This is a genomic window from Mesorhizobium sp. CU3 (assembly GCF_006442965.1).
GTDB lineage: Bacteria > Pseudomonadota > Alphaproteobacteria > Rhizobiales > Rhizobiaceae > Mesorhizobium.
Genome location: NZ_VFWX01000024.1, coordinates 1 through 55932 on the forward strand (window position 1 = coordinate 1; position 55932 = coordinate 55932).

54 protein-coding genes, 1 tRNA gene and 1 pseudogene are annotated in these 55932 nt (G+C 62.7%); 29 read left to right on the forward strand and 27 right to left on the reverse strand.

From position 1 onward, the window contains the following. Positions 1 to 120: 120 nt before the first annotated feature. Both FJ988_RS27940 and FJ988_RS27945 read right to left on the reverse strand, forming a co-directional pair. Positions 121 to 1056 carry a uracil-DNA glycosylase family protein gene (locus FJ988_RS27940; protein ID WP_140822116.1) on the reverse strand — a complete coding sequence of 312 codons (936 nt, stop codon included), beginning with the start codon at positions 1054 to 1056 and terminating at the stop codon, positions 121 to 123. 39 nt (positions 1057 to 1095) lie between these two features. Then, complete coding sequence (locus FJ988_RS27945) at positions 1096 to 1734, reverse strand: hypothetical protein (protein WP_140822118.1); 639 nt, start codon at positions 1732 to 1734, stop codon at positions 1096 to 1098. Positions 1735 to 1950: 216 nt separating this feature from the next. On the opposite strand from FJ988_RS27945, the gene FJ988_RS27950 reads away from it, so the two are divergent. Beyond that, positions 1951 to 3654, forward strand: coding sequence for an electron transfer flavoprotein-ubiquinone oxidoreductase (locus FJ988_RS27950; protein ID WP_407067739.1), 1704 nt, complete (start codon positions 1951 to 1953; stop codon positions 3652 to 3654). A gap of 225 nt (positions 3655 to 3879) precedes the next feature. Continuing rightward, positions 3880 to 4482, forward strand: a complete 603-nt coding sequence (locus FJ988_RS27955) for a DUF922 domain-containing protein (protein ID WP_140822122.1) — start codon at positions 3880 to 3882, stop codon at positions 4480 to 4482. Positions 4483 to 4593: 111 nt separating this feature from the next. Here the strand turns inward: FJ988_RS27955 and FJ988_RS27960 are convergent, their stop codons facing one another. From FJ988_RS27960 to FJ988_RS27975, 5 genes are all read right to left on the reverse strand, one after another. Continuing rightward, a complete protein-coding gene (locus tag FJ988_RS27960) occupies positions 4594 to 5631 on the reverse strand; it encodes an endonuclease/exonuclease/phosphatase family protein (RefSeq protein ID WP_140822124.1) in 1038 nt (345 codons plus the stop codon). A 98-nt stretch (positions 5632 to 5729) separates the two neighbouring features. Continuing rightward, positions 5730 to 7190, reverse strand: coding sequence for an AMP nucleosidase (locus FJ988_RS27965; RefSeq protein ID WP_246688680.1), 1461 nt, complete (start codon positions 7188 to 7190; stop codon positions 5730 to 5732). 177 nt (positions 7191 to 7367) lie between these two features. After that, a complete protein-coding gene (locus FJ988_RS27970; RefSeq protein WP_140822128.1) occupies positions 7368 to 7571 on the reverse strand; it encodes a hypothetical protein in 204 nt (67 codons plus the stop codon). 33 nt (positions 7572 to 7604) lie between these two features. Then, positions 7605 to 7757 (reverse strand): hypothetical protein, encoded by a 153-nt coding sequence (locus FJ988_RS30965; protein WP_181183699.1) that lies wholly within the window; start codon positions 7755 to 7757, stop codon positions 7605 to 7607. Positions 7758 to 7954: 197 nt separating this feature from the next. Beyond that, positions 7955 to 8296: a DUF2147 domain-containing protein gene (locus tag FJ988_RS27975; protein WP_140822130.1), complete on the reverse strand. Its 342-nt coding sequence runs from the start codon at positions 8294 to 8296 to the stop codon at positions 7955 to 7957. A 121-nt stretch (positions 8297 to 8417) separates the two neighbouring features. Between FJ988_RS27975 and FJ988_RS27980 the strand changes: the two genes are divergently transcribed. From FJ988_RS27980 to FJ988_RS27995, 4 genes are all read left to right on the forward strand, one after another. Then, on the forward strand, positions 8418 to 8606 hold the full coding sequence (locus FJ988_RS27980; protein WP_140822132.1) for a hypothetical protein: 189 nt from the start codon (positions 8418 to 8420) through the stop codon (positions 8604 to 8606). A gap of 123 nt (positions 8607 to 8729) precedes the next feature. Continuing rightward, positions 8730 to 8996: a sel1 repeat family protein gene (locus FJ988_RS27985; protein ID WP_140822134.1), complete on the forward strand. Its 267-nt coding sequence runs from the start codon at positions 8730 to 8732 to the stop codon at positions 8994 to 8996. A 425-nt stretch (positions 8997 to 9421) separates the two neighbouring features. Continuing rightward, positions 9422 to 10543, forward strand: a complete 1122-nt coding sequence (locus tag FJ988_RS27990; protein WP_140822136.1) for an ABC transporter substrate-binding protein — start codon at positions 9422 to 9424, stop codon at positions 10541 to 10543. A 98-nt stretch (positions 10544 to 10641) separates the two neighbouring features. Beyond that, a complete protein-coding gene (locus FJ988_RS27995; protein ID WP_140822138.1) occupies positions 10642 to 11199 on the forward strand; it encodes a sugar O-acetyltransferase in 558 nt (185 codons plus the stop codon). 34 nt (positions 11200 to 11233) lie between these two features. On the opposite strand, the gene FJ988_RS28000 is transcribed toward FJ988_RS27995, so the two are convergent. The 5 genes from FJ988_RS28000 to FJ988_RS28020 form a co-directional block, all read right to left on the reverse strand. Continuing rightward, on the reverse strand, positions 11234 to 13198 hold the full coding sequence (locus tag FJ988_RS28000; protein WP_140822140.1) for an acetyl/propionyl/methylcrotonyl-CoA carboxylase subunit alpha: 1965 nt from the start codon (positions 13196 to 13198) through the stop codon (positions 11234 to 11236). A gap of 49 nt (positions 13199 to 13247) precedes the next feature. Continuing rightward, on the reverse strand, positions 13248 to 13544 hold the full coding sequence (locus tag FJ988_RS28005) for a hypothetical protein (RefSeq protein ID WP_140822142.1): 297 nt from the start codon (positions 13542 to 13544) through the stop codon (positions 13248 to 13250). A 114-nt stretch (positions 13545 to 13658) separates the two neighbouring features. After that, positions 13659 to 14030: a hypothetical protein gene (locus tag FJ988_RS28010; protein ID WP_140822144.1), complete on the reverse strand. Its 372-nt coding sequence runs from the start codon at positions 14028 to 14030 to the stop codon at positions 13659 to 13661. 119 nt (positions 14031 to 14149) lie between these two features. Next, complete coding sequence (locus tag FJ988_RS28015) at positions 14150 to 14680, reverse strand: O-acetyl-ADP-ribose deacetylase (protein WP_140822146.1); 531 nt, start codon at positions 14678 to 14680, stop codon at positions 14150 to 14152. 2 nt (positions 14681 to 14682) lie between these two features. Then, positions 14683 to 16290: a carboxyl transferase domain-containing protein gene (locus FJ988_RS28020; protein ID WP_140822148.1), complete on the reverse strand. Its 1608-nt coding sequence runs from the start codon at positions 16288 to 16290 to the stop codon at positions 14683 to 14685. 103 nt (positions 16291 to 16393) lie between these two features. Between FJ988_RS28020 and FJ988_RS28025 the strand changes: the two genes are divergently transcribed. Both FJ988_RS28025 and FJ988_RS28030 read left to right on the forward strand, forming a co-directional pair. Beyond that, positions 16394 to 16648 (forward strand): type II toxin-antitoxin system HicA family toxin, encoded by a 255-nt coding sequence (locus tag FJ988_RS28025; protein ID WP_140822150.1) that lies wholly within the window; start codon positions 16394 to 16396, stop codon positions 16646 to 16648. After that, positions 16645 to 17013: a type II toxin-antitoxin system HicB family antitoxin gene (locus tag FJ988_RS28030; protein ID WP_140807565.1), complete on the forward strand. Its 369-nt coding sequence runs from the start codon at positions 16645 to 16647 to the stop codon at positions 17011 to 17013. The genes FJ988_RS28025 and FJ988_RS28030 overlap by 4 nt, the downstream gene beginning before the upstream one ends. Here FJ988_RS28030 and FJ988_RS28035 read toward each other — a convergent pair. Together FJ988_RS28035 and FJ988_RS28040 are read right to left on the reverse strand one after the other, a co-directional pair. Next, on the reverse strand, positions 17010 to 18173 hold the full coding sequence (locus FJ988_RS28035; RefSeq protein ID WP_140822152.1) for an isovaleryl-CoA dehydrogenase: 1164 nt from the start codon (positions 18171 to 18173) through the stop codon (positions 17010 to 17012). The genes FJ988_RS28030 and FJ988_RS28035 overlap by 4 nt on opposite strands. Then, positions 18142 to 18786: a TetR/AcrR family transcriptional regulator gene (locus tag FJ988_RS28040; RefSeq protein WP_140822155.1), complete on the reverse strand. Its 645-nt coding sequence runs from the start codon at positions 18784 to 18786 to the stop codon at positions 18142 to 18144. The genes FJ988_RS28035 and FJ988_RS28040 overlap by 32 nt, the downstream gene beginning before the upstream one ends. A 129-nt stretch (positions 18787 to 18915) precedes the next feature. Between FJ988_RS28040 and FJ988_RS28045 the strand changes: the two genes are divergently transcribed. Then, positions 18916 to 19521 (forward strand): MarR family winged helix-turn-helix transcriptional regulator, encoded by a 606-nt coding sequence (locus FJ988_RS28045; RefSeq protein ID WP_140822157.1) that lies wholly within the window; start codon positions 18916 to 18918, stop codon positions 19519 to 19521. On the opposite strand, the gene FJ988_RS28050 is transcribed toward FJ988_RS28045, so the two are convergent. The 5 genes from FJ988_RS28050 to FJ988_RS28070 form a co-directional block, all read right to left on the reverse strand. After that, complete coding sequence (locus FJ988_RS28050; RefSeq protein WP_246688681.1) at positions 19439 to 20866, reverse strand: HlyD family type I secretion periplasmic adaptor subunit; 1428 nt, start codon at positions 20864 to 20866, stop codon at positions 19439 to 19441. The two genes, FJ988_RS28045 and FJ988_RS28050, sit on opposite strands and share 83 nt — an antisense overlap. 1 nt (position 20867) lies before the next feature. After that, a complete protein-coding gene (locus FJ988_RS28055) occupies positions 20868 to 22598 on the reverse strand; it encodes a type I secretion system permease/ATPase (RefSeq protein WP_140822159.1) in 1731 nt (576 codons plus the stop codon). Between the two features lie 85 nt (positions 22599 to 22683). Then, a complete protein-coding gene (locus FJ988_RS28060) occupies positions 22684 to 23832 on the reverse strand; it encodes a CAP domain-containing protein (RefSeq protein ID WP_140822161.1) in 1149 nt (382 codons plus the stop codon). A 262-nt stretch (positions 23833 to 24094) separates the two neighbouring features. Then, on the reverse strand, positions 24095 to 24379 hold the full coding sequence (locus tag FJ988_RS28065) for an acylphosphatase (protein ID WP_140822163.1): 285 nt from the start codon (positions 24377 to 24379) through the stop codon (positions 24095 to 24097). Between the two features lie 87 nt (positions 24380 to 24466). Next, entirely contained in the window at positions 24467 to 25579 is a 1113-nt protein-coding gene (locus FJ988_RS28070; protein ID WP_140822165.1) for a pyridoxal phosphate-dependent aminotransferase, read from the reverse strand. Positions 25580 to 25694: 115 nt separating this feature from the next. Here FJ988_RS28070 and FJ988_RS28075 point away from each other — a divergent pair, with 115 nt between their 5' ends. From FJ988_RS28075 to FJ988_RS28090, 4 genes are all read left to right on the forward strand, one after another. Next, a complete protein-coding gene (locus FJ988_RS28075) occupies positions 25695 to 27359 on the forward strand; it encodes a tetratricopeptide repeat-containing sulfotransferase family protein (RefSeq protein WP_140822167.1) in 1665 nt (554 codons plus the stop codon). 200 nt (positions 27360 to 27559) lie between these two features. Then, positions 27560 to 29230: a sulfotransferase gene (locus FJ988_RS28080; protein ID WP_140822316.1), complete on the forward strand. Its 1671-nt coding sequence runs from the start codon at positions 27560 to 27562 to the stop codon at positions 29228 to 29230. A 245-nt stretch (positions 29231 to 29475) separates the two neighbouring features. Further along, positions 29476 to 31131 carry a sulfotransferase gene (locus FJ988_RS28085; RefSeq protein WP_140822318.1) on the forward strand — a complete coding sequence of 552 codons (1656 nt, stop codon included), beginning with the start codon at positions 29476 to 29478 and terminating at the stop codon, positions 31129 to 31131. A gap of 77 nt (positions 31132 to 31208) precedes the next feature. Continuing rightward, a complete protein-coding gene (locus tag FJ988_RS28090) occupies positions 31209 to 32873 on the forward strand; it encodes a sulfotransferase (protein WP_140822170.1) in 1665 nt (554 codons plus the stop codon). A 154-nt stretch (positions 32874 to 33027) separates the two neighbouring features. Here the strand turns inward: FJ988_RS28090 and FJ988_RS28095 are convergent, their stop codons facing one another. Next, entirely contained in the window at positions 33028 to 34230 is a 1203-nt protein-coding gene (locus FJ988_RS28095; protein ID WP_140822172.1) for a porin, read from the reverse strand. A 335-nt stretch (positions 34231 to 34565) separates the two neighbouring features. On the opposite strand from FJ988_RS28095, the gene FJ988_RS28100 reads away from it, so the two are divergent. The 3 genes from FJ988_RS28100 (at position 34566) to FJ988_RS28110 (ending at position 37525) form a co-directional block, all read left to right on the forward strand. Further along, a tRNA-Ser gene (locus FJ988_RS28100) sits at positions 34566 to 34656 on the forward strand. Positions 34657 to 35045: 389 nt separating this feature from the next. Further along, positions 35046 to 36209: a porin gene (locus tag FJ988_RS28105; RefSeq protein ID WP_140822174.1), complete on the forward strand. Its 1164-nt coding sequence runs from the start codon at positions 35046 to 35048 to the stop codon at positions 36207 to 36209. A 242-nt stretch (positions 36210 to 36451) separates the two neighbouring features. Continuing rightward, positions 36452 to 37525, forward strand: coding sequence for a site-specific integrase (locus FJ988_RS28110; protein WP_140822176.1), 1074 nt, complete (start codon positions 36452 to 36454; stop codon positions 37523 to 37525). A 69-nt stretch (positions 37526 to 37594) separates the two neighbouring features. On the opposite strand, the gene FJ988_RS28115 is transcribed toward FJ988_RS28110, so the two are convergent. After that, complete coding sequence (locus tag FJ988_RS28115) at positions 37595 to 38491, reverse strand: alpha/beta fold hydrolase (protein ID WP_140822178.1); 897 nt, start codon at positions 38489 to 38491, stop codon at positions 37595 to 37597. A 302-nt stretch (positions 38492 to 38793) separates the two neighbouring features. Beyond that, a pseudogene (locus tag FJ988_RS28125) lies at positions 38794 to 40858 on the reverse strand (lytic transglycosylase domain-containing protein). Between the two features lie 258 nt (positions 40859 to 41116). Between FJ988_RS28125 and dapA the strand changes: the two are divergent. The 3 genes from dapA (at position 41117) to FJ988_RS28140 (ending at position 43466) form a co-directional block, all read left to right on the forward strand. Beyond that, on the forward strand, positions 41117 to 41998 hold the full coding sequence (gene dapA, locus FJ988_RS28130; RefSeq protein ID WP_140822180.1) for a 4-hydroxy-tetrahydrodipicolinate synthase: 882 nt from the start codon (positions 41117 to 41119) through the stop codon (positions 41996 to 41998). A 152-nt stretch (positions 41999 to 42150) separates the two neighbouring features. Further along, entirely contained in the window at positions 42151 to 42630 is a 480-nt protein-coding gene (smpB, locus tag FJ988_RS28135; protein WP_140822182.1) for an SsrA-binding protein SmpB, read from the forward strand. An 86-nt stretch (positions 42631 to 42716) separates the two neighbouring features. Next, entirely contained in the window at positions 42717 to 43466 is a 750-nt protein-coding gene (locus FJ988_RS28140) for a GH25 family lysozyme (protein WP_407067757.1), read from the forward strand. Here FJ988_RS28140 and FJ988_RS28145 read toward each other — a convergent pair. Both FJ988_RS28145 and FJ988_RS28150 read right to left on the reverse strand, forming a co-directional pair. Beyond that, the gene (locus FJ988_RS28145; protein WP_140822186.1) at positions 43435 to 44109 is read right to left on the reverse strand and encodes a uracil-DNA glycosylase; all 675 of its coding nucleotides are present in this window, start codon (positions 44107 to 44109) and stop codon (positions 43435 to 43437) included. The genes FJ988_RS28140 and FJ988_RS28145 overlap by 32 nt on opposite strands. A 12-nt stretch (positions 44110 to 44121) precedes the next feature. Further along, entirely contained in the window at positions 44122 to 44703 is a 582-nt protein-coding gene (locus FJ988_RS28150) for an NYN domain-containing protein (RefSeq protein WP_040984251.1), read from the reverse strand. 303 nt (positions 44704 to 45006) lie between these two features. On the opposite strand from FJ988_RS28150, the gene rpoZ reads away from it, so the two are divergent. From rpoZ to FJ988_RS28170, 4 genes are all read left to right on the forward strand, one after another. Next, positions 45007 to 45408 (forward strand): DNA-directed RNA polymerase subunit omega, encoded by a 402-nt coding sequence (gene rpoZ, locus FJ988_RS28155; protein ID WP_140822188.1) that lies wholly within the window; start codon positions 45007 to 45009, stop codon positions 45406 to 45408. Between the two features lie 125 nt (positions 45409 to 45533). Next, positions 45534 to 47765, forward strand: a complete 2232-nt coding sequence (locus FJ988_RS28160) for a bifunctional (p)ppGpp synthetase/guanosine-3',5'-bis(diphosphate) 3'-pyrophosphohydrolase (RefSeq protein WP_140822190.1) — start codon at positions 45534 to 45536, stop codon at positions 47763 to 47765. A 78-nt stretch (positions 47766 to 47843) separates the two neighbouring features. Next, entirely contained in the window at positions 47844 to 48422 is a 579-nt protein-coding gene (pyrE, locus tag FJ988_RS28165; RefSeq protein WP_140822192.1) for an orotate phosphoribosyltransferase, read from the forward strand. Positions 48423 to 48432: 10 nt separating this feature from the next. Further along, entirely contained in the window at positions 48433 to 48813 is a 381-nt protein-coding gene (locus FJ988_RS28170; protein WP_140822195.1) for a VOC family protein, read from the forward strand. A 10-nt stretch (positions 48814 to 48823) separates the two neighbouring features. Here FJ988_RS28170 and FJ988_RS28175 read toward each other — a convergent pair whose 3' ends face one another. After that, a complete protein-coding gene (locus FJ988_RS28175; RefSeq protein ID WP_210242788.1) occupies positions 48824 to 49297 on the reverse strand; it encodes a GNAT family N-acetyltransferase in 474 nt (157 codons plus the stop codon). A gap of 259 nt (positions 49298 to 49556) precedes the next feature. Here FJ988_RS28175 and FJ988_RS28180 point away from each other — a divergent pair, with 259 nt between their 5' ends. From FJ988_RS28180 to era, 5 genes are all read left to right on the forward strand, one after another. Continuing rightward, entirely contained in the window at positions 49557 to 50144 is a 588-nt protein-coding gene (locus tag FJ988_RS28180) for a DUF2062 domain-containing protein (protein WP_140822199.1), read from the forward strand. Further along, complete coding sequence (gene acpS / locus FJ988_RS28185) at positions 50141 to 50554, forward strand: holo-ACP synthase (protein WP_140822201.1); 414 nt, start codon at positions 50141 to 50143, stop codon at positions 50552 to 50554. The genes FJ988_RS28180 and acpS overlap by 4 nt, the downstream gene beginning before the upstream one ends. A gap of 79 nt (positions 50555 to 50633) precedes the next feature. After that, positions 50634 to 51383, forward strand: coding sequence for a signal peptidase I (gene lepB, locus FJ988_RS28190; RefSeq protein ID WP_140822203.1), 750 nt, complete (start codon positions 50634 to 50636; stop codon positions 51381 to 51383). A 3-nt stretch (positions 51384 to 51386) separates the two neighbouring features. Further along, positions 51387 to 52100: a ribonuclease III gene (gene rnc, locus FJ988_RS28195; protein ID WP_181183701.1), complete on the forward strand. Its 714-nt coding sequence runs from the start codon at positions 51387 to 51389 to the stop codon at positions 52098 to 52100. Then, positions 52085 to 53017, forward strand: a complete 933-nt coding sequence (gene era / locus FJ988_RS28200) for a GTPase Era (protein WP_140822207.1) — start codon at positions 52085 to 52087, stop codon at positions 53015 to 53017. Before rnc ends, era begins: the two co-directional genes overlap by 16 nt. A gap of 497 nt (positions 53018 to 53514) precedes the next feature. Here the strand turns inward: era and FJ988_RS28205 are convergent, their stop codons facing one another. After that, the gene (locus tag FJ988_RS28205; RefSeq protein WP_140822209.1) at positions 53515 to 54318 is read right to left on the reverse strand and encodes a CPBP family intramembrane glutamic endopeptidase; all 804 of its coding nucleotides are present in this window, start codon (positions 54316 to 54318) and stop codon (positions 53515 to 53517) included. 252 nt (positions 54319 to 54570) lie between these two features. Between FJ988_RS28205 and recO the strand changes: the two genes are divergently transcribed. After that, positions 54571 to 55323 (forward strand): DNA repair protein RecO, encoded by a 753-nt coding sequence (recO, locus tag FJ988_RS28210; RefSeq protein ID WP_140822211.1) that lies wholly within the window; start codon positions 54571 to 54573, stop codon positions 55321 to 55323. Here the strand turns inward: recO and FJ988_RS28215 are convergent. Beyond that, on the reverse strand, positions 55320 to 55787 hold the full coding sequence (locus FJ988_RS28215; protein WP_140822320.1) for an NUDIX domain-containing protein: 468 nt from the start codon (positions 55785 to 55787) through the stop codon (positions 55320 to 55322). The two genes, recO and FJ988_RS28215, sit on opposite strands and share 4 nt — an antisense overlap. Positions 55788 to 55932 lie beyond the last annotated feature (145 nt).

The following is a 55932-nucleotide window of genomic DNA, read 5'->3' on the forward strand; positions in this document are numbered from 1 at the left end:
TGCAATGATCCGAAACAACGAACCTTGGAATCCAAACAGGTTCTGACAAACACAGTTGCTCATCCGTCTCGGCGCTAACGCGCCGATCCACCTTCCCCCACAAGGGGGGGAAGGAAAGGCTCACGCCAGCCCCCTCAGCTTCGCCTTGACCTCGAGAAAATCGCGCCAAGCCAGCTTCTTGTGCGCCGGCGTCCGCAAGAGATAGGCCGGGTGCAGCGTCGGCATCGCCGGAATGGCGGTGCCGGATGCCGTCGTGTGCACCCGCCAGTTGCCGCGCAGCCTGAGGATACCTTCGGTCGTGTTGAGCAGCGTCTTGGCCGACGGCCCGCCGAGATTGACCAGCACCTTTGGATTGACCAACTCGATCTGCCTTTCGATGAACGGCCGGCAGATTTCGGTCTCGTGCGGCGTCGGCGTACGGTTGCCCGGCGGCCGCCAGGGAATGATGTTGGCGATATAGGCCGAGCTGCGGTCGAGGCCGATCGCGGCAAGCATGCGGTCGAGCAGACGGCCCGAGCGGCCGACGAAGGGCAGGCCTTCAAGATCCTCGTCGCGGCCGGGCGCCTCGCCGACCAACATGAGGTCGGCATTGGGATTGCCGTCGGCGAAGACCAGGTTCTTGGCGGTGAATTTGAGGTTGCAGCCGTCGAATGCGGCCATGTGCTGGCGCAACTCGTCAAGCGTCGCGGCACTTGCCGCCAGTTGCCTGGCCAGCAGCGCCTGCGCCTCGTCGGGAACGGCGGCGGTCGCCGGCATGCGCGTCGGCGCGTCCGGGACGCTGCTGGCATCGATACCGGATGGCGGCGCTGGCGGGTTGGGTGTCTCGGCTCGCGCCGGCGCCTGCTCGGGTGCCGGGCGGCTATCTTCGCGGCGCGGCGCTGCGGCCGCGCGCTCGGCGGGATTGCGTTCGCCCGGCCCGCGCACAGCCGGCCTTGCCGCCGGTTCGGCAAAGCGGTTGATCGGCGCGTCCTCGAGCGCGTCGTCTACGCCGGCGCTGGCATAGAAGGCAAGCAGCTCGGCGATCTCGGCTGGGATGCTGGGGGAGGCGGCAGTCATGGCGCCACCATGGTCGGCGCTGCGCCGATTTGCAACCTACTAGCCCGTCGGAATCCTCGGATCCTGCACGATGTAAAAGGTCCAGCGAGGTGTGTAGTCGGTGATCAGGAAATCGAAGGTCGCCGTCTTCAGCGGGTCGACCTTGCCGTTCTTGAACAGCAACTGGTCATATGGCTCGAACCGCCGGTCGAAATCGGCGAAATTGCTCGACCAGATGTTGTCTGGCGTCTTGTTGCGCTGGTCGAAGGACAGGCCGTCGCCGAACACGCTCGGCTGGTCGAGGATTTCCTGCAGCTCGAACTGGAACTCCACCCAGGGCAGGGCGCTGTTGTTCAGTACATCGATGCGCATATACATTACGCCGTTGGCGACTTCGCCGGCCTTGCCGAAGGGCTCGATCGGCTTGGTAGCGCGGATGGTCAGCGTCACCGGCGTCGCCGTGTTCAGCTCCTCCTTGATGACCAGCGGGTCTTCCTTGGTTCCGATGCCGGACACGCCGGTGATGCGGAAGCCGCCGAGCTCATCAGAGAAGGAATAGGCACCGGTCGGCCAGACTTTCTGCGGATCGGCCTGCGCAGGTAGGGTCAGAAAGAGGACCGGAAGAACCGCGCGCCAAGCCATGCCGGGCGTGAAGGATAAGCGCTTCGATGGAAAGCCGGACGGCTCTGGACTGCGCATGGCGTGAAGTATTGCCGATAACCAAGCCGCCGAACAATTAAAAACATGCGCTCGCGGTCTGGCCTTCCAACCGGTCGGCCCTGGTCCATGCCTGGCCAGGAGACCATTTCGTAGGAAAACCGCGACTTTTTGTCGAAATCGGCGTTGTCACGTCAGCGCCGGTTTCGCGTCGCGAATTGATGCGCTATGCAGCGCATGAGCCAGCACAATGCGAGAATGCGGCAAGCCAACGAGGGGTCGATGAGCGATATCGAACGCGAAAGCATGGAATTCGACGTGGTGATCGTCGGCGCCGGTCCCGCCGGCCTTGCCGCCGCCATCCGTCTGAAGCAGCTCAACCCCGACCTGTCCGTCGTCGTCCTGGAAAAGGGCGGCGAGGTCGGCGCCCATATCCTGTCGGGCGCCGTCGTCGATCCGATCGGCATTGACCGCCTGCTGCCCGGCTGGCGCGAGGAAAGCGACCATCCGTTCAAGACGCCGGTCACCGCCGACCATTTCCTGGTGCTCGGGCCGGCCGGCTCGTTCCGCCTGCCCAATTTCCTGATGCCGCCGCTGATGAACAATCACGGCAATTACATCGTCTCGCTCGGCAATGTCTGCCGCTGGCTGGCGACCAAGGCCGAGGCGCTCGGCGTCGAGATCTATCCGGGCTTCGCCGCGGCGAGCCTGGTCTACAACGAGGCCGGCGCCGTCACCGGCGTCATCACCGGCGACATGGGCGTCGAGAAGGATGGAACGCATGGCCCGGCCTACGCGCCCGGCATGGCGCTGATGGGGAAATATGTGCTGATCGGCGAAGGCGCGCGGGGTTCGCTCGCCAAGCAACTGATCGCCAAATACCAGCTGGCCGACGGCCGCGAGCCGGCGAAATTCGGCATCGGCCTCAAGGAGCTCTGGCAAGTCAAGCCGGAGAACCACAAGTTGGGCCTCGTGCAGCATTCCTTCGGCTGGCCGCTCGACATGAAGACCGGCGGCGGCTCCTTCCTCTACCACCTCGAAGACAACCAGGTGGCAGTCGGCTTCGTGCTGCACCTCAACTACAAGAATCCCTATCTTTCGCCCTTCGAGGAATTCCAGCGCTTCAAGACGCATCCGGCGATCGCCGGCACCTTCGAGGGCGCCAAGCGCATCGGCTACGGCGCGCGCGCCATCACCGAGGGCGGCTGGCAGTCGGTGCCGAAGCTCTCGTTCCCGGGCGGCGTGCTGATGGGTTGCTCGGCCGGCTTCGTCAACGTGCCGCGCATCAAGGGCTCGCACAATGCGGTACTGTCCGGCATGCTTGCCGCCGAGCATGTTGCTGAAGCCATCGGCGCCGGCCGCGCCAATGACGAGCTCGCTTCCTATGAGGAAGCCTGGCGCGGCAGCGACATCGGCAAGGACCTGAAGAAGGTGCGCAACGTCAAGCCGCTCTGGTCGCGCTTCGGCACCATCGTCGGCGTCGGCATCGGTGGTCTCGACATGTGGCTGAACACGCTGTTCGGCTTCTCGCCCTTCGGCACGTTGAAGCACGGCAAGGCCGACTATGCGGCGCTTGAGCCGGCATCGAAGCATAGCAAGATCGCCTATCCGAAGCCGGACGGCGTGCTGACCTTCGACCGTCTCTCCTCGGTGTTTTTGTCCAACACCAACCACGAGGAAAACGAGCCGACCCACCTGGTCGTCGGCGACATGGCGCTGCAGCAGCGCTCCGAGCACGACGTCTTTGCCGGGCCGTCGACCCGCTATTGCCCGGCCGGCGTCTATGAGTGGGTGGACAAGGACGGCAACGCCGCCGCCGATCCGTCGGCCAAGGATGTGCGCTTCGTCATCAACGCGCAGAACTGCGTCCACTGCAAGACCTGCGACATCAAGGACCCGAACCAGAACATCAACTGGGTGCCGCCACAAGGCGGCGAAGGCCCGGTCTACCAGGGCATGTAGGCGGCACTGCGAAATGGGCCGTCTCGAACGCCGTCAGGAAAATGCCGGCGAAGGCCCGGTCTCACCAGGGCATGTAGGCGGCACTACCAAACCGGGCCGTCTCGACCGCCGTTAGATGACCATTCCGCGGTTTCTGTCCCGCGGCCCGTTAACGGCGTCAGGTGCTCAAGCTTGAAATTGCAGCTGGCTTATAGTTCCTTCTCTGCGGATAGGGAGCAAGTGGCCATGCGCCTGGCGGTTCTTACATGCCTCGTCATGCTCGGCGGCCTTTGTGGCGTCGCTCCGGAGGCCTTAGCCGGCACCAAGGTGGTGGTCACGACGCGCAGCTACGACATCGCCGGCACGACGGGCGCCGCCCTGGTCGAGGCGATGAACCGCCAAGGCCCCAAGCACGGCTTCATGACCCGCGCCATCGCCGACACCGCCTATGCGGTGAACTGGAACCTCGACGTGGATCGCGACGGCGGCGTCTGCAGATTGCGGGGCGCCGAAGGAACGATGGAACTCACCTACACCTTTCCCCGCCTGGCTTCGCCGCCGACAGCCAGGCTCGAGCGGCGCTGGCGGCGCTTCCTCGCCGGCGTCTACGCTCACGAGCACCATCACGGCCGCATTGCCAAGGCCATGATGCGCGCCACCGAAAGATCCATTGCCGGCTTGGCGCTTCCCGACAACTGGTTCTGCACCGCCACCCATCGCGAAGCCAGGCGCCGGATCGACGCCGTCTACGCGCAATATGAAGCGAAACAGAACGCCTTTGATGCACGCGAGCATCGCGACGGCGGCCATGTCGACCATCTTGTTCACGCGTTGATCGGGAAGAACTGAGAGGCGTTAAAGCAGTTCCAGGAAAAGTGTGATCGGTTTTCCGCCCGGAACTGCGTAAAAACAAAGAGATAGAGCGGTTCGCCGTTTCCGTGAAATGGTGAAACGCTCTAGTCAACCGCGCGGCTTGCCGACCGCCTCGTTGGCGGCCAGCGCCGATTGATGCTCCTCTTCGGGCGGCTTGTCGTCCGGCCGCAGTGTGAACTCGACCAGCACCGGCAGGTGGTCGGAGCCGGAGTCTTCCAGCCGGGTCGACGACAGGATCGTCACGCCGCCCTTGCTGAACACCTGGTCGATCGGCAGTCCGGCATAGCGTCGCAGGAAATCGGGCAGCGTGCGGTGGATCCAGGTCGGGCCGGCCGACGGCATCGGCGTCAGCCCGCCGAGCCGCGCCACACGCCGCACCGCGGCGCTCCACGGCACAGCGTTGCAGTCGCCGGCCATGATCGCGGTTTCGCCAAGTGCCGCCAGCGGCTGCGCCAGCTCGCCGATCTGCCAGTACTGCTCCCTCGGCCACGGCCAACTCAGATGGATCGCCGCGACATCGACGGGAACGCCGCCGAAGTCGATCGTGGCGGTCGCCATCGCCCCGCGCGGTTCGCAATGCGGCGCCGTGCCGGCGGCAAACGGCCGGCGCGACAGGAGCGCCACGCCGAAAACGCCGTTGGGGTAGTCGCACAGGATGCGATAGGGGTAGGCGTCCTTGATATAGCCGAGCTCCGTCGCCCACATCCCCGACACTTCGTCGAGCGTGATGACGTCGGGATTGGTGCGGCCGATCAGCGACAGCACTTTCTTCGGCGTCGGATTGTTGAAGCGCAAATTCATCTGCAGCAGGCTGTAGACGATGCGGTCGGCGGGTTTGGCGACCGCTTCCTGCGACGGCAATCTGGGCAGTGCGCTCATCGTGGTGACGAAGCAGCAGACGGCGAAGATCAGCGCCGCGACCGCCTGCAGCCGGTAGGAGCCGGCAAGCAGCGGCAGCGCCAGAAGCACCGTCAGCACGCTCAGATGCATGCGGAAATGCGAGAAGGAATCAAAAGCCGGATGCAGCGCGCCGAAAAAGCCGGCGAGCAGCGCGGCCGAGCACGCCATCGTCGCCAGGAATGTCAGTTGAGCCATCATGCTCGAGCGCGCACCGCCTGTTGTCATCCTGTTGCCCCGGCAATCCGTCCGGATCGCTTATCGGCCAAATTGCGGCTCAAGCAAGACTACCGATCGCCTCGCCGGCATCGGCAGCGTTGAGCAGCCTACTGGAAGGCCGTCTCGGAAAAACTTCTGAGCTTGCGCGAATGCAGCCGCTCCATCGGCATTTCGGCGAGCTTTTCCATCGCCCTGATGCCTATGGTGAGATGCTGCGCCACCTGCCGCTTGTAGAACTCGGTCGCCATGCCGGGCAGCTTCAATTCGCCATGCAGCGGCTTGTCGGAGACGCACAGCAGCGTGCCGTAGGGCACGCGGAAGCGAAAGCCGTTGGCGGCGATGGTGGCCGATTCCATGTCGAGCGCGATGGCGCGCGATTGCGACAGCCGTTGCACCGGGCCGCGCTGGTCGCGCAGCTCCCAGTTGCGGTTGTCGATGGTAGCAACGGTGCCGGTGCGCATGATGCGCTTCAGATCATAGCCGGAAAGGCCCGTCACCTCGGCGACGGCCTCCTGCAAGGCCACCTGGATCTCGGCCAGCGGCGGGATCGGCACCCAGACCGGCAAATCGTCGTCCAGCACATGGTCCTCGCGCACATAGGCATGCGCCAGCACATAGTCGCCCAGCGCCTGCGTGTTGCGCAGCCCGGCGCAGTGGCCGAGCATCAGCCAGGCATGCGGCCGCAGCACCGCGATATGGTCGGTGATCGTCTTGGCGTTGGACGGGCCGACTCCGATATTGACCATGGTGATGCCGCCATGGCCGGGCTTCTTCAAATGATAGGCCGGCATCTGCGGAAGCCGCGGCGGCGGCGCGCCTTCGCTCGGTGCGGTTGCGCCTGCCTTGGTCACCACATTGCCCGGTTCGACGAATTCCGAGTAACCGCCACCGCCCTTTGCCATCAGGTCGCGGGCCCGCGCCACGAACTCGTCGATGTAGAACTGGTAGTTGGTGAACAGCACGAAATTCTGGAAATGCTGCGGGCTGGTCGCTGTGTAATGCGTCATGCGGTGCAGCGAATAATCGATGCGCTGCGCGGTGAACGGCGCCAGCGGCCGCGGCTCGCCGAACGCCACTTCGAAAGTACCGTTGGCGATCTGGTCGTCGGTGCCGTCGAGGTCCGGCACGTCGAACAGGTCACGGATCGGCCGCTTGATGCGCTCGGCCGCCGCGCCGTCGACATAGGTGCCTTCAAGGAAGGCGAAATGCAGCGGGATCGGCGTGGTCGATTCCGACACAGTCACCGTCACGCCGTGGTTGCGCATGATGAGGCGAAGCTGCTCGATCAGGTAATTCTCGAACAGCAGCGGCTGGGTGATCGTGGTCGAAAAATTGCCCGGCGTCGGCATGTGGCCGTAGGCCTGGCGGGAATCGACCTGGCTGAACGAGGTCGTGGTGACGCTGATCTGCGGGTAGAAGGCCCGGTAGCGCTTGCTCTCATCGCCGCCCGCGGCAAGGGCCGCGAAGGAGTCGCGCAGGAATTTGGTGTTGCGGTCGTAGAGCGTTTGCAGTGCCGCGACGGCCTTTTTGGCGTCGTGGAAATCCTGCCTGCCGAAAGGCTCCGGCATGACGACCGATTCGATGGCTTGGGGATAGATTCGCTTTTCCATGGCTCAATATAGAGATTTGGAAGAGCGGTTGGGAGAGGGAGACGGAGCCGCGAGAGCCTGTAGCGGCGATTTTCTTCGGACGTGTTTAAGGTGCATGCGGATCCAGGCCGGTTTGGCCTGACGCCCTTATGGAACCTATAGAGACTGCCCACGCTGCAGGCTGACCAGCAGCACAAAGCCCACGCTCCTGTTCTTATGCGCTGGCGCTTCGATCCGGTGGCCGGTGTCGGCGCGCATCATCGGCATTGCCAGCACCGGAACGGCGAGCAGCATCAGGATGAGCGTCGCCCGCGGCAGAAGCCGGAGGCCTTTCTTTGCGAGTGTGGCGATGCGGTTCATTGTCGTGACGTCCCTGTTTTCAGCTTGGTCGTTTCAGCGGTTGAATTGGTTCACGCAGTTGAGACGGCAGGCGCCGGCCGCCTCCCAAGGGCGGTCCGCATGCCCGGCTTCCGCCACCAGAATGGCGAAGCCCATGCCGAACAGGCTCATCAGCAGGCAGACGATGGTGAAGCGACGGGCAAGCATGTCTCTCTCCTTCAATGCGGGAGAGAATGCCAAAACGGCTCTGAACCGGTTCTGAGACCGGCATTCATCTGCGGTTCAAAATGGTTGATGGGGTTTTGCGCGCACCCAATTGCCGGCGGACGGTGCCGCGAAGCAATGTCGCGCCAAAAGAAAACGGGGCCGCTTGGGCCCCGTTCGGATCGTCGACTTTTCAGGGCTCAGAGCTTGTGCCAGGTCTGGCTCTTGCAGATCAGGCCGCCGAGCACGCAGCCGCTCATCTTCAGCGAGGTGCCCGACAGCGTCGCCTTGCCGGAATAGGTCTTGTCGTTCGCCGGGTCGGTGATTTGGCCGGTGTATTTGTTGTCGCCGGCCGCTTTCAGCGAACCGATGGTCTTGCCCGCATACTTGCCGCTCTTCAGCGTGATGGAGAAAGAACCGCTGCCGCCGATCGCCGCGGTATCGCCGGCCTGCGTCTTCCAATTGCCCTCGATCGGGTCGGCCCATGCGGAGCCTGCCATGACCAGTGTGGCCGCCAAGGCCAGGCTTACTTTTCGAAACATGTCTGTCCTCCCTGTAGGTTCCAGCGGGGCAAGATCCGCCCTTTTGCCCCTTACGCAAACGTAAGCTAATCCAGCTCCCGCGAAAACAAAAGCGGTGCCGCCACGGAAGGTTGCAAGGATTTTGGCCGCGCCGGCCGCCGAAAATGAACGGGTGGCGAAAAAGGCTTCGGTTTCCGTGGTTAGCGAAATCTTCATTCCGGCCTTTCGCATTTTCATCGAATTTGACGAAAAACCGCGCAATCGCTGGATTCCCATGCTTAACGGATTTCTGCGTTTACCTCTTGTTTTAGCTTTGTTTTCTTCAAATTAAGCACGCCATTTAACGACGGATTCAAGGCCAGCCGTCATTCTCGAAAGCATCGAAAGAGCGGCCCGTCCCAAGCGAAAACAGGGGAAAAAGGAGGCAGCTCTCGGGAGCTGACAGGGGATTGAAATGGCACGTTTTGAAATGCTTGAAGACGGCTTCGGCGCCATGGGGGCAACTGCCCAGGCCGACATTCTTTTCGAACTGGGCATGATGTATGCGACCGGCCGCGATTGCGAGACCGACGTCGTCGCCGCCCACAAATGGTTCAACATCGCCGCGATCAAGGGCTCGCTGCGCGCCGCCGAGCTGCGCTCGGAACTCTCGGCCACGATGTCGAAGGTCGAGATCGCCAAGGCGCTGCGCGAAGCTCGCGAATGGATGACGATGCACTGATCCTAGGGGATCGGTCCGAGGAGTTCAGGGGACAAGGCCGCGAAAAGACGGCCGGTGAACAAGACTAAGAACGTGGCAGGCCAACGAGCCAAAGCCGCGCAGACCATGATCCCGAAAAGTGGAATCCGGTTTTCGGATAAGATCATGGTCCAACGAAGAAGACAGGGAAGCGAGCGGGTTTCGGGCGCGGGGGCGTCTAGGGAGCTCGACTGCAAAAGCCGCGACCGACCGGAACAAGGTTGGCGCGGCTTTTTGCTTTACGCGGCGTGACTAAACGGTCTCTTGGCCTAAGAAATCCTGGCAGGAATGAACCAAAACCGACCGCTCTGTCCTATCGACAGTTCCGGCGAAGGGTGAAATTGTCCCGGCTCCGTAGAACACGCGCGGTCATGCCGCCGCGCGCCAGTGGAGGAGTACTTATAGCCATGAAAAAATTGGGTATTTTGAGCGCGGCCGCATTTGGCTTGATGATGAGCGCCCCGGTTGCTTTCGCCGACGACATCACCATTTCGGTGGTTGGTCCGATGACCGGCCAGCTCGCCACCATCGGCGATCAGTTCAAGCAGGGCGCGAAGGCAGCCGCCGACGCCATCAACGCGGCGGGCGGCGTCAATGGCTCGATGATCAAGCTCGACATCGAGGACGACCAGTGTGATCCGAAGCAGGCGGTTTCGGTCGCCAACCGCATCGTCGCCAACGGCGTCAAATTCGTCGACGGCCATGCCTGCTCGGGCTCGAGCATTCCGGCCTCCGCCGTCTATGCCGAAGCGGGTACGCTGATGATGAGCCCGGCTTCGTCCAACCCGGTGCTGACCGACGCCGCCGCCAAGTCCGGCTGGCCGACGATCATGCGGCTCTACACGCGCGACGACGCGCAGGGCGCTTTCATCGGCCCGTGGATCGCCAAGAAATATGCCGGCAAGAACATCGTCATCCTGCACGACAAGAGCGCCTACGGCCAGGGCGTTGCCGATGCCGTGAAGGCGACGATGAATGCCGGCGGGCTGAAGGAAGTCGACTACGAAGGCATCAATGCCGGCGAGAAGGACTATTCGGCTCTGGTCACCAAGCTGAAGGAGTTCAAGACCGACGTCGTCTATTTCGGCGGCTACCACCCCGAGGCAGGCCTCATCCTGCGCCAGGCGGCGGAGCAGAACGTCAAGTTCCAGCTGATCATGCCGGACTCGATCGCCTCGCCGGAATTCTGGCAGGTTGCCGGCCCGGCCGGCGAAGGCACCATGTTCGTCTTCCCGTCGGACCCGCAGGCGAAGCCCGAAGCCAAGGACGCGGTCGCCAAGATCAAGGCCGGCGGTTTCGTGCCCGAAGGCTTCACGCTGTTCTCCTATGCGGTGGTCCAGGCGGTCGCCGAAGGCATCAAGCGCGCGGGCACCGACGATCCGACCAAGGTCGCCGAGGCGCTCAAGGACGGCAAGCCGATCAGCACCGTCGTCGGCGACGTCATCTTCGACGAGAAGGGCGACCTGAAGAACGCCAGCTACGACATCAACCAGTGGCACGACGGCAAATACGCGCCGATCCAGCCGTAATCGGTTCTGTCGGATAAGTTGGAGATGGCCGGGCTCGTCCCGGCCATTTTCGTTTAGCCTGCCTGTCGCATTCGAGTCGCGCCTGGGAGGAATCAAGAATGGCGAATGACGATCGCACCAGGATCATTCCCAGGCGTACCCCGGAATCCGCGGCGATGACGGCAAACGTCAAGCGGGCGATGGCGATCACGGCCAGGCTCAATCGCTTGACCTATGACGATGCGGATCAAGTGCGCGCTCTGTTCAGCGAGCTTCTCGGCAGGACCGTGGACGACAGTTTTGTGCTGATCCCGCCATTCTACGCGACCGGCGGAGCGGATACCCGCATTGGGCGCAATGTCTTCGTCAACCAGAACTGCACCTTCTACGACCTTGGCGGGCTCGACATTGCCGACGATGTGATGATCGGGCCCAATGTCAGTCTCATCACCTCCGGCCATCCGATTGCTCCGTCCGAACGGCGCGCCTCCGTCACCGCAAAGCCCATTGTGATCGAGAGGAACGTCTGGATCGCGGCCGGCGTCACCATCATCGGCGGTGTGACGGTGGGCGAGAACTCGGTCGTCGCGGCGGGTTCGGTCGTCACCAGGGACGTTCCGCCGAACACGCTCGTTGGCGGCAATCCCGCGAGGGTCATTCGCCCGATCGCCGATTGAGCGGGGACTCCGAGCGCGGCGGCCGGGGAGCCACTCAGCCCTGGCCGTCTTCCGCGAACCGCACCAGCACCGTGCCGTCGCTGACCTGCGCGCCCTCGGCGGCGATCTCGGCGATGACCCCGTCATGCGGAGCGGCGATGGTGTGCTCCATCTTCATCGCCTCGAGGATGAGCAGCGGCTGGCCCTTGATAACGGCGTCGCCGGCCGCCGCGCGCACCAGCTTGACCAGGCCCGGCATCGGCGCGCGCAGGCTGCCGGATGCGGCGCCCGCCACGTCGGCCTTGGCCAGCGGATCGGGAACAGCGAAGGTGTAGCCCACAGCGCCCTCGAACACGGTAACGTGGCCCGGCCAGCGCGCGCTGCGTGGCAGGTTTCTCAGGTCGTGCGAATTGATCGCATCATGCGGCGCCTCCAGCGCCACCTGGAAGCGGCCGTCCGGCCGCGCCGAAACCCTGGCCAGGATGTTTTCCTCGCCATGGCGCAGGCGGGTGCGCCGGCCAAGCGTGTGGAAATGCGCATAGCCGGAAAGCGCCGACCACGGATCGCCTGCGGCGCTTGGCGCGCCGGCGTCGGTCGCGGCGAGCGCCGCGGCGGCGATTGTCTCGTCGCTCGGCGCGGGAACTTCGGTGAGCGTTTCCTGATGCCGGCCGATCAGCCCGGTATCGACATCGCCGGCCGCGAAGTCCGCATCGGCTGCCAGAGCCGCCAGGAAAGCGGTGTTGACCGTCGATCCCGCCACTTCCGTTCGCGCCAGCGCGTCACCCAGCGCGGCAAGTGCCGCTGCTCTGTCCCTGGCATGCACAACCAGCTTGGCGATCATCGGATCGTAGAAGGGCGAGATCGCATCGCCGGCGCGCACGCCGGTCTCGATGCGCATCGCAGCGCCTTCCGGCGCCGCGTCGGGAAATTTGAGATGATGCAGCGTGCCGGTCGCCGGCAGAAATCCTTTCGCGGCGTCCTCGGCATAGAGGCGTGCTTCGAAAGCATGGCCGACTAGCGCGATCTCGTCCTGCGCCTTCGGCAGTTTCTCGCCGGACGCGACACGCAGCTGCCATTCGACCAGATCGACGCCGGTGACCATCTCTGTGACGGGATGCTCGACCTGCAGCCGCGTGTTCATCTCCATGAACCAGAAACCGTCGGGTTTGAGCCCTTGCGAGGCATCGACGATGAACTCGATTGTGCCGGCGCCGGAGTAATTGATCGCCTTGGCGGCCTTCACCGCGGCATCCGTCATCGCCTTGCGCAGCGCCGGCGTCATGCCGGGGGCAGGGGCTTCCTCGATCACCTTCTGGTGGCGGCGCTGCGCCGAGCAGTCGCGCTCGTAAAGATGCACCGCATCGCCGAAATTGTCGCCGAACACCTGCACCTCGATATGGCGCGGTTTGTCGACATATTTTTCGACCAGCACGCGGTCGTCGCCGAACGCCGCCTTGGCCTCGCGCCGCGCGCTGGACAGCGCTTCGGAGAAATCGTCGGGGTGGTCGACGCGGCGCATGCCCTTGCCGCCGCCGCCGGCGCGCGCCTTGATCAGAACGGGGTAGCCAATCTCGCGCGCCTTGGAGGCTAGCAGCACGATCTCCTGCGCCTCGCCGTGATAGCCCGGCACCACCGGCACGCCGGCCTTTTCCATCAGCCGCTTGGCGGCGTCCTTCAAGCCCATGGCGCGGATCGAGGCGGCGGACGGGCCGATGAAGACGAGCCCGGCGGCGACCACCTGATCGACGAAATCCGGATTTTCCGAGAGGAAGCCGTAACCGGGATGGATGGCCTGGGCGCTGGTGGCGAGTGCTGCCGCGATGATCTTGTCGCCACGCAGATAGCTTTCGCCGACCGGGGAGGCGCCGATATGCACCGCCTCGTCCGCCATCTCGACATGCAAGGCGCGGGCATCCGCGTCCGAATAGACCGCGACGGTGCGCACGCCGAGCCTGCGGGCTGTGCGGATGACGCGGCAGGCGATCTCGCCGCGGTTGGCGATCAGGATCTTGCCGAACATGGAACCTCCCGGATGTGGTGCGGGCGGTTCCGGTTAGACCTTAGCCCGCCTACTTCGAAGCCGCGATCAGGCACTCCCCGCCGGCCGCCACCTTGTAGTGCGCCCGGGCGGATTGGCAGGATTTCATCGCTAGCTCCTCGGCTGCCTTTTGCGACGGCGCATTGTACTTCGCGCCGCACAGGACGTAGCCATCCATGACCCGCACAAACGCTGTCGTGGCGTAGGCCGAATGGCCGCTTGCTGCGATATAGGCGTTGTAAGCCTTGGTGCAGGGCTGTTTGGGATCGAGCGACAAAGTCGGAGCAAACCGCTTGTCTCCGACGCTGCCGGCCAGCGATCCGGCCATGCCGGCACCTGGTGTTGCAAGGATCAACAGGCCGACCAGAGCCCATGCGGTCGTCTGCCTGAAAAACGCTAACTTCATCTCGCTTGCCCCGAAAAGAAAGAAGCCGTCTGCCGCCTATTTGGACGCCGCGATGCTGCAGGCCCCGCTGGTCTGGAACTTGTATCTCTTCAAGCCGCCCAGACAGTTGCGCATCGCAAGATCTTCCGCGGCCTGCTGGCTCTTGGTATTCAGGGATACGCCGCAGATGAAGAACTCCGTCATCCTGGCAATCGGCGTGGATGCGTAGGCCGAATGGCCGCCCGCCGCGATATAGGCGTTGTAGGCCTTGCCGCAGTTCCCCTTCGTGCCGGGCGGGAAGTATACCGGATAGTGAACGTCGCCCTTGCTGCCTGCCAGAGACCCTGCCGCCTCGGCGGTGGGTGTTGACAATATTAGAAGTCCTGAAAGTATCGATGCAATCGACTTGCCGCAGTATTTCGCAATCATGCCCAGTCCACCCAAATTCCCCAATGCAAGCAGAGCAATAGCGAATATTTTTCGCTCGCGCCAGCCACCGCTTGGAGAATCGCACTTGGCTGTATTGGGAGATCTCCTGACCCATAAGTTTAGCCTTTTTCGATGGCAGCAACGGCTTGTCGGTAAAATTCCGCTGTCTGTTCGTCGAAGCAGCAGAAAGTAACGACCTCGGGCAGCGCATGCTGCCACAGGAAGTCGCTTGATGTGGCCACTGCAATTCCGCTCGCTTCGTCTTTTGGATAGCCGTAAATGCCTGTCGAGATCGCCGGGAAGGCGATCGTGCGGCAGTCGTGGTCACGGGCGATTTCGAACGAGCGCCGATAGCAGGAGGCGAGCAGCCCCGCTTCGTCCTTGCCGCCGCCCTGCCAGACCGGACCGACCGTATGGATGACATGGCGCGCCGGCAGCCCATAACCCTTGGTCAGCTTGGCGTCGCCGGTCTTGCAGCCATTGAGCAAGCGGCACTCGGCGACCAGCGCCGGCCCGGCCGCGCGATGGATGGCGCCGTCGACCCCGCCGCCGCCGAGCAGCGAGCTGTTGGCGGCGTTGACGATGGCGTCGACCGCGAGCTTGGTGATATCGCCGGTATGGATGCGGATCCTGTCGCCGAGAGCGCTCATCGTCACATCCTGAACACGCCGAACTTCGTCTCCTCTATCCCGGCATTGAGCGCTGCCGAGAGGCTCAGCGCCAGCACGTCGCGCGTCTTGGCCGGATCGATGATGCCGTCGTCCCAGAGCCGTGCAGATGAATATAGCGGATGGCCCTCATGCTCGTATTTCATCAGGATCGGCTTGCGGAATTTTGCCTCCTCATCGTCGCTCCATTCGCCGCCCTTGCGCTCGATGCCTTCGCGCTTGACCATGGCAAGCACCGTCGCCGCCTGCTCGCCGCCCATCACCGAGATGCGAGCGTTCGGCCACATCCACAGGAAGCGGGGCGAATAGGCGCGGCCGCACATGCCGTAATTGCCGGCGCCGAACGAGCCGCCGATGATCACCGTGAGCTTCGGCACCTTCGCGGTCGCCACCGCCATCACCAGCTTGGCGCCGTCCTTGGCAATGCCGCCGGCCTCGTATTTGCGCCCGACCATGAAGCCGGTGATGTTCTGCAGGAAGATCAGCGGAATGCCGCGCTGGCAGCAGAGCTCGATGAAATGCGCGCCCTTCAGCGCGCTTTCCGAGAACAGCACGCCATTGTTGCCGATGATGCCGACCGGCATGCCGTAGAGATGCGCAAAGCCGGTGACCAGCGTCGTGCCGTAATTCTGCTTGAACTCGTCGAACTCCGAACCGTCGACCAGGCGCGCGATGACCTCGCGCACGTCATAGGGCTGGCGCAAATCCGTCGGCACGATGCCGTAGAGTTCGCTCGGATCGTGAAGCGGTTGAATCGGCTTGTGTAGATTCAGGCCTAGAGTCTTGTTCCGATTCAGGTTCCTGACGATGCGCCGGCAAATGGCCAAGGCGTGTTCATCGTCCATTGCGTAGTGGTCGGCAACGCCGGAAAGCCTTGTATGCACATCGGCGCCGCCGAGCTCCTCGGCGCTGACGTCCTCGCCGGTAGCCGCCTTCACCAGCGGCGGGCCGCCGAGGAAGATGGTCGCCTGGTTGCGCACCATGATCGTCTCGTCCGACATCGCCGGCACATAGGCGCCGCCGGCGGTGCACGAGCCCATGACGCAAGCGATCTGCGGGATGCCGGCCGCCGACATGTTGGCCTGGTTGTAGAAGATGCGGCCGAAATGCTCGCGGTCTGGAAACACCTCGTCCTGGTTGGGCAGATTGGCCCCGCCGCTGTCGACCAGATAGACGCAAGGCAGGTTGTTCTGCAGCGCGATCTCTTGCGCCCTGAGATGCTTCTTCACCGTCAGCGGGTAGTAGGTGCCGCCCTTCACCGTCGCGTCGTTGACGACGACCATCACCTCGCGGCCCTCGACGCGACCGACGCCGGTGATGATGCCGGCCGAGGGGATGTCCTCACCATACATCGACCACGCCGCGAACTGGCCGACCTCAAGGAAGGGCGAGCCGGTGTCGAGCAACTGCGCCAGCCGCTCGCGCGGCAGCAGCTTGCCGCGCGAAACGTGGCGTTCGCGCGCTTCGTCGGAACCGCCGCGCTCCACGCTTGCCGCCTTGTCGGCGATGTCAGCGACCAGCGCCCGCATGCGATCGGCATTGGCACGGAAGGCGTCGGAGGAGGGGGAGATCTGGGAGGTCAAGGCGGACATTGACGAACCTCAAATGATATCATATTTTAGTATCACTTGGGCTCTCGCCCTAACCCCAGAGGAACTGATCACAAAGGTATTCGATTGGGGAGAGGCGAAAGCCATGAAAGCAGCGCACCGGCAGACACTGGACAAGATATTTGCGAACCCTGTCAGCGCCTCGATAAAGTGGCGCGATGTCGAGGCGCTACTGATCGCGCTTGGAGCCGAGGTTTCGGAAGGCAGCGGCTCGCGGGTCCGATTCACGATATCCGGCCAGACGCTATTCCTGCACCGGCCGCATCCGTCACCCGATACCAAGCGGTGGGCGGTCAGGGATATCAGAGAATTTTTGACGAACGTTGGAATAAGGCCATGAAGCTTTACAAGGGATATGCCGGTTCGATCGAGTTCGACGACGAGGACATGGTCTTCCATGGCCGCATCCTTGGCATTCGCGATATCGTTACCTTTGAGGCAGAGACCGCTGAGGAATTGGTGAAATCGTTCCACGACAGCGTCGACGACTACCTTGCCTTTTGCAAAGAGCGTGGTGTCGATCCGCAAAAACCCTATTCCGGCAAGCTCGCTCTCCGCACCACGCCGGAAATCCATGCCTTGCTTGGCAAGGCGGCAGCCAGCGATGGAAAATCGATCAACCAGTGGGTATCCGACACGCTCGCCGAAGCGGCCCGCAAGCGGGTCGATGAAAGCTCGACGAAGGTGACGAGCAGAGCTCACTAAACCGCCTCCGCCATGATCTCGCGGCCGATCAGCCAGCGGCGGATCTCGCTGGTGCCGGCGCCGATCTCGTAGAGCTTGGCGTCGCGCAGTAGCCGCCCGGTCGGATAGTCGTTGATGTAGCCGTTGCCGCCGAGCAACTGCAATGCGTCGAGCGCCATCTGCGTTGCTTTCTCGGCGGCGAACAGCACGCAGCCGGCGGCATCCTTGCGGGTCGTCTCGCCACGGTCGCAGGCGGCGGCCACCGCATAGACATAGGCGCGGGCGGCATTCACCGTCGTGTACATGTCGGCAAGCTTACCCTGGACGAGCTGGAACTCGCCGATCGGCCGGCCGAACTGCTTGCGCTCGTGCACATAAGGCACCGCCACATCGAGGCAGGCGGCCATCAGGCCGAGTGGGCCGCCGGACAGCACCGTCCTCTCATAGTCGAGGCCCGACATCAGCACCTCGACGCCGCGGCCTTCCTGATGCAGCACATTGTCATAGGGCACCTCGACATCCTCGAACACCAGCTCGCCGGTATTGGAGCCGCGCATGCCGAGCTTGTCGAGCTTTTGCGCCACCGAGAAGCCGGCCATCGTTTTCTCGAGAATGAAGGCGGTAATGCCGCGCGAGTGCCGTTCGGGATCGGTCTTGGCGTAGACGACCATCGTTTGGGCGTCGGGGCCGTTGGTGATCCACATCTTCGAGCCGTTCAACACATAGCGGTCGTTGCGCTTTTCGGCACGCAGGCGAAGCGACACCACGTCCGAGCCGGCACCGGGTTCCGACATGGCGAGCGCCCCGACATGTTCGCCCGAGCACAGAGCGGGGAGGTACTTTTCCTTCTGCGCCGGCGTCGCCCAGCGGTTGATCTGGTTGACGCACAGGTTCGAATGCGCGCCGTAGGAAAGGCCGACCGAGGCCGATGCGCGCGAGATTTCCTCCATCGCCACGACATGCGCGAGATAGCCCATGCCGGTTCCGCCGAAATCCGGATCGGCGGTGATGCCGAGCAGGCCGAGCGCGCCGAGCTCGCCCCAAAGATGCGCCGGGAATTCATTTTCGCGGTCGATTTCGGCCGCGATCGGCGCGATCCTGTCCTGGGCGAAGCGTCTTACCGTGTCGCGCAGCGCCTCGATGTCGGGATCATGCCCGAAGCTGAGCGTATTCGTGTACATGGGCCTCCTCCCTGGTATCGGTTTTTACGCCGACGAGCCGCATTGTCATGGAAAGATATGTCGTGGTGACTTCATGGATCGACAGCCGCTCGCCTGGACGGAACCAGACGATGACACCGGTCATCATCTGGATCAGCGCCATGGCGGTGAGCCCGACATCGTCGATCTCGAAACGGCCCGCTTCGGCGCCGTCGCGCAGGATCGCGCGCAGTTCCTTCTCATAGGCGGTGCGCATCTTCAGGATATGCGTCAGCCGCTCATGCGACAGGCTGCGCAATTCCATGTTGGAGACATGCGTGGCGTGGCGCCGCTCGATATGGAAGGCGATGTGGTTCTCGACATAGGCGGCCAGCCGGACGGCCGCGTCGTCGCTGGCTGGCCGGGCTCTGCCCCAGGCCTCTATCAGGCCCTCCATATGCTCGCGCATCAGCGTGAACAAAAGGTCCTCCTTGGTGGGAAAATAGCGATAGAGCGCGGCCGCCTGCACACCGACTTCCGCCGCAAGCTGCCGCATCGACATCGCCTCGTAGCCGAGGCGCGCAATCAGGCTGACCGCCGCTTCTCGGACAGCCGCCGCGGTCTTTTCGCCATCGGAACCAGTGGTGCGCGCCATCGTCTGCCTCCCGAACTATTAATAAAACGAACGTTCAATTAATTCAAGGGGCGGTATCTGCTCTCCAGGGTGGTTGACTGAGTCAAATAAATGGCGGTAGTCTCGACCTGCCTTTTGCTGGAGCCTGACATGCCGGTCGAGCGCGGTTTGCTGATCGCTGAAATCCGTGGTTTCAACCGGTTCTACACGGGCCTGGTCGGCTTGCTCGACGAAACCCTGATGCACAGTGGCCATGGCCTGGCCGAAGCCCGGGTGCTGTTCGAACTGGATCGCCGGTCCGGCGTGCCCGTCGCCGGCATGAGCGGCGTGACCAGTTTTCTCGCGAAGGCCTTCTGTCTCGACGTTGGGACGGCGGCGTCGGAAATCGCCCTCGCGCTGCGGCTGGATCCGGCCTACGTCACGCGCATATTGAGGAAACTTGCCGCTGCCGGCATGACCGAAATGCGCGTCGATGGAAAGGGCAGGGGCCGTCGCCTGTCGTTGACCGCCCGCGGCCATGCGGCGCTGGCAGGATTGCAGGCGGCGACCGATCGCGATTTGGCCCGCCTGACCGCCGGCCTTGCCGACGACGAAGCCTGCGAGCTTTCCGACGCCTTGAGCGCATCACACGGCTGCTCGGCGGTGGCACGCGAGAGATTGCCAAGGGCACGCTTTAGTCGCTGCGGAAAGCCCGGCTTGCCTGGTCGGTCAGCGGCTTCAGCAGATAGGACAAGACAGTGCGGTCGCCGGTCTTGAGAAACACCTCGGCCGGCATGCCGGGTTTCAGCTCCAGCGGTCCCGCCTGCTTGAGGCTCGCCTCGTTTAGCGCGATGCGCACCGCATAATAAGCCACACCCGCTTTCGGGTCCTCGATGAGGTCGGGCGAGATGCGGTCTACCTGTCCCTCGACTTCGGGCGTCGTCTGCTGACTGAAGGCCGAAAGGCGGAGCGTCGCAGGCTGTCCGATACGGACCTGGTCGATGTCTTGCGGGGCGACGCGCGCCTCGACCACCAGCGCGTCGGCCGTCGGCACGATCTGCATGATCGCCTCGCCGGGAGCGATCACGCCGCCGACCGTGTGGACCACCAGTTGGTGCACACGGCCGGATTGCGGGGCGCGGATGTCGATCTGCCTCAGCGATTGCTCGGCGGCGATCTTGCGCTCGCGCAACTCGCCCATCTTGGCGTCGATCTCACGCAATTCGCCGGCCACTTCGCTGCGCATGTCCTGGTCGATCTGGATGATCGCCAGCTCGATCTCGCTGATGCGGCCGCGCGTCTGTGCAGCGGCTGCAACGAGCTGGCCGTTTTCACCGTCGAGCCTTGCCTGGGCTCGCTCGCTCTCGGTCTTGCGCGAGATCGGCACCAGCTTCTTCTTCCAGAGGCTGCGCATGCTGTCGAGCTCAACCTTGGTCAGCGTGATCTCCTCCTGCTTGCTCTTCAACTGCGCCTCGATGCCGGCGATCTCCTGGCGCAGTTGCACGACGCGCTCGCGCAATTGGGAAACCTGGCCATCCCGCGCCTGCCGCCGGAGCGAAAACAGCCGGTTCTCGCCATCGATCAGGTGGGCGATCTCGGGGTCGGATGCCTTTGCCAGCAAATCCTCGGGATAGGTCACCACAGCAGCGCCGTCCCGCTCGGCGATCAGCCGGGCGCGGCGGGCGGCAAGCTCGTCGAGATTGTTGTCGACGATGCCGAGATTGGCGCGCGCCACCGTGTCGTCGAGCCGTACCAGCACGTCGCCCGCGGAAACCATGCTGCCGTTCTGCACGTTGAGCGCGCCGATCACGCCGCCTTGCGGATGCTGGACGGCCTTGACGTTGGAATCGACGACCAGATGGCCGCCCGCAACCACGGCTCCGGCAAGACTACTCGCCGCTGCCCAGAGGCCGAGCCCGCCGACCAGCAGAGCTGCGGCGATCGCTCCGATTCGCACATTCCTGCGGATCGCCTGGCGCAGGCTCTGCTGCTGCGGCGAAGCGCCTTCCACGGGTTTCGCGCCGCGATCGAGCAGGTTGATTGACCGGGCCTTGGCGATCCGCACGACGTCTCGCATGGCGCGCAATTGGTCGGCTTTGAAATAGCTCGCTACCGCTGCCATCTCAGCCCGCCGATCCGACCGCGTGCAGCGGCGTCGCCACCGGCTGCAGGGCCTGCCGCGCGATATCGCTCTTCAGCCCGAACGCTTGCTGCCGGCCGCCGTTCAGCACCAGGAGATGATCGAGCGCGGCAAGCGCGCTCGGCCGATGCGCGACCACGATGACGATGCCGCCGCGCGCCTTGATGCCTTCGATGGCCCGCGTCAGCGCCTGGTCGCCGGCAGCGTCGAGATTGGAATTGGGCTCGTCCAGTACCACCAGGAACGGGTTGCCGAACAGCGCGCGCGCCAGCGCCACGCGCTGTCGCTGTCCGGCCGACAGGGCAGCACCGCTCTCGCCGATCTCCGTCTGATAGCCTTCCGGCAGGCGCAGGATCATGTCGTGCACGCCGGCGGCCTGCGCGGCCTCGATGATCGCCGCCGGCGTGGCGGTCTCATCGAAGCGGGAAATGTTCTGGCCGACCGTGCCGGCGAACAATTCGACGTCCTGCGGCAGATAGCCGACATGGCGGCCGAGCGCCTGCGCTGGCCACTGGTCGAGCGCCGCGCCGTCGATCCTGATTTTCCCGCCGGCCGCCGGCCAGACCCCGACCACCGCGCGGGCGAGCGAGGATTTTCCGGAGCCGCTCGGGCCGATGACACCCAGGCCGGATCCGGCCTTCAGCGAAAAGTCGATGTCCTCCGCCACCATCCGCTTGCCGCCGGGTGGTGCGACGCCGACATGTTCGACCGCTAGCGTCGCGCTCGGCGCCGGCAGATCCATGCCGCTCTCGCTGGCCGGAAAGACGGCGAACAGATCGTCCAGCCGCTGCCAGCTCTGGCGCGCGTTGAGGAAACTCTTCCAATGCGCGATGGCCAGCTCGATCGGCGCCAGCGCGCGCGCGGTGAGGATAGAACTGGCGATGATGATGCCGGGCGTCGCTTGCTGGTAGATGACCAGATAGGCGCCGAGCGCCAGCACCATCGACTGCAGCATCATGCGCAGGATGCGGGAGACAGCACCGAAGCCGCTGGTCAGGTCGCTCGCCTGAGCCTGCGCCTCGCGGAAGGCGTTGTTCGCGTGGTTCCAGCGTTTGGCCAGCCTTTCGCCCATGCCCATGGCGGCCAGCACCTCGGCGTTGCGGGCGCTCGCCTGCGCGATCGCGCCGCGCCTGGTGCCGAAGCCGGACATCGCCTTGGTCGGGCCGCGAACCATGCGGTCGGTGAGCGCCGTCAGCGCCACCAGGAGCAGCGCGCCGACCAGTGCGGCGACGCCGATCCATGGATGGAAGAGAAAGCAGACGACCACATAAAGCGGCATCCACGGCAGGTCGAACAGGGCTGCGGGGCCGGGGCCGGAGAGAAAGCCGCTGACCTGGTCGAGATCGCGCAGCGCCTGCAGGCCTTCGCCGCGGTCGCGCGTCCTCAGCGGCAGGCGCACGAGGCAGTCGAAGACGCGGCCGGCGATGAGCTCGTCGATGCCGGCGCCGATGCGCGTCAGAACCCGCGCCCGCACCGCGTCGAGCACGCCCTGGAAGGCGTAGAGCACCGCCACCAGGACGATCAGCGCAACCAGCGTCGGCACGCTGCGGCTGGGCAGCACGCGGTCGTAGACCTGCAGCATGAACAGCGAGCCCGACAGCATCAGCACGTTGATCAGCCCGCTGAAGGCGGCGACAGCCGTATACGGGCCGCGGAAGGAGGCAAGCGCCTTGCGAAGCTCGGAAGGTTTCTGCTCTGGCGACGTCGAGCGTATCAGATGGTCCTACCCCGGATTGGCATATCGTTCGGTTGCCGGTCGGCGGGCCGCGACTGCGGCGCGGTCCGCCACAGGCGATGGATCAGCCGACGAAATCCGCCGTCTGATGGTTCGAATGTTCGGCGATCTGCGCCAGGATCTTGTTGACGGTCGACTGCGCGGCATCGGCCGCATCACCGAACATCGGATTGTCGGCGGGCAGGTGATCGTGCAGTGCCGCCACGGCCTTTTCCACCGCCTGGTGGACGTGGTCCGATGCGTCCGGCACGGTCGCCAGCTTGGTCGGCAAGCCCTTGCTGAACTGGAAGTGATCGCCGTCGAACGCAAGCGTATGCTGCTTGCCGGCGCCGTCTCCCGACTCGGTGAACCCCCGTGTGCCGGAACGATGCCCGAAGAAGTCGGCGAGCCAGGTTTTGGTATTCGTGCCGGTGTCCTGGCCCGTGGTCGGCGTGGCCGGCGCGGGGCTGGCGCCGGAACCGCTGTCCTCGGCCGATGCGGTCGCCGCCAGCGAGCCGGATTTCATCACCGGATCTATCAGGTCGCTCTTGACATTCTTGGTGCCGATCGTCGCCGTCTTCGTCGTGGTGGCGATGTTGGCGCCTGAGAAGGTCACCGTGTAGGTGCCGGGCTTGAGCACCAGGTCGTAGCCGCCCGCGGCAGAGGTGGTGGTCTTGAAGGTCTGGCCGGCGGAATTCTTGGCCGTCACCGTGATGGCGCCCAGCCCTTCGCCCGGATCGTAGAAACGATCGCCGTCCTTGTCATCGAAGGCGACGCCGGTGAGGAACAGATCCGTGCCGCTCTTGGCGAAATCCTCGGTGACGAAGGCGCTGCTGCGGCCCTGGTAGTCGCCGACCTCGAAGGCAAGCCCGACCTCTCGGAAATTGGCATTGAGGATATTGGCGCGGTGCCCCGACGAATTCATCAGATTGGTATGGAGGAGCTTGACCTCGTCGACATAGCCGGTCGGCGCACGCGTCGTTGCCCAGGCGATGTTCTCACCGGTCGCCCAGGAACCGCTGAGCACATAGCCGGCATTCTTCATGCGCGTCGTCGGCGAGGTGCCGCCGGAACCGGTGTGGGAGAACGTGTCGGTCGCCAGCATCCATTTATCGTGTCCCTCGGCGGCTTCGCTAAGGTCGTTGTCGAAGGCGAGAGGCTGGACGCCCGCCTTGGCGCGCTCGGCATTGATGAGCTCGAGCAGATATTGCTCGTTGGCATTGTGCTGCGTCATTGAAAATCCCCGTTGATTCTATCGGTATGGAACCCCCTGATTCTGCGTCGCCCGACCTCTGGCTGGGGACCAAACACGTTTATGACAGCGTGCTAAAGTAAAAAATTAGAATATACGCACATATATCGTGTTCGAGGTTCTGCTAAGGCGGTTCGCCATTTCGCCGAACTGCTACATCTCTTTGTTTTCACGCAATTTTGGGTAAAGCGCTTGGCAAAGGCGCTTCCCGCCCGTCACGCATTTTTTCCCGCAATTGCCCTCGTCAGGCGATGATGCGGAAGTCGGCCGGCGCCTCGGCATTTGACAATTCCGCGACCTCGACATGCGACACCGCGGCGCCGCGCGGCCCTTGCCGAAGGCGATCGATCATGGCCGCCACGGCGTCGCTATTCCCCGCGATCAATGCCGACACCGAACCGTCGGGTTCGTTGCGGACCCACCCCGTAAGCCCGAGGCGCATCGCTTCGCCGCGCGCCCAGACCCGGTAGCCGACGCCTTGCACCTTGCCCGAGATGCGAGCCTGGATTGCTCTGTGCTCAGCTTGCATTGGTGCTCCGTCAGGCTCTATGCCACGCAGAATCTGGCAGGGCGCCCGCAAAAGACAACAAGGTTCGAGCGAGGTCTGGCGCTGCCGCTAATTCCCGCGCGCCGCCGCCAGCGCGCCCGGCAGTTCCTGCGCGAAGATGTCGAGTTCGTGGTCGAGCCCGACGCTGACCCGGATGCAACGGTCGAGCCCCGGCGCCATCGGCTTGCGGATGAAGACGTCGCGCGACAACAGGCCCTGCATCACCTTGAGCGCGAAGGCGCCGTCTTTGCCGCAATCGATGGTGACGAAGTTGGTTGCCGACGGCAGCGGCTTCAGGCCGTTCTCTTCGGCGATCGCCGAAATCCGCCGCCGCCCGGCGGCCACGCGCTCCACCACGGAGCGCAGATAATCCTGGTCCGCCAGCGCCTCGAGGCCGACGATCTGCGCCATGCGGCTGACGCCGTAGTGGTTGCGGATCTTCTCGAAGTCGCGGATCACCTCGGCTTCGGCCACCGCATAGCCGCAGCGTATGCCGGCCAGCCCATAGGCCTTGGAGAAGGTACGCATGCGGATGACGTTCGGCCGCGACACGTCGATCGGCGGCAGCGCCGAGGCCGGCCCCAACTCGCCATAAGCTTCGTCGAGCACCAGCATGGTGGTTTGCGGCAACGCCTCGATGAAGCGCGTGACGTCCGGCGCCTCCCACCAGCTGCCCATCGGATTGTCGGGGTTGGAAAGGTAGACCAGCAGCGCCTTCTCGCTCGCGACCCTGGCGAGAAGCCCCTCGAGGTCTTCCTTGTCGTTGGCATAGGGCACCGTCGCCAGGCGGCCGCCGACGCCGGCGATGTGGAAATTGAAGGTGGGATACGCGCCGAGCGAGGTGACGACGGCCTCGCCCGGCGCGACATACATGCGCGCGACCAGGCCGAGCAGCCCGTCTATGCCCTCGCCGACGACCACGTTCTCGACCCCCACGCCATGATGCGCGGCCACCGCCACCTTCAGTTCGTAATTGTCGGGGTCGCAATACATCCACTGGTCGCGCGCGACGGCCTCCATGCGGGCCATGACGCGCGGCGAGGGCCCGAAACTGCTCTCATTGGCGCCGATGCGGGCGCGAAAAGGCCGCCCGCGATCGCGCTCCTGCGCCTCCGGTCCGACGAACGGCACTGTGGTGGGAAGCGCGCCGACCACCGGCGTGAGGGAAGGGCGAAGACGCATGGCAAGCTCGCGTGGAATGAGGAGCTTCTTGCTAGCGTGGCGGCGGGATGGGCGCAAGGTTGGCGCGGCGTGTCGGAGGCTGGATTCCTGCGTGGCTTTTTGCTAGCGAGGTTGGATGAACAATCGTCTGCCGCCCGCCTGGGCAAAGCATATCAAGTCCGGTCCCGCGCCGAAACCCCGCTTGCCCCAGCCAAGTCCCAACAAGGCGAATCCGTCGGCGCAGGCGCGTGTTGACGATCAATTGCTGATGCGGGCCTACGAACATCAACAGGCCAAGCGACTGGCCGAGGCCCAGGATCTATGCCTTGAGGTGCTGGCGCGTACTCCGAACCATCCGCTGGCGCTTTACATCATGGGCACCGTTTGTCTAGGCTACGACGACGAGGTCGCGCTGCGGTATTTCGCTCGAGCGCTTGGCGAGGAGCCTAGAAATCCATACTACCATCTCAGCTTGGGCGAAGCCTATGCGAAGCAGAGCGAGTTTTCGGCCGCGATCAAGCACATCCAGTATGCCCTGGAAGTGCAGCCCGACCTTATCGAGGCGCTTTGCGCCCTTGGTGGCGTCTACACCCAGTTCGACAAACCCGACCTTGCTTTGCCGCTTTATGAAAAGGCGCTGAAGATCAACAGCGACCACCCCAAAGCACGGATCGGAATGGCCGCAGCCCTTACCGGCCTCGGGCGCATGGATGACGCTGCGTCCTATCTCAAGGAGACAATCGAACGACGCATTGACGTGGCGGCCGCCTACTATGACCTCGTGCAGACAAAAAAATTCACCGAGGAGCCGCCGGAATTACAGGCGATCCAGCGCGATCTGGAAAGTCCGGAACTCAAACCTGAGGGCAAGGCGAGTCTCAACTACGCAGCTGGCAAAGTGCTGAATGACCTCAAGCGCTACGCAGAGGCGTTCGACCATTTCAGCAAGGCCAAGCAGGCCGAAGGCTACGAGTTCGACATTGACAGGCATCGTCGTTTCATCGACTCGACGATCGAGACCTTCACGCCGGACTTCTTTGCCGAAAGGTCGGGCTATGGCAACCCGTCCGAAGCGCCTGTGTTCGTGGTCGGTATGCCCCGGTCGGGGACGACGCTCACGGAGCAGATATGCGCCAGCCATCCCGGGGTCCATGGTGCCGGAGAACTCAGCAAGCTGAGACGGGTGGCCAACGCGATCGGGCTGCAAACATCGGCTTCCGACTTAAGCAAACCGGTGGCGACGATCACCGAAGACCTGTCCAGGACCTTGGCCGCGGAGCATCTTTCCTATCTGGGGGAACGTGCGCCAACCGCGCTGCGCATCGTTGACAAGATGCCGCATAATTTCGAACTGATCGGCCTCCTCACTCTCCTCTTTCCCAACGCGCGCATCATCCACTGCCGCCGCGATGCCATCGACAATTGCGTGTCATGCTATGTCCTGCCCTTCAGTTCGGCGCACAGCTACAACTCGGACCTGCGGGCGCTCGGCCTTTATTATCGCGAATACGACCGCTTGATGCGCCACTGGAACGACGTTTTTCCGGGTCGCATCTTCGAGAATCGTTACGAAACTTTGGTTGAGGATCAGGAAACACAGTCCCGCCGCCTAATCGACTATCTCGGGCTACCCTGGGATGATGCTTGCCTGCGCTTCTTTGACAGAGATGGCTCGGTCAATACCCCCAGCCGCTGGCAGGTTCGCCAACCGATCTATAAATCGTCGGTAAAGCGTTGGAAGAACTATGAGCGCGAGATTCAACCGTTGATCGAAGCACTGGGCGATCTGGCCGAAACATAGCGCGCGGCTCTGCCGAGTTGAATTCGGCCTCTTGTTTTTGCCCGAGACAGCAGATGAGTCAGAGACTGCCACTGATCCGGGTCAAGCTTTAGACTTGAGGCGGCCTTCTCACGTGGCGACTACGGAAAAGTGATCATTTCCTCCAGCCGAAACGGATGGTTTCATGCTGGATTCGCCTGAATTTTCTGTTAGCCGGAATGATGGTCAATCGACTGCCGCCCGCCTGGGCCAAACACCTCAAGGCCCAAACTTCGGCGAAGGTCGTGGCACCGAAAGCCCCACTGAAAGTTCAGCCCCACGCCGGTCCGCCCCGCAATCAAGCTGATGGCAGGCTACTGACGCAGGCCTACGAACTGCAGAAGGCCGGGCGGCTGCAAGAATCCGAGGAGCTATGTCTCAGCGTCTTGGCGCGTACGCCAAACCATCCGCTGGCTCTGTATACCTTGGGTACACTTGGAATAGGATACGACGACGAGAAGGCCTTGCGCTATCTTGCTAGGGCGGTCGGTGAAGAGCCGCAAAATCCCTACTTCCACCTTACCCTTGGCGAAGTTTATCTGCAGCTCAGCGAATTTACGCCGGCAATCAGACACATCGAACGCGCCCTGGCCTTGAAGCCGGATTTGGTGGAGGCGCTTTGCGCCTTGGGCGATGCTTACAAAGCATCCGACAAGTCGGAAATGGCGCTGCCTCTTTTCGAGAGGGCGCTCAAGATTAATCCAGATCACTCATCGGCTCGGTTGGGGCTGCCCAACGCGCTCGCAAGCCTTGGTCGTATGGACGAAGCCGTGGTTCATCTGAAAGACGCCATAGAGCGGCGTATTGAGGTGCCAGCAGCCTACAATGTACTTATGCACGCCCGCAAATTCACGGAAGAGCCACCGGAACTCGCAGCAATCTTGGCGGAACTGCAACAGCCGAACCATGGATCTGACGGATTGCAGGAGCTTCATCACGCTGCGGGCAAGGTGCTCAACGACCTGCGTCGTTACAAAGAGGCGATCGACCACTTCAAGCAAGGAAATCAAACCGGCCGCAAATTCGATCTGGACAACTACCGCCGATGGGTCGATGCCATGATCGAAACTTTCACGCCGGAACTCGTGGCCTCAAAAGCCGCTTATGGGAATCTATCTGACGTACCTGTTTTCATACTGGGCATGCCTCGATCAGGCACGACACTGACTGAGCAGATTTGCGCCAGCCATCCCAATGTTCATGGCGCCGGCGAACTCAGCAAGCTTAGGCGGATAGCGAATGGAATCGGGCTCGGATACGGATCTTTCGCGAGTTTGAGCGAAGCGGCCGCTTCGATCACGCCTGAACTCTCTTCGACGCTGACCAAGGAACACCTTGCCTATCTCCGAGATCGGGATCCGAACGCGCTTCGGATTATCGACAAGATGCCCCACAATTTCGAGTTGATCGGCCTGATCGATATTCTCTTTCCCAACGCGCACTTTATTCATTGCCGTCGAGATGCCATCGACAACTGCATTTCATGCTTCATTCTGAAATTCAATGATGGGCATGCCTATAGCACTGATCTTGAGACGCTCGGGCTTTACTACCGGGAGTATGATCGCCTGATGCGCCACTGGGACCGCATTTTTCCGGGGCGCATCTTTCAAAACCGCTATGAGGCAATGATTGAAAATCAGGAAGAGCAGTCGCGCCGCCTGATAGACTATCTCGGGCTCCCTTGGGACGATGCTTGTCTGAAATTTTTTGATAGAGAGGGATCGGTAAATACTTACAGCAACTGGCAGGTTCGCCAGCCGATCTACAGTTCGTCGGTCAAGCGATGGAAAAACTATGAAAGTGAAATCCAACCATTGATCGACGCCTTGGGCGATTTGGCCGAGACCTGATCGGGCCGTATGATTTTGTCGCGCCGGGAAGCGGAGTGCGATGGGCGCCGTCGAGCGGCAAAGGTCGCGTGGGAAGCGGTAACGGGACTTTGCCGCCAGCGCGACCGCCTGCGTGCGCTGGTTCCGCTCACGCCGAATTGTCTGAATATGACTTCACGAAGCGACGACGGAAAAGTGATCGTTCCTTGACGCTGGCACAGCCGGTCTCTTGCTGGATTCCGCGCAGTTTTCTGTTAGCCGGGATGATGGTCAACCGACTGCCGCCCGCCTGGTCCAAACATCTGAAAGCGCCGGCTGCGCCAGTGGCCGCGCCCTTGCCGAGAGCAAAGCCGTCACCCCCTGCGCAGACGGACGACGTGCTCCTGAGGCAGGCGGTCGAGCTCCAGCAACTCAAACGGTTTGCAGAGGCTCAGGAACTGTGCTTTCGCGTGCTGGAGAGGACGCCAAATCATCCGGTAGCCCTTTATGTCATGGGCACGCTGGTGCTTGGCTTCGATGACGAGCTGGCGTTGCGGTATTTCGCGCGGGCGATCGGCGAAAACCCTCACAACCCCTACTTCCACCTTGGCCTGGGCGAAGCCTATTCGATGGTCGGGGAACATTCGTCCGCGATAGAGCATTTTCAGCACGCCCTCGAGCTCCAGCCCGACATGGTCGAGGTGCTTTGCTCGTTGGGGCGTGCTTACGTCAGGGTCGACAAGGCTGAATTGGCCTTGCCGCTTTACGAGAAAGCGCTCGGCATCAACCGCGATTACCCCAAGATTCGTACGGGTCTGGCCGGCGCGCTCACCAGTCTCGGCCGCATGGATGACGCCAAGGTCCATCTCGAAGAAGCGATCGAGCTTCGCGTCGCGATGCCGGCTGCCTACAACAGTCTGGTCAACACGCGCATATATTCCGAAGAGCCGGCCGAACTCAAAGCCATTCTGAGGGAACTCGACGATCCGCGGCTCGATCCGGAAGGGGCGGAGAACCTTCATTATGCCGCCGGCAAGGTGCTGAACGATCTTCGGCGCTACCAGGACGCCATGGATCATTTCAAGAAGGCCAAGCTGGCGGCGGGTCACAAGTATGATCTGGAGTCCTATCGCCGTTGGGTCGACGCCACGATCCGCGTTTTCAGTCCGCAAATGCTGGCTGCCAAGGCAGGTCACGGAAACCCGTCCGAAGTGCCCGTCTTCGTTCTGGGCATGCCGCGTTCGGGAACAACATTGACGGAGCAGATTTGCGCCAGCCATCCCGATGTGCATGGCGCCGGCGAACTCAGCAAACTGCGCAGAGCGGCAAACGGGCTCGGCCTCACCAACACCTCGGCGGCGGAGTTGAGCCGCTCGGTCTCGTCGATCACTGGCGACCTGTGCAAGACATTGGCCGATGAGCATTTGTTCTATCTGCGCGAGCGGGCGCCTTCGGCCCTTCGTATCGTCGATAAGATGCCCCACAATTTCGAGTTGATCGGCCTCATCGGAATTCTGTTTCCGAACGCGCGCATCATCCACTGCCGCCGCGATGCCATCGACAATTGCGTTTCATGCTTTACCCAGATCTTCCGCGGAGCACATGGCTACAACGCCGATCTGCGCACACTCGGGCTCTACTATCGGGAGTATGATCGGTTGATGCGACACTGGGAGAAGCTCTTCCCCGGTCGTATCTTGGCAAGCCGCTACGAGGAGCTCGTCGGGGACCAGGAAGCCCAGTCCCGCCGGCTCGTCGATTTCCTCGGCTTGCCGTGGGACGATGCCTGCCTGCGGTTTTTCGACAGGGGGGGCTCGGTCACAACTCCCAGTCGCTGGCAGGTTCGTCAGCCGATCTACAAGTCGTCCGTCAAACGCTGGAAGAATTACGAGAACGAAATCCGGCCGCTGATACAGGCGCTTGGCGATCTCGCGGATATTTGAGCGAAAGGCGCTCGAGAGATGATCGCAGGCGGGCCGTCATGCTGGATTCCAAGGCCTGTTTTTGCTAGCCAGAAGTAATGAGCAACCGACTGCCGCCCGCTTGGTCAAAACACCTCAAAGCCCGGTCGGCATCAGGAAACCAGCCGCCGAAAACCACGCAGCCAAAGGTCAGTCAACCATCGCTGGAGCAGGCAAATGACACGCTGCTCAGGCAGGCGCTCACTTTGTATCGTGACAACAAGGTGCTGGAAGCGGAAGCCCTGTGTCGCCGTGTTCTGGCGCAGTCGCCCCGGAACCATCTTGCCCTGTATCTGCTGGGAACGTTTGCGAGTGGTCTGGACGATGAAATGGCCATTCGCTGTTTCGAACGGGCACTGAAGGAAGCGCCGCGGAATCCCCAGTATCATTTCACCTTGGGCGAGGCCTATTTGAAAGTCGGAGAACATCCGGACGCAGTCAGACATTTTGGACTCGCCTGCGAACTGAAACCCGGCTGGGCCGATGCGCTTTGTGCGCTGGGCAAGGCAAACGCGGAATTCGGCAAGGCCGACATTGCGATACCTCTTTATCGGAGGACTCTCGAAATCGACGACAGCCACCCGCTTGCCAGAGTGGAATTGGCCAATGCGCTTGTCGGTCTCGGCCGCATGGAGGAAGCGGCAAAATACGTTAGGGAGGCGATCAGTCGTCGTCAGAATATTGGCGCTGCTTACAATAGCCTGGTCGGTATCCGAAAATTCTCCGGAGAGCCGGAAGAACTGCAGTCCATTTTGACTGAAATCGAAAAGCCGGCGCTTGATGGCAAAACAATAAGGCTGCTCCACTACGCGGCGGCCAAAATCCTCAACGATCTTCGACGGTACGAAGAAGCCATGTTTCATGCGCGGAAGGCGAAAGAGCTCTTGCCGCGGCTCAATATCGATGAATACCGCCGCAGCGTCGATTTCATGATCGACTTGTTCAGCCCTGAGATGCTGGCCGCAAGGGTAGGGTATGGAAGCGCTTCGGAAGTGCCTGTCTTTGTGATCGGCATGCCGCGTTCGGGCACCACCTTGACCGAGCAGATCTGCGCCAGCCATCCCGATGTCCACGGTGCCGGCGAATTGACGAAACTTAGGCGCATTACGAACAGGCTGGCGCCGACGACACGCTCTCCTGACGAATTGCGCAGATCGATCCTTGCTATGACGGCCGATCAGTCGAGATCACTCGCCGATGAGTATCTGGCTCACATCAGGCAAAAATCGCGGGATGCTCCGAGGATCATCGACAAGCTGCCCCATAATTTTGAGCTTGTAGGCCTGATCAGGCTGCTTTTTCCCAAGGCTCGCATCATTCATTGCCGCCGCGATACCGTCGACAATTGCATCTCATGCTATTTTCTGAACTTCAACGACGACAACGCCTACAACGCCGATCTGAGATCGCTTGGGCTGTATTATCGCGAATATGATAGACTCATGCGTCATTGGGACCGGGTTTTTCCCGAGCAGATTCTGCACAATCGTTATGAAGATCTCGTGTCGGATCAGGAAGGGCAGTCGCGCCGCCTGATCGATCACCTCGGTTTGAAATGGGACGATGCCTGCCTGCGTTTCTTTGACAAGGGCGGGTCGGTTAATACGTTCAGCCGCTGGCAGGTCCGGCAGCCGATCTACACCTCGTCGATGAACCGTTGGAAGAATTACGGCAAAGTAATCGAGCCGCTGATCGAGGCCCTGGGTGATCTCGCGGGGTCTTGAGCGCCTATTCACCGCTGGCTGGCACGGGACTGAGCGGCTCACATCGCGGCGATCCCTACAAGCGTCTGACAGTGTCGGCGCGACGATGCCGTGAGTTCCAACAAAAAACCCGGCAGTTGCCCGCCGGGTTTCGATTTTCGACAAGTCGATATTGTTAGAAATCGCGCTGGAAGCGGAGGATGCCGCCAACGTTGTTCTTCTTGGTGGCGCCGACCCACACCGACGAGTTGTCGATGGCGCCCTGGCCGACGCGCTGCCAGTCGACTTCCGCCGTGACCGTAAAGCCGGGAACGACAGTGTAGGCGACGTTCGCCGCGAGACCGATGTCCTTCCAGTCGTCATACGAAGCCTGGACGTTGAACGAGGTCTTCTCGTTGAACTTGTAGGTGCCGCCGCCCCACAGAGCCCAGCTGCCGCCCCATGGCTTATAGAAGCCGCGCCCAAAAGCGTTGATGCCACCGCCGACAGGGTAGGTCTTGTCCAGGTTGCTGGTAGAGCCGTAGCCGACCATGGCGAACAGCGAGAAGGCGTCGTTGACGTTCACATCGAGGCGAACCTTGCCGGAGACCGACTCGTAGTTGCTGTCATAAGCGACGACGCCGGTGATGGCGCCCCACCCTTGAGTCCATTTCAAGCCGCCGACGACATGCGGAACGTAGCTGTCGATCGTGTCGAAGCCCGAGCCTTCTTCCAACGAAGCCACGGCCGAGAGGCCATTGCCGGCGTCGAAATAATACTGGATCACGTTGGTCTGGAAACCGCCATAGGGGACGATCGTGTCGTTGATGACGTTGCCGGCATAGCCGATGAACGTATCGAAGGCCGATTCGTCGGCACCGACGCGCAAGCCACCCAGCTGGATATAGGCGAACTCAAGAGCGAAAGGCGTTTTGTTGTTTGCGGTCCAGCCGGTCGTTCCGCTTTTACCGTTGACCTCCGTCCCTCCGGCCAGGAACGGGCTGCCATAGTCGCCGTAGTTGTTGCCGAAGTTGAAGCGGGTTTCGGTAAACGTCTTCAACGTGCCGAGCTCGGTTTCCTGACCAGTCCAGGTCTTCAGCGTGAAGCGCGTATTCTTGGAGTAGGTCGAGTGGTCGCTGTCGTTCATGTGATCCGGGACGTGATTGGCGCCGTCGAAGGAACCAGCATCGCCCACGCCGATGTCTTCGCGCACATAGCCGCCGATGCGCAGGCAGGTCTCGGTGCCCGGGATGTAGAAGTAGCCGGCGCCGTAGACGTCGCAGATCTTGACGTATTCGGCCGGTTCCGGCTCGGCGACGGTCACGGCGTCGGCGGCGCGAGCACCGGAAACTGCGAGCAGAGCCGCAGCTGAGCCGAGAAGAAGGCTCTTGATGTTCATTTTCTGACCTCCAGTCAGAATCGAACGCAAGCGATGCGGGCTCTCGACCAAATTTATAGGCAATGCCTTGTTATTGCGCTCTTTTTCGCCCTCCGGCACCCAAGCGAAGGGCGTCTGCCGGTGATTGCGTGTCCGGTTTCCGGTCCGCGCTGGTGCTCCAGGAAGGCGCCTTTGCCTGGCCCAAAAAGGCCGCACAAGTCACGATTCGCCACGTTTGGCCTGATGCGATGCCTATGCTCCACCGCTTTCCGGAGCTGCCGGCCAAATGATTTTTCGGCGATTATGGCGCCGGCTTGTTGATTGTGCCCACGCTTTTCTTTATCCAGCGGCGCGACGGAGAGGTGGCCGAGTGGTCGAAGGCGCTCCCCTGCTAAGGGAGTAGAGGTCAAAAGCTTCTCGTGGGTTCGAATCCCATCCTCTCCGCCATCTTCCCCCGCACTGTGCGCTACAAACCTGTCCTTGCGCGACGATTCTGCGGCAACAACCGGACAGGGCGACTCGCCAGGCCGCCGCAATTCGGCCGGCCGGTCGCCGGATTCGCCCGGATTCAGCCGTCACCAGGCGTCGATGGTTAATGAGAGCTTTCTGAGTGAGGCCAAATCGTGTCATTTGTGCAACAACCCGGGGCGATAGCGCCCGGACAGCCCTTTTGCCGACACGATCCTTGTTGAACGCCGCCGCCTCATGGGTAATGTCAGCTTCGAAGGAGCGGCGCGGTGCGCATCTTTTTCGGTAGTGGGGATGGGGCAGGGAACGCTGTCCTTCAGCAAAGAATACCCAGACCCGTTTTTTAACTTTTGACTGGAGGTCAGAAAATGAACATCAAGAGCCTTCTTCTCGGCTCAGCTGCGGCTCTGCTCGCAGTTTCCGGTGCTCGCGCCGCCGACGCTGTGACCGTCGCCGAGCCGGAACCGGCCGAATACGTCAAGATCTGCGACGTCTACGGCGCCGGCTACTTCTACATCCCCGGCACCGAGACCTGCCTGCGCATCGGCGGCTATGTCCGTTATGACATCGGCGCTGGTGAAGTCGGTTCGTTCGACGCTGCGCGCGCTACCGATGTCAAGGACGGGTCCGAGCAGGGTACGTGGCAGAAGAATGCCCGCTTCACCTTGAAGACCTGGACCGGCCAGGAAACCGAGCTTGGCACGTTGAAGACCTACACCGAGACTCGTATCAACTTCGGCAACACCAAGACGAGCGGTGTTTATAGCTACAATCCGTACACCGGCGCCTTTAATGCCGGCGCGGCCAACAAGGGTATCTCGCTGAATTTCGCTTGGATCCAGCTCGGCGGTCTTCGCGTCGGTAAGGACGAATCGGCCTTCGATACATTCATCGGCTACGCTGGCAACGTCATCCAGGATACGCTAGTCCCGTACGGTGGCTTCGACACCAACGTCGTTCAGTACTACTTCGACGCTGGTAACGGCTTCTCGGCGGTGGTCTCGCTGGAAGAAGGTTACGGCAAGTATACGATCGACAGCTATGTTCCGCATATCGTCGGCGGTTTGAAGTGGACGCAGGGCTGGGGCGCCATCACCGGTGTCGTCGCTTACGATAGCAACTACGAGGAAGTGGCCGGCAAAGTTCGCTTGGACGTTAATGTCAACGACGCCCTGTCGCTGTTCATCATGGCCGGCTACGGCTCCGACGGCAACTACAAGGATGCCAGCTATGCTCTCCCGGCTGGCGATCGCGGCATGTACAAGCTGTGGGGCGGCAACTGGGCTGTGTGGGGTGGCGGCACCTACAAGTTCAACGAGAAGACGTCGTTCAACGTTCAGGCGTCTTATGACGACTCGAAGGACTTTGGCCTCGCTGCCAACGTTGCCTATACGGTTGTTCCGGGCCTCACCGTCACTGCCGAAGTTGACTGGGCTCATACCGATCATTCCCTCTATGGCAACTGGACCGGCATCGACGCCGGCAAGAAGAACGCCGTCGGCGGTATCCTCCGCTTCCAGCGCGACTTCTAAGGGCTGGTTCGATATAATTGAAATCCGGCCCGGGCGCTTCCATGCCCGGGCCGTTTTTGTTTCGCGATTGGGTCAATGCTAACGAAAGGATGGGGGTGAAACGGTAAGCTGATGATCCCGTAGGATGGTTTCGTGGGGTCTGCCTCTCGGTGGATGAAATCACGGCTACGTGATCAAAACTCTTGAAAGGACATCTCCGAAGGGTTAGGGCTGGGCCTTTAACCACGGGGGTGTGGCTAAAAATGTCGAACGAAGCGGTTCAAGAGGCCAAAGCCTCCGGTCACTTTGCGGTATTTTCTTCTCAGAATTCGAAGTTCAACTACACGTTTAACAAGATCAGAGAAGTAAAGTCGTATCGAATCGGTGAACTTTTCGCAGCTTATCGAGATATACTCTGGGATGATGGGCGGCATAAATACAATGTCAGCTCTTTCATCGGTGAAATAGACGAGATCCTCCTCGGAGAACGTTTTAGCACCTTTGACCAGAACACCCTGGACAATCTTATCGGTACATTGCGCCAGCGCGGCAACAGCAACGCAACCATCAACCGCAAGATGGCTGCCCTCAGCAAATTGCTGCGCAAGGCACACAAGATGGGAGATATCCACAGCCTGCCCGAGTTCCGCCGCCAGAAGGAGCGGGCGGGACGGATTCGTTTCCTCGAAAGGGACGAAGAGGCGAGGCTGTTCGCCGCCATCAAGAGCCGCAGCGAAGACGCTTACCGACTCTCGGTCTTCCTGGTCGATACCGGCTGCCGCCTCGGCGAGGCGCTCGGCCTGATCTGGAACGACATCCAGGAGCATCGCGTCTCCTTCTGGATCACCAAATCCGGCCGCAGCCGCACCATTCCGATGACCGAACGGGTCAAGGAAGTGATCAAGCTGCCGCCGACCACCGAAGGACGACGGCCGAAAGGCCCGTTCGCCATGCTGAACCAGCCGCAATATCGCGCGATCTGGAACGAGGCGAAGGCGGAAGTCGGTCTCGGCGCCGACGAGCAGGTGGTGCCGCACATTTTGCGCCACACCTGCGCCTCGCGACTCGTCCAGGGCGGCATCGACATCCGCCGCGTGCAGATGTGGCTGGGTCATCAGACGCTGTCGATGACCATGCGTTACGCGCATCTCGCCACCAATGACCTCGACGGCTGTGTCACCGTTCTCGAAAAACCGCGTGGCGAGCAATCCTCGCGTACCGCGGAATCTTCGATGTTCGCCTCGCCTCTCACCACGCTGTCGCCGGCCCAGGCTTCGCAAAAGCAAGGTGGACCCGAACCTGCCAAGGCGCCCCGCAAGCGCTCGAAGGGCAAATAGCGGTTCGCCGGGACTGCCAGAAAGGTCTCGAATCTATATTTCAGCGAGAAGCCTGAGGCTAATTTTGTCTCAGGCGTTACTTTTGTTCGACTTGTCGTCGGCTCGATCGAGGAATTCCGCGATTCGTCGCGGCAGGTCGCCGGTCTCCAGGAAGGGGGCATGGCCCTGGCCTTCGACCGTGATTGTCTCCATGCCTGGATGACGCCTGCGCATCTCTTCAAGCGTCGCAACGGACAGAAGCTTCGAATTGCCGCCACGAATCGTAAGCAGCGGCACGGCAGCCAATGCGTCGAATTGCGGCCACAGGTCGGGCAGCGGCTTGGAGAAATCGACGCCGGCCAGCGTGTCGACCAGCGCCGGATCGAAATCCGCCACCCATCCGGATTCCGTCTCACGGCAGATGGCGCCCACCATACGCGCCCAGTCGGCGTCGCCAAGCGCCGGAAAGTCGGCGCCGTGCACCCGCCGCTGCGCATCCACCGCCTCGGCGAAGCTCTTCGGCTTCGGCGCGCGATCGAGATAGGCACGGATACGGGCAAGACCTTCGGTTTCGATCACCGGGCCGATGTCGTTGAGGATGATAGCCTTCAGCACGGCCGGCTTCAGCGCGCCGAGCACGTGGATGATGAGCCCGCCGCGCGAAGTGCCGATGAAGGCGGCATGGTCGATGCCGAGCGCCGACAGCCCGGCCAGCACGTCGCTGGCTTCGACGCCGACATTGTAATGGCCGATATCGGGATCGTGATCGGACTGCCCGCGCCCGCGATAGTCGAAGGCCACGACCTTGCACGGGTTCCGCGCCTCGCTCGAGAGGTGGAGCGCAAGCTCGTGGAAGTCGCGGCTGTTGCGGGTCAGGCCGGGCAGGCAGACGACCGGAAGACCGACATTCGCCTCGCCATAGATCCTGGCGTGGAGCTTCAACCCGTCAGGTGACGCATAGAAGAAGTCGGAGAAACCTTCGCTCATTGTCGGGATGCCGCTCCTCACCGGGTAGAGCGACAGCTACAGGCGAGGGGAGGGATCGTCAAATGGGCGCCGCGCGTAAATCTCGAATGCCCGGCGCTCTACGACGCCCCCCTCTGTCCTGCCGGACATCTCCCCCACGAGGGGGGAGATTGGCAGTTTCGCGCGCGGCGGATCCCATTCAACTTTGGAGATTGGCGAAAGCGGAGCCGACAGCTGATGTCTCCCCAAGTGGGGGAGATGTCCGGCAGGACAGAGGGCGCGCGCGCAGGAACTCGACCTTGGCCGCCTCGCGGACAGCGCCCTCAGCTCCGCCCGTTCACCAGATCTCCCACGATGTCGTACTTGCCGGAAATACGCATCTTGTAGACCTCGTAATTCTCCATCACGCGCTGCACGTAACTTCTTGTTTCCGTGTAGGGGATCCGTTCGATCCAGTCGACCACCTCGTCGACGTCCTTGCCGCGTGGGTCGCCGTATTTGGCCAGCCATTGGGCGGCGCGGTTGGGGCCGGCATTGTAGCCGGCGAAGGTCAGCACATAGGAGCCGCCGAAGCGGTCGAGCTGCTCGCCGAGGAAGGCCGAACCCAGCGTCGCGTTGTAGCCGGCATCGCTGGTAAGCCGCGCCTGCGAAAAACTCATGCCGGCCTTCTTCGCCAATTGCCTGGCGGTGCCCGGCATCAATTGCAGTAGGCCGCGCGCGCCGGCGCTGGAAACCGCGCCGACATTGAACTCGCTTTCCTGGCGCGCAATGGCATAGGCGAGCGCCTTGCCGGAGCCGGAAATATTGGCCGAATCTGGAATGACGCCCAGCGGATGCGACAGCGCGCCGACATCGATGCCGCGCTGGGCGGCGATCTTGCCGACCTTGAGCGCCATGAAATGATTGCCCTGCTTTTCCGCCAGCACCGCAAGCAGCGCGAGTTCGCCTGGGCTGGTCAATTGTCCGGCAAGGTCGCGATAAAGCGTCTCGGCATAGCGATCGTAGCCGGCCTCCTGCAGCCGCTTGATCGCGCTCACCGCCTCGCGGCCGTCAAAGCTCTGGCGGTCGGCGGTGCTCGGCTTCGGGTAGGCTATGTTGAGCGTCCTTAAGCCGACACGTTCGCCGGCGAGCTGGCCGTAGAAGGTCGTGCCGTATCCGGCTGCGCGGGTGAAATAATCCTTGGCGTTGCCTGGACCGCCGACTTCCACCGCGCGGCCGAGCCAGTAATAGGCGCGCGACAGCGACACGGGTCCCTGAGCGAATTCGGTGATCCGCGTGAAGTGGCTGGCTGCGGTCGCGGGATCGTTCAGGCCGCGCAGCGCATACCAGCCGGCATGGAATTCGGCCTCGGCGGCGTTCAGCGGGCTTTCGGCGGCATGCATGGATACGATCTTGTAGGCGGTCTTCATGTCGCCCTGGTCGACCAGTTCGCGCGACAAGACGCGGCGCTCGACCCACCATGCATCGGGGTCGACCAGCGAATCGCGGTCGGTCGGCGCCTTCATGACGATCGCGGCGGCATCGGCGAATTTCTGCTGCTTGCGCAGATATTCGGCCTCGGCGAAGAAATAGCCGGCCGAACGCAGCGCCGCCGGCACCGCATTCAACAGCTTGGCGGCGTTCTTGTCGCCCTTGTCGGCCGCCGCCCAGGCATCCGCCAGGGGCTGCGCGCCCGCCAGGCCTGCGACGCGGAGCGCCGAGGCGGGCCGGTCGGCATAGAACATGCGCTCCATGCGATAGCGATGGTCGGCCGCCGGGATCAGCGTGCCGAATTCCTTGATGACGGTCGCCTCGTCCTTTGCCTCCAGCTTTTCCGTTCGCCAAAATGGTATCAGCACCGCACGCGCCGCGGCCGGGTTGCCAAGCGCCACTTGCGAGCGGGCAAGGATGATCACGCCTTCCGGCGTCAGCGGCTGGCTGCGGCCGAAGGCCTGCACCACCACTTGCGGCGGCGGGTTCTCGCGATAAAGCGCGCGCTCGCTGTTCTTGCGCAGCGCGATCGTGCCCGGCCATCCAGGCAGCATTTTCGCGGCATCGGCAATCTCGCCGCTCGGCACCTGGTCGCCGCCGTAAAGCGCGATCGCCCAGGCCAGAATGTGCCGGTCGAGCGAGGTGGCGGGCAGCGTGTCGCGGGGCGCGCGTGGGGGCGGGCCGCGTGGCGCGCGCGTTGCGCGCGCCGACGATATTGTTGGCGGCAAGCGCGTCGAGTCCGCTTTTCAGTTGCGCAATGTCTGAGGCCGGAGCGACAGGGCCGGGCGCCTGGGGCGGATCCGGCGCAGGGATCGAGGCTGTCGCGCGCGCATCGACACTGCCGCCGATCGCCACGGTCGGCGCCAGCGCGACGATCGCGCTCAAAAGCGCGAAGAGATGGGGCCGCGTCGTCGGCATATTACAATCCTAGCACATCGTCAGCAGGCGCGGGCGCTCAAAACCCGATGCAAAGCCTAAAGGTAGGTCGTGAAGGGCTCGTAAACAAAAGGTTATCGAGGCCGTTCGAATTGCGCTTGCTGGTCCTATGGCGATGCTTGCCGCTAAACCATGTCGAGACTATGGTGCGCGACCTCGCTTTCGGTTAGAAGGCGCGCAAACAAAACCGATCACTAAAAACCGATACGTTCCTGATAGTTCCCAAGGAGTTTGGACGATATGCTGAGAGGCTCGCTCACCGCGCTCGTTACACCGTTCGAAAAGAGCGGGCGCTTCGACGAGAAAGCCTTTCGCTCATTTGTCGAATGGCAGCTTGCCGAGGGCACGACGGGTCTCGTACCGGTCGGCACCACGGGTGAATCGCCGACGCTCTCGCATGAAGAGCACCGCCATGTCGTGAAGGTCACCATCGAGGTGGCCAAGGGCAGGGTTCCGGTCGTGGCTGGCGCCGGCTCCAACAACACCGAGGAAGCGGTCGGGCTGGTGAAGTATGCCGAACAGGCCGGCGCCGACGCTGCCCTTGTCGTCACGCCTTACTATAACAAGCCGACACAGCGCGGCCTTTATGAGCATTTCGCGGCCGTCGCCCGGGCGACCAAGCTGCCGATCATCATCTACAACATCCCGCCGCGCTCGGTCATCGACATGATGCCCGACACGATGGGCAGGCTCGCCCACGACTTCAAGAACATCGTTGGCGTCAAGGACGCGACAGGCAAGGTCGAGCGCGTGTCGGAACAGCGCGCTACTTGCGGCAAGGACTTCATCCAGCTCTCGGGCGAGGATGCCTCCGCGCTCGGCTTCAACGCCCATGGCGGCGTCGGCTGCATCTCGGTGACGTCGAATGTCGCGCCGCGGCTCTGTGCCGAATTCCAGGAGGCCACGCTGTCCGGCGACAGCGCCAAGGCGCTTGAGCTGCAGGACCGTCTGTTGCCGCTGCACAAGGCGATCTTCATCGAGCCCGGCCTGTGCGGCGCGAAATATGCGCTGTCGAAGCTCGGCAAGGTCGAAAATGTGGTGCGCTCGCCGCTGGTGACGATCGAGGCCTCGACGGCCGAGAAGATCGACCAGGCGATGAAGCACGCCGGCTTGATTAATTGACGAGCCCGTCTGGAAACTCTACTCCCGCGACCATCTGACTGCGTCATCTGCGCTTCCGGTGCTCACGTACCTATATGTACGCTCCGCTCCGGTTCTCGATGGCACCGTCATCTGACTCGCAGGAGCGAGTTTCGAAACGGACTCTAGGCGCTATGAATCAAGTCAAGAAAGCCGACCCCAACAACAGGACGGTCGCCGAAAATCGCAAGGCGCGCTTTTCCTACGAGGTGCTCGACACGATCGAGACCGGCTTGGTGCTGACCGGCACCGAGGTCAAGTCGCTGCGCCAGGGCCAGGCCAACATCCAGGAGAGCTACGCCTCCGCCGAGGGCGGCGAGATCTGGCTGATCAATTCCTATCTGCCGGAATATCTGCAGGCCAACCGCTTCAATCACGAGCCGCGCCGCCGCCGCAAATTGCTGGTTTCGAAGCGCGAAATGGCAAAGCTCTCGCAAAGCATCGAGCGCGAAGGCATGACGCTGGTCCCGCTGAAAATCTATTTCAACGATCGCGGCCGCGCCAAGCTTCTGCTGGCGATCGCGCGCGGCAAGAAGCTGCACGACAAGCGCGAGACGGAAAAGCAGCGCGACTGGTCGCGCGAGAAGGGGCGGCTGCTCAAGGAGCGCGGCTAGCCTTTCATCTTTGCCTGCACAAACCGGCCTGAAAAAAGCCACTGCCGCGTTCTCTTGGTTCGAACCGAACAGCGTTTCCGACGGGGGTGGTCTTGGGAAAGCGGATTGTTTTCTGGGGCTTTGCCGGCATCCTTGTCGCCAGCGCCGTCGCGGCGGGTGCCTTCTTCTGGTTCCGTGGTTTTTCGCCGGATCGCGCCGAGTTCCCGATCCGCGGCATCGATGTCTCCCATCACCAGGGCAAGATCGACTGGCCACGCGTCGCCGTCGACGATGTCGCCTTCGCCATCATCAAGGCGACGGAAGGCGGCACCCATGTCGACACCCTGTTCGCCACCAATCTGCGCGAGGCGCGCGCCGCCGGGCTGGCGGTCGGCGCCTATCATTTCTTCACCTTCTGCAGGCCCGGCGCCGACCAGGCGAAGAATTTCATTTCGGTGGTGCCGCGCGACGGGCCGCTTTTACCCCCGGTTGTCGACATCGAGTTCGGCGGCAATTGCCCGCAACGGCCGTCGCCCGAGCAGTTGAACACCGAACTCGCCGCGTTCCTCGGCCCCGTCGAAACGGCCTTCGGAAAGCAGGCGATCTTCTATCTGACCGACGAGGCGGCCGACACCTATTCCGCCAGCATCATCGTCCGCCAGCGCTGGCTGCGCTCGCTGGCGATCCGGCCAGCCGAGAACGACTGGGTCTATTGGCAGTATCACAATATGGGCCGCGTCGACGGCATCGAAGGCGATGTCGATCTCAACGTGCTGAAAGGCAACCGCCAGACGCTGGCGGAGCTATTTGCGCCGCTGCCTGACTCTAATTCTTCAGGAACGCCGCTACCTCCTTGAACACGCTGACGAACATCTCTTCCGTCAGCACGCCCGTGTTGGTGTTGTAGCGCGAGCAGTGGTAGCTGGAAAACAGCGTGATGTCGCCGGCTTGCTGCCGGCCGCCATGGCGGAACGGCATGGCGGCGACGCGTTCGCCCAGCGCCCGCACCGTCGACTGATGCGCGATCGAGCCGAGCGTGAGGATGGCGCGCAAATTGGGGAAGCGCGCGATGGTCGGCTTCAGGAAGGTCCGGCAGGTCGAGATCTCGGCGCCGACCGGCTTGTTCTCCGGCGGCACGCAGCGCACCGCATTGGTGATCGCCGTGCCGACAAGCTGAAGCCCGTCATCGGGCCGCGCCTTGAATTCGCCGCGCGCCAATCCCTGCGCGATCATCGTGCCGTAGAGCAGGTCGCCGGCATAGTCGCCGGTGAACGGGCGCCCGGTCCGGTTGGCGCCGCGCAGACCGGGCGCCAGGCCGACAACAAGCAGCCGGACAGACGCCTCGCCTTCCGGCGGCAGGAAGGTCGGCACCGGCGCGTTGAACCAACTCGGCTCGCGCTGGCGCCAGCCGGCGATGAAATCATGCAGCCGCGGGCATAGCGGGCAGTCGCGCCCAGGTTCGGCAGAGGAACCAGGTTGGGGGGAGGGCGCGGCGGTCAAGGCCGCCGCCTCTCAATAGTCGTCCTCGTCGACCTCGGCCGGTTCCGGCCTACGCACCGGCCGCTCCGACGGATCGCGGCCGACCTCGCTCTTCAGCGTCATCAGGTCGATGAAATGGTCGGCCTGGCGGCGCAGATCGTCGGAGATCATCGGCGGCTGCGAGGCCATGGTCGAGATGATCGAAACCTTGCGGCCGCGCCGCTGCAGCGCTTCCACCAGGGTACGGAAATCGCCGTCGCCCGAGAAGATAACATAATGGTCGACGACATCGGCGAGCTCCAGGGCATCGACGGTGAGCTCGATGTCCATATTGCCCTTGATCTTGCGGCGTCCGGTCGAGTCGGTGAACTCCTTGGCGGGCTTGGTCACCACCTTGAAGCCGTTATAGTCCAGCCAGTCGATCAGCGGCCGGATCGAGGAATACTCCTGATCCTCGACCAGCGCGGTGTAGTAGTAGGCCCTGAGCAGATAACCGCGCTTCTGGAAGCTCGACAGAAGCTTGCGGTAGTCGATATCGAAGCCGAGCGCCCGCGAGGTGGCGTAGAGGTTGGCGCCGTCGATGAAAAGAGCGATCTTTTCACGGGGATCGAACATTGAAAATTGTCCTTTCGAAAATGTCTGTCGTCTAAAAGCGTTTGACGAATAGGTCCCACAAATGGGCCTTTTGTGCCGTCTTGTCCGAGATAACGCGAGATTCACGGATATCCAAGGGCGCGGCGGCCAACGCAAGCAATTGTGATCGCCGCTATGTGAGGCGCTTCATGGCGTGGCGCGCGATATTGAGCCTGGCAAGCTCCGCCGGGCGGGGCCGGCGCCATAAAGCTTGTATTTCGGCGGCGTCCGCGTTATGGAGCGCGCCAGCTTTCCATCAAATCCATCGCATGAAAGGGGCAGTCCATGGCCCGCGTAACCGTTGAAGATTGCATCGACAAGGTCGACAACCGTTTTGAGCTCGTGCTGCTAGCCGGCCACCGCGCCCGCCAGATCAGCCAGGGCGCGCAGATCACCGTGCCGCGCGACAATGACAAGAATCCGGTCATTGCGCTGCGCGAGATCGCCGACGAGACGCTGTCGCCCGACGACCTCAAGGAAGACCTGATCCACTCGCTGCAGAAGCATGTCGAGGTCGATGAGCCGGAAGCCGAGGGCGAGGCGATCGCGGACCAGACCGGTGCCGCCGTGGCAACCGCCGATGCGGACGATGCCGAGGAGAACATCGCTTTCGACCGCATGACCGAGGAAGACCTGCTCGCCGGCATCGAAGGCCTGGTACCGCCGGAAAAGAGCGACGACTACTAAGCTTGCCGGAACCTGCCTGGATCAAGCATCCGGCACTTCCGTATCTGACGTTTCGTGGCTATCTATGAGATGCGTCGCACCTTGGTGCGGCGCATCAATCATTTCAGCTGTGCGAGATCCCGCCCATGATGCGTCAGTATGAGCTTGTCGAGCGCGTCCAGCGCTACAAGCCTGACGTCAATGAGGCGCTGCTCAACAAGGCGTATGTCTACGCCATGCAGAAGCATGGCCACCAGAAGCGCGCTTCAGGCGATCCCTATTTCTCGCATCCGCTCGAAGTCGCTGCCATCCTCACCGACATGCATATGGACGAGGCGACCATCGCGGTTGCGCTGCTGCATGACACGATCGAAGACACCAGCGCCACCAGGGCCGAGATCGACGAGCTGTTTGGCCCCGAAATGGGCAAGCTGGTCGAAGGCCTGACCAAGCTGAAGAAGCTCGACCTCGTCTCGAAAAAGGCCGAGCAGGCGGAGAACCTGCGCAAGCTTCTGCTTGCGATCTCCGAGGATATCCGCGTTCTTCTGGTTAAACTCGCCGACCGCCTGCACAATATGCGCACGCTCGACCATATGCCCGAGTCCAAGCGCCTGCGCATCGCTGAGGAGACGATGGACATCTATGCGCCGCTCGCCGGGCGCATGGGCATGCAGGGCATGCGCGAGGAGCTGGAAGAGATCGCCTTCCGCTATATCAACCCGGAAGCCTACCGCGCCGTCACCGCCAGGCTTGCCGAGATTTTCGAGCGCAACAAGGATGTGCTCTCCGAGATCGAGAAGGCGCTGTCGGCCCTGTTCGAGAAGCACGCCATCAAGGCCAGCGTGAAAAGCCGGCAGAAGAAGCCATGGTCGGTGTTCCGCAAGATGGAGACCAAGGCGCTTTCCTTCGAGCAGCTTTCCGACATCTTCGGCTTCCGCGTCGTCGTCGACAATGTCGATGATTGCTACCGCGCGCTCGGCGCCATCCACACCACATGGTCGATGGTGCCCGGCCGCTTCAAGGATTACATCTCGACGCCGAAGCAGAACGACTATCGGTCCATCCACACCACCATCGTCGGCCCGTCGCGCCAGCGTGTCGAATTGCAGATCCGCACCAAGGAGATGAACAAGATAGCGGAATACGGCGTCGCCGCGCATTCGATCTACAAGGACACCGGCGGCAAGGCCAACGGCGCCGGCCACGCGATCTCGAAGGAGACCAACGCCTATTCCTGGCTGCGGCGCACCATCGAGCAACTGGCCGAGGGCGACAATCCGGAGGATTTCCTTGAAAACACCAAGCTGGAGCTGTTCCAGGACCAGGTGTTCTGCTTCACGCCCAAGGGCATGCTGATCGCGCTGCCGCGCGGCGCTACCCCGATCGACTTCGCCTATGCCGTCCACACCGACGTCGGCGACACCTGCGTCGGCGCCAAGGTCAATGGCCGCATCATGCCGCTGATGACCGAATTGAAGAATGGCGACGAGGTCGAGATCATCCGCTCCAAGGCGCAGGTGCCGCCCGCGGCCTGGGAATCGGTTGTCGTCACGGGCAAGGCGCGCGCCGCCATACGCCGCGCCACCAAGAACGCCATCCGTAAGCAATATTCCGGCCTCGGCGCCCGCATCCTCGAGCGGGCTTTCGAGCGCGCCGGCAAGACCTACACCAAGGAAAGCCTGAAGCCGGTGCTGCATCGGCTGGCCCGCAAGGATATCGAGGATGTGCTGACCTCCGTCGGCCGCGGCGAGCTCGCCTCCAGCGATGTCATGAAGGCGGTCTTCCCCGACTATAAGGACGAGCGCGTCACCGTCACGGCGCCCAAGCAGCGCGAGGAAGGCTGGTCGAAGATCCGCAATGCTGCCGGCATGATCTTCCAGATGCCCGGCACCCGTGCCGCCAAGAAGGGCAAGGACCAGCCGCGCGACGGCGCGGTGCCGATCCGCGGCGTGCGCGGCGACCTGCCGGTGCGCTTCGCGCCCGAAGGCGCCGTGCCCGGCGACCGCATCGTCGGCATCGTCCAGCCGGGAACCGGCATCACCATCTACCCCATCCAGTCGCCGGCGCTGCAGGCCTTCGACGATCAGCCCGAGCGCTGGATCGATGTGCGCTGGGATATCGACGAGCGTACCAAGGAGCGGTTTCCGGCGCGCATCTCGGTCACCGCCATCAATGCGCCGGGTTCCTTGGCCGACATCGCCCAGGTCGTCGCCGCCAATGACGCCAACATCCACACGCTGTCGATGGTGCGCACGGCGCCGGATTTCACCGAGATGCTGATCGATCTCGAAGTCTGGGATCTGAAGCATCTCAACCGGCTGCTGTCGCAGCTCAAGGACAATTCGAGCGTCAGCGATGCGCGGCGCGTCAACGGCTGACAAAGTAATAGACCATGACCCCGAAAAGTGGGAACCGGTTTTCGGTAAAGGCCATGGTCAAAAAGAATGGGGAATGAAATGAACACCGACGAAGTGCTGGGCATTTTCCGCGAGGCCGGCGCCGTGCTCGAAGGGCATTTCATCCTGACGTCCGGGCTGCGCAGCCCGATCTTTTTGCAGAAGGCGCGCGTGTTCATGCATGCCGACAAGACCGAGCGCCTGTGCAAGGCCTTGGCCGAAAAGATCCGCCAAGCCGTGTCCGGCCGCATCGACTATGTCGTCGGCCCAGCGATCGGCGGCCTGATACCGGCCTACGAGACCTCGCGCCATCTTGGCGCGCCGGCGATCTGGGTCGAGCGGGAAGGGGGTGAATTCCGGCTGCGCCGCTTCGAGATCGCCCGAGGATCGCGCGTCGTCATCGTCGAGGACATCGTCACCACGGGCCTGTCGATCCGCGAGACCATCGACTGCCTGCGCGAGATCGGCGCCGAGGTGGTGGCCGCCGCCTGCATAATCGACCGGTCCGCCGGCAAGACCGATGTCGGTGTGCCGCTGATCGCGCTCGCCGAATATGAGGTGCCGGCCTATCCGGCCGACCGCCTGCCGCCGGAACTCGCCGCGATTCCCGCCGTTAAGCCCGGCAGCCGCAACATTTAGGGATCAAAAGATGATCGCCGGCATCGATCATTTCGTGCTGACGGTCCGCTCGCTCGAAGCAAGCTTCGACTTCTACGCCCGCGTGCTGGGTATGCGGCGCCTCGACGAGCCGAACCGGCCGACGGCGCTTCTGTTCGGCAACCAGAAGATCAACCTGCACGAGGTCCACCGCACCTTCGAGCCGAAGGCGAAGTCGCCGACACCCGGCTCAGGCGATTTCTGTCTCGTTGCCGCGGTGCCGCTTACCGAAATCCGGGCCAGCCTCCAGGCAAATGGCGTGGCAATCGAGGTCGGCCCGGTGGAACGCATTGGTGCGAGGGGCAGGATGATGTCGGTCTATTTCCGCGATCCCGACGACAATCTCGTCGAGGTCAGCGAATATCTGACATAGCGCAGCCGGGCTAATCGAACTCGAGCCGCATCGCACACCGCCGCTCTGACGGCATGCCGTGCGAGGCTTCCTCGCCGAGCAGCGTCGCCAGCCGGTGGTCTATCTTATCGGCATTCAGGATACGGAATCCGGCCTTGCGGTAGAAAGGCGCATTCCATTCGACATCGCGGAAGGTGGTCAGTGTGACTGCCGCAAAGCCGAGCGATCTGCCCCTCTCAATCCCCTTCTCCAGCAGCGCGCGGCCGATGCCGCGGCCTTGCCAATCGAGATGGACGTCGAGCTCCCAGATATGCAGCGCGTCGCCCTCTGCTGCCGCGCTCAGGAAGCCGATAGGGCGGTCGCGATCGTCCACCGCCACAAAGCATGCGCCTTGTGCGATCAGCGCCCGGTGCCGCTCGGAGCCGACATTCTCGCCGTCGGCGAGCCAAGCCAGCTCGGGTATGGCGCGGAAGGCAAGGCCCGCCGACTGCTCGATGCCGGGCAATGCATCGGCATCCTCTGATCTTGCCAGTCGAATGGTAATCATAAGTCTCGCTTGTCGGCCTTTTCCTCAGTTTCGCCCCAATAGCGATATTGTTACCGCCTGCGGCAGACCATCGCGGCGGCCTTTCGTTGTCGCATGGCCGGGGTGTCGCTATATCAAAGTGGTTGTTGCCTTTCTGCGCCCTCGAAGCGCAAGATAAGTATTCGTGGCCCGCCCCAGGTGGCAGGCCGGCGGGTGTTGGACCGGGAACTGGAACAGAGTGCTTTTTCGACGCCGAGAGCCTGATGGCCTCATTGAGCGGGTGCGTACTTATCTTTGGCCGCGCCGCTCGTTCTCGCGTTCCGTTCAGTATTTCTCCAAACGCATCCTGCGGCTGAAGGCGACGCCGCATTCCGTCGCCGCCGGCGTTGCGGCGGGCGTCTTTGCCTCCTTCTTCCCGCTCGGCGTCCATTTCGTCGTTGCCGCGGTGCTTTGCTGGGTAATCGCCGGCAATCTGGTCGCGGCAGCACTTGGTGCAGTGTTTGTGGGCAATCCGCTGACCTCCCCGCTGCTGTGGGGCGCGTCCTGGGAGACCGGCAAGCTGCTGTTGCATGAACGCCTGCCCAAGCATGGGCCACCCGAGCATCTCGGCGAGATGATGCACAAGCTCTCCTTTGCCAAGCTGTGGCACCCGGTTCTGGAGCCGATGCTGATCGGCGCCGTCCCACTCGGTCTTGTCTTCGGGCTTGTCTGCTACGCCATCACCCGCTGGGGCATGACGGTGTTTCGCAAGCAGCGCATCAAGCGCATGGCCGAACGCGCCGAGAAGAAGGCCAGGCAGGGCGGCCGGGAAGTGCCGGCGCAATGATCATCGGCATCGGCAGCGACCTGATCGACATAAGACGCATAGAAAAATCGCTGGAGCGGCATGGCCAACGTTTCGTCCAGCGAATCTATACCGAGGTCGAGCAGGCGAAGTCCGAGAAGCGCGCGGCCCGCGCCGCGTCCTACGCCAAGCGCTTTGCCGCCAAAGAGGCCTGCGCCAAGGCGCTGGGCACCGGCATGGCCGAGGGCGTGTTCTGGCGCGATATGGGCGTGATCAACCTGCCCAGCGGCGCGCCGACCATGGCGCTGACGGGCGGCGCCGCCGCCAGGCTCGAAAAGATACTCCCCAAGGGCCACCGCGCCCTGATCCATCTCACCATCACCGATGATTTTCCGCTTGCTCAAGCCTTTGTGATCATCGAGGCGGTGCCCGTCGAACAAGCGCCACATTGATTCCATCTGACCACCCACGCATGACGTTGCCCAGCGCGCGCCGAGACTCTATACCAACCAACGCACAATCGAGGACGACATGAGCGTGGCTGAAAAATCGCAGAAGAAATCCGGCGGGCTTGGCGAGACGCTATCCGTCATCATCCAGGCGCTGCTGCTCGCGCTCGTCATCCGCACGCTGCTCTTCCAGCCATTCTCCATTCCGTCCGGCTCGATGCGGCCGACGCTGCTCGAAGGCGATTATCTCTTCGTCACCAAATGGGCCTACGGCTACTCGCGCTATTCGCTGCCGTTCGGACCCGACCTGTTCTCGGGCCGGATCTGGGGCTCGGAGCCTAAGCGCGGCGACGTCGTGGTGTTCAAGTTCCCGCCGGATCCGTCGATCGACTACATCAAGCGCGTCGTCGGCCTGCCCGGCGACAAGATCCAGATGAAGAACGGTCAGCTCTTCATCAACGGCGTCGGCGTGCCGCGCGTGAAGGTCGGTCAGATCGACAATCCCGATGTCACCGAGGAAAACCGGCCGGTCGATGTCTACCGCGAGACGCTGCCCAACGGTGTCAGCTACGACACGCTCGACCTGTCGCCGGACTCGATTGCCGACAACACGCGTGAGTTCGACGTTCCGCCCGACCATTATTTCATGATGGGCGACAACCGCGACAACTCCTCCGACAGCCGCCTCAGCGTCGGCTACGTGCCGGCGGAGAACCTTGTCGGCCGCGCCAACATCATCTTCTTCTCGATCGCCGGCAAGGCAAGCCCGCTCGAGGTCTGGAAGTGGCCGTCGCTGATGCGCGTCGGGCGCCTGTTCAATTTCGTCCACTAGGTGATGGCCAACAAGCGCCTGACCGCCGATGCCCTTGCCGAAGCGCTTGTAGAGCGCACCGGCCACGTCTTCGCCGATCGCCAGCGCCTGCAGCGCGCGCTGACCCATGCCAGCGCGCGCTCGACCCATGCCGGCGTCGACTACGAGCGCTTCGAGTTCCTGGGCGACCGCGTCCTGGGTCTCGTGGTGGCCGACATGCTGCTCGCCGCCTTTCCCGATGCTGCGGAGGGCGAACTGTCGCTGCGCCTCAACGCGCTGGTCAATGCCGAGGCGCTGTCCGGAATAGCCGAGGAAATCGGCCTGCCGGACCTTGTCCGCGCCGGCTCCGACGTACGCAACCTCGAGGGCCGCAAACGCACCAATCTGCGTGCCGACGCGCTGGAATCGCTGATAGCCGTGCTTTATCTCGACGGCGGGCTGGAGGCAGCTCGGACCTTCATCCATCGCTACTGGCAGCCGCGCTCGCAGGCGATCGGTGCCGCACGCCGCGACGCCAAGACCGAATTGCAGGAATGGGCGCACCAGGCCGCGGCCGGTGCCGTTCCCGCCTACCGGGTCGATGGCCGCGAAGGACCGGACCATGATCCGCTGTTCACCGTCAGCGTCGAGGTCGGCGTTTTCGCGCCGGCCACCGGCAGGGGCCGTTCAAAGCGCGAGGCCGAGCAGGCGGCTGCGGCTGCCCTTTTGCTGCGCGAAGGCGTATGGAACGCGGCATGACCGAAATCGAATCTATCGAAACGCCTCAAACGCACTCCGGCTTCGTCGCGCTGATCGGCGCGCCCAATGCCGGCAAGTCGACGCTGGTCAACCAGCTTGTCGGCGCAAAGGTGTCGATCGTCACCCACAAGGTGCAGACCACCCGCGCCATCGTGCGCGGCATCGCCACGCATGAGAATGCGCAGATCGTCTTCGTCGACACGCCCGGCATCTTCAAGCCGAAACGCCGGCTGGACACCGCCATGGTGACCACCGCATGGGGCGGCGCCAAGGATGCCGATGTGGTGGTGCTGCTGATCGATGCCGAGCGCGGCATCAGGGGCGATGCCGACGCCATCCTCGATCGGCTGAAAGATGTGCGCCAGCCTATGCTGCTCGTCCTCAACAAGGTCGACCGCGTCAAGCCGGAGACGCTCCTGGCGCTCGCCGCGACGGCGAACGAGAGAGTGCCGTTCAAGCGCACCTTCATGGTCTCGGCGCTGACCGGCTCCGGCTGCAAGGATCTGCTCGACTATCTCGCCGAGACGCTGCCCGCCGGTCCCTGGTACTATCCCGAAGACCAGATTTCCGACCTGCCGATGCGCCAGCTCGCGGCCGAGATCACCCGCGAAAAACTGTACCTTAGGCTGCATCAGGAGCTTCCCTATTCTTCGCATATCGAGACCGAGAAATGGGAAGAGAAGAAGGACGGCTCGGTGCGCATCGAGCAGGTCATCTATGTCGAGCGCGACAGCCAGAAGAAGATCGTGCTCGGCCACAAGGGCGAGACGATCCGGGCCATCGGCCAGGCCGCGCGCACCGAGATCGCCGACATCCTCGAGCAGAAGGTGCATCTTTTCCTGTTCGTGAAGGTGCGCGAGAACTGGGGCGACGACCCCGAGCGCTATCGCGAAATGGGGCTGGAATTTCCCCACTAGCTAGCGTGGCCAGGACGTCGATGTGGTGCGGCTGCGGTTGGACGCTGTGGAAGCGCTGATCCCAATGTTGGAAACGATGCCGATCAGCCCGAGTCCGCAAGGCAATGCCGCGTGATCGACTAATGCATGTCGCACTGCCGGCTCCTCCCCACCTTCGCGCCAATTCGCTATGTCAAATAGCATTATTACTATGGCGCATAGCATATAGTTGCTATCTGTCATAGTCTTTTTCTTGACGGCAGGCGCTCTCGCGGCGAACGGTAACGCATGGAAAAGATTGAGAGTCGGGAAGAATCCGCAGCCGACAGCGGTGCCCTCGACACATTGGTCGATTGCAATCTGCGCCGCGGCTCGGTCGTCATGCTCAACGATTTCGAGGTCGAGTTCTCCGAGGTACCGCTACTCCCGACTGGAGCGGCTAGGTAGGCTGAGATTGCGATTCAACAGTTGCGGCGCCCTTGACTTCGGGCGCCGCAATCATTGTCGGATGAGGGCGCTTACACCGCACCGGCAATGACGGGCCGCGCCTTCGGCCGGCGTACGAAGCTTTCGGTGCCGTAATAGGCGACGATCGCGACCGCGATGACTGCCCAGATGGCGACGGCGATCCATTGCTGCTGCACATAGTCGGCATCGACAAACACCTTGCCGAGGAAGCGCACGCTGTTCTGGTGCGTGACATGCATCAGGATGGCGAGCAGCACGCTGCCGGTGTTCTGGTAGAGCCAGGTGAAGACGATAGCGGCCAACACCACATTGATCGTGCCGTAGAGCGAAAGGTCGCCGACCAGGCCGAGCGGGAAGTGCCAGATGGCCCAGATCACGCCGAGGATCAGGCTGGCGGCGAGCGCCGAATGGCCGGCCAGCAGGCGAGGCGTGGCAAAGCCGCGCCAGCCGGGTTCCTCGCCCAGCGGGCCGCTGAAGACGGCGTAGAGCGCGACGATCGGCAGGATTTCGGAGAAGGCCGGGATATCGCCCCAGGCCGGCGGCGCCGAGCCGAAGACCGGATTGATCAGGATCGAGGCGAGCTGCGCCCCGAACGGCAGGCCAAGGGCGACGAGATACCAGATCGGCCGAACGCGCCATTTCACCATCGAGGCGAGGATCGCCTTGACCGCGCTCCAGCCCCCGGCAAGTGCCGCGACGATGAGGCCTGCAACCGCCGGCCCGAAGGTGAACCAGGGAATGCTCTCGCCGTTGGACAAGTAAAAGGGAATGAACGCCAGCCAGGTCAGGCCAAGCGCCAGCGAAAAGAAGGCAGTCAGCCGGTGCTTCCACACCAGGTTCAGGAAGGAAGTCATGTCGGATCTCTCGTCGGGTCATGATTGCGAAAGGTCGCCCGCCCGTGAGGTCGACGCTTCGGGAAAGGCCAGCCGAACCGTTCGGCGGTCTGCGCCGGCCACCCGGTCAACGCGTCTGTATTTGGCGCCTGCCTGGTCCGGAAATCCCGAACGCTTTCTGAGAAAATTCCGATATTTGGCGTGGCAGCAGTCTTACGGTATGCGCCAAGCCTTATCTTGATTTCGCCGCGCAACAGGTGAAAAGCTCCGCCAATGGAATGGCGCGACGAGGGAATCGTTCTCGGCACCCGCAAGCATGGCGAAACCAGCGCCATCCTCGAGGTGATGACGCGCGCGCATGGTCGCCATCTCGGCCTGGTGCGCGGCGGCCGTTCGCGCAAACAGCAGCCGGTGCTGCAACCGGGCAACCGCGTCGACCTTTTATGGCGCGCGCGGCTCGACGAACATCTTGGAACCTTCCAGGCCGAGGCGATCGAGATGAACGCCGCCCGCCTGATGGACACCGCGGTCGCGGTCTACGGCCTGCAGACCATGGCCGCGCATCTGAGGCTCCTACCCGAGCGCGACGCGCATGGCGGCCTCTATGAGGCGCTGGCCGTGATGATCTCGCATCTCGATGATGCCGATGCGGCGGGCGAGCTGGTGGCGCGCTTCGAGCTGCTGATCCTCGACGAGCTCGGTTTCGGCCTCGATCTCAGCGAATGCGCGGCCACCGGCACAAGGCAGGACCTCGCCTATGTCTCGCCGAAATCGGGCCGCGCCGTCTCGCGCGGCGCGGGAGAGCCCTGGCGCGACAAGATGCTCAAGCTGCCCACCTTCCTGCAGCGCGGCGCCGGCTTGCGCGCCGACGCGGCAGCCCTTGAAGACGCCTTCAAGCTGACCGGCTTTTTCTTCTTCCGCCATGTCTACGAGCCGCGCGGCCTCGAGCCGCCCGACGCCCGCGCCGGCTTCCTGGCTGCGCTTCGCCGGCATCATGCAACGGTGAAGGCAATCGCCGGCGTCTAATCCGCGCCCCGCCGCTGCTCCAGGAAATCGTCGAGGATGGCGCGCTGGCCTTGCAGGATCTTGAGGCCGGCTTCGGGCAGCGTGAACCAGCCGGCTTTATCCACTTCGGGAAATTCTCTCATGATTCCCGATTTCGGCGGCCATTCCATGGTGAACATGTTGCTCTTGATCGCGCCGGCATCGAGATCGGCCTCGACGCTCCACGCGATCACGATCTTGCCGCCAGCTTGCCTGTAGCTGCCGACGGGCCGGAAATCACCGTTGATGCGAACGCCCAGTTCCTCCTCCGCCTCGCGCCGGCCGGCTTCAAATTCGTCCTCGCCGTCTTCGATGAGGCCTTTCGGGATCGACCATGCGCCTTCGTCCTTGCGCGCCCAGAACGGGCCGCCCGGATGGACCAGCAGGAATTCGAAGACGCCGGCGGTGCGCCGGTAGATCAGCAGGCCCGCGCTTCGTTGCGGCATTGGTAGTCCTCTTGGCAAGTCCCGCAAGCGTTCGAGCATAGCACGAGTATTTCGCCGCCGGCCGCAGGTAATTTCATCAGCAATTGCGGATGGTCTCGCCGTGTCATCGTTGGATAACGCGCGCGCTTGCTGGCAATCGGCGCGG

What these genes read in the sequence shown, in the direction of transcription:
- FJ988_RS28020 (WP_140822148.1), bottom strand. Translation starts at nt 16,290, where the DNA reads ATGTCCGCCTTGACCTCCCAGATCTCCCCCTCCTCCGACGCCTTCCGT.
- FJ988_RS28070 (WP_140822165.1), bottom strand. Translation starts at nt 25,579, where the DNA reads ATGCGTCTTCGCCCTTCCCTCACGCCGGTGGTCGGCGCGCTTCCCACC.
- FJ988_RS28035 (WP_140822152.1), bottom strand. Translation starts at nt 18,173, where the DNA reads ATGTACACGAATACGCTCAGCTTCGGGCATGATCCCGACATCGAGGCG.
- rnc (WP_181183701.1), top strand. Translation starts at nt 51,387, where the DNA reads ATGGCCAACAAGCGCCTGACCGCCGATGCCCTTGCCGAAGCGCTTGTA.
- recO (WP_140822211.1), top strand. Translation starts at nt 54,571, where the DNA reads ATGGAATGGCGCGACGAGGGAATCGTTCTCGGCACCCGCAAGCATGGC.
- FJ988_RS28050 (WP_246688681.1), bottom strand. Translation starts at nt 20,866, where the DNA reads ATGGCAGCGGTAGCGAGCTATTTCAAAGCCGACCAATTGCGCGCCATG.
- FJ988_RS28045 (WP_140822157.1), top strand. Translation starts at nt 18,916, where the DNA reads ATGCCGGTCGAGCGCGGTTTGCTGATCGCTGAAATCCGTGGTTTCAAC.
- FJ988_RS28015 (WP_140822146.1), bottom strand. Translation starts at nt 14,680, where the DNA reads ATGAGCGCTCTCGGCGACAGGATCCGCATCCATACCGGCGATATCACC.
- FJ988_RS28060 (WP_140822161.1), bottom strand. Translation starts at nt 23,832, where the DNA reads ATGACGCAGCACAATGCCAACGAGCAATATCTGCTCGAGCTCATCAAT.
- FJ988_RS28065 (WP_140822163.1), bottom strand. Translation starts at nt 24,379, where the DNA reads ATGCAAGCTGAGCACAGAGCAATCCAGGCTCGCATCTCGGGCAAGGTG.
- FJ988_RS28170 (WP_140822195.1), top strand. Translation starts at nt 48,433, where the DNA reads ATGATCGCCGGCATCGATCATTTCGTGCTGACGGTCCGCTCGCTCGAA.
- FJ988_RS27995 (WP_140822138.1), top strand. Translation starts at nt 10,642, where the DNA reads ATGGCGAATGACGATCGCACCAGGATCATTCCCAGGCGTACCCCGGAA.
- FJ988_RS28105 (WP_140822174.1), top strand. Translation starts at nt 35,046, where the DNA reads ATGAACATCAAGAGCCTTCTTCTCGGCTCAGCTGCGGCTCTGCTCGCA.
- FJ988_RS27965 (WP_246688680.1), bottom strand. Translation starts at nt 7,190, where the DNA reads ATGCCGGAGCCTTTCGGCAGGCAGGATTTCCACGACGCCAAAAAGGCC.
- FJ988_RS28115 (WP_140822178.1), bottom strand. Translation starts at nt 38,491, where the DNA reads ATGAGCGAAGGTTTCTCCGACTTCTTCTATGCGTCACCTGACGGGTTG.
- FJ988_RS27970 (WP_140822128.1), bottom strand. Translation starts at nt 7,571, where the DNA reads ATGAACCGCATCGCCACACTCGCAAAGAAAGGCCTCCGGCTTCTGCCG.
- era (WP_140822207.1), top strand. Translation starts at nt 52,085, where the DNA reads ATGGAACGCGGCATGACCGAAATCGAATCTATCGAAACGCCTCAAACG.
- rpoZ (WP_140822188.1), top strand. Translation starts at nt 45,007, where the DNA reads ATGGCCCGCGTAACCGTTGAAGATTGCATCGACAAGGTCGACAACCGT.
- FJ988_RS28085 (WP_140822318.1), top strand. Translation starts at nt 29,476, where the DNA reads ATGGTCAACCGACTGCCGCCCGCCTGGTCCAAACATCTGAAAGCGCCG.
- FJ988_RS28215 (WP_140822320.1), bottom strand. Translation starts at nt 55,787, where the DNA reads ATGCCGCAACGAAGCGCGGGCCTGCTGATCTACCGGCGCACCGCCGGC.
- FJ988_RS27950 (WP_407067739.1), top strand. Translation starts at nt 1,951, where the DNA reads ATGCGGCAAGCCAACGAGGGGTCGATGAGCGATATCGAACGCGAAAGC.
- FJ988_RS27940 (WP_140822116.1), bottom strand. Translation starts at nt 1,056, where the DNA reads ATGACTGCCGCCTCCCCCAGCATCCCAGCCGAGATCGCCGAGCTGCTT.
- FJ988_RS28160 (WP_140822190.1), top strand. Translation starts at nt 45,534, where the DNA reads ATGATGCGTCAGTATGAGCTTGTCGAGCGCGTCCAGCGCTACAAGCCT.
- FJ988_RS28010 (WP_140822144.1), bottom strand. Translation starts at nt 14,030, where the DNA reads ATGATTGCGAAATACTGCGGCAAGTCGATTGCATCGATACTTTCAGGA.
- dapA (WP_140822180.1), top strand. Translation starts at nt 41,117, where the DNA reads ATGCTGAGAGGCTCGCTCACCGCGCTCGTTACACCGTTCGAAAAGAGC.
- FJ988_RS28075 (WP_140822167.1), top strand. Translation starts at nt 25,695, where the DNA reads ATGAACAATCGTCTGCCGCCCGCCTGGGCAAAGCATATCAAGTCCGGT.
- FJ988_RS28040 (WP_140822155.1), bottom strand. Translation starts at nt 18,786, where the DNA reads ATGGCGCGCACCACTGGTTCCGATGGCGAAAAGACCGCGGCGGCTGTC.
- FJ988_RS27945 (WP_140822118.1), bottom strand. Translation starts at nt 1,734, where the DNA reads ATGCGCAGTCCAGAGCCGTCCGGCTTTCCATCGAAGCGCTTATCCTTC.
- FJ988_RS28205 (WP_140822209.1), bottom strand. Translation starts at nt 54,318, where the DNA reads ATGACTTCCTTCCTGAACCTGGTGTGGAAGCACCGGCTGACTGCCTTC.
- FJ988_RS28095 (WP_140822172.1), bottom strand. Translation starts at nt 34,230, where the DNA reads ATGAACATCAAGAGCCTTCTTCTCGGCTCAGCTGCGGCTCTGCTCGCA.
- FJ988_RS28025 (WP_140822150.1), top strand. Translation starts at nt 16,394, where the DNA reads ATGAAAGCAGCGCACCGGCAGACACTGGACAAGATATTTGCGAACCCT.
- FJ988_RS28030 (WP_140807565.1), top strand. Translation starts at nt 16,645, where the DNA reads ATGAAGCTTTACAAGGGATATGCCGGTTCGATCGAGTTCGACGACGAG.
- FJ988_RS28080 (WP_140822316.1), top strand. Translation starts at nt 27,560, where the DNA reads ATGGTCAATCGACTGCCGCCCGCCTGGGCCAAACACCTCAAGGCCCAA.
- FJ988_RS27990 (WP_140822136.1), top strand. Translation starts at nt 9,422, where the DNA reads ATGAAAAAATTGGGTATTTTGAGCGCGGCCGCATTTGGCTTGATGATG.
- FJ988_RS28110 (WP_140822176.1), top strand. Translation starts at nt 36,452, where the DNA reads ATGTCGAACGAAGCGGTTCAAGAGGCCAAAGCCTCCGGTCACTTTGCG.
- lepB (WP_140822203.1), top strand. Translation starts at nt 50,634, where the DNA reads ATGAGCGTGGCTGAAAAATCGCAGAAGAAATCCGGCGGGCTTGGCGAG.
- FJ988_RS28000 (WP_140822140.1), bottom strand. Translation starts at nt 13,198, where the DNA reads ATGTTCGGCAAGATCCTGATCGCCAACCGCGGCGAGATCGCCTGCCGC.
- acpS (WP_140822201.1), top strand. Translation starts at nt 50,141, where the DNA reads ATGATCATCGGCATCGGCAGCGACCTGATCGACATAAGACGCATAGAA.
- FJ988_RS30965 (WP_181183699.1), bottom strand. Translation starts at nt 7,757, where the DNA reads ATGCTTGCCCGTCGCTTCACCATCGTCTGCCTGCTGATGAGCCTGTTC.
- FJ988_RS28005 (WP_140822142.1), bottom strand. Translation starts at nt 13,544, where the DNA reads ATGGCCGGATCGCTGGCCGGCAGCGTCGGAGACAAGCGGTTTGCTCCG.
- FJ988_RS27985 (WP_140822134.1), top strand. Translation starts at nt 8,730, where the DNA reads ATGGCACGTTTTGAAATGCTTGAAGACGGCTTCGGCGCCATGGGGGCA.
- pyrE (WP_140822192.1), top strand. Translation starts at nt 47,844, where the DNA reads ATGAACACCGACGAAGTGCTGGGCATTTTCCGCGAGGCCGGCGCCGTG.
- smpB (WP_140822182.1), top strand. Translation starts at nt 42,151, where the DNA reads ATGAATCAAGTCAAGAAAGCCGACCCCAACAACAGGACGGTCGCCGAA.
- FJ988_RS28150 (WP_040984251.1), bottom strand. Translation starts at nt 44,703, where the DNA reads ATGTTCGATCCCCGTGAAAAGATCGCTCTTTTCATCGACGGCGCCAAC.
- FJ988_RS27960 (WP_140822124.1), bottom strand. Translation starts at nt 5,631, where the DNA reads ATGACAACAGGCGGTGCGCGCTCGAGCATGATGGCTCAACTGACATTC.
- FJ988_RS27955 (WP_140822122.1), top strand. Translation starts at nt 3,880, where the DNA reads ATGCGCCTGGCGGTTCTTACATGCCTCGTCATGCTCGGCGGCCTTTGT.
- FJ988_RS27975 (WP_140822130.1), bottom strand. Translation starts at nt 8,296, where the DNA reads ATGTTTCGAAAAGTAAGCCTGGCCTTGGCGGCCACACTGGTCATGGCA.
- FJ988_RS28090 (WP_140822170.1), top strand. Translation starts at nt 31,209, where the DNA reads ATGAGCAACCGACTGCCGCCCGCTTGGTCAAAACACCTCAAAGCCCGG.